This is a genomic window from Citrobacter sp. Cpo012 (assembly GCF_030333015.1).
In the GTDB taxonomy this organism is placed as follows: Bacteria; Pseudomonadota; Gammaproteobacteria; order Enterobacterales; family Enterobacteriaceae; genus Citrobacter; species Citrobacter portucalensis.
This window is the reverse complement of record NZ_JAOWGR010000042.1, coordinates 1-57671: the sequence shown is the minus strand read 5'-3', so window position 1 is coordinate 57671 and position 57671 is coordinate 1. Positions and strand designations below refer to the sequence as shown.

Annotated in this window: 54 protein-coding genes and 2 tRNA genes (1 of these 56 running past the window's edge); 31 read left to right on the top strand and 25 right to left on the bottom strand. The window is 53.2% G+C overall.

What is annotated here, in order from left to right:
* The 9 genes in view from OGX90_RS18575 to OGX90_RS18535 are tightly spaced (at most 45 nt apart) and all read left to right on the top strand, a layout consistent with a single transcriptional unit that may run on beyond the window.
* On the top strand, nt 1-2077 hold the 3' portion of the coding sequence (locus OGX90_RS18575; protein WP_153752372.1) for a sensor domain-containing phosphodiesterase. 134 nt of this gene lie to the left of the window's left edge; the window shows 2077 of its 2211 coding nt (coding positions 135-2211); its start codon lies off the left edge, out of view; its stop codon occupies nt 2075-2077.
* 45 nt (nt 2078-2122) lie between these two features.
* Nucleotides 2123-4213, top strand: coding sequence for a methyl-accepting chemotaxis protein (locus tag OGX90_RS18570; protein ID WP_153686774.1), 2091 nt, complete (start codon nt 2123-2125; stop codon nt 4211-4213).
* Entirely contained in the window at nt 4210-5277 is a 1068-nt protein-coding gene (locus OGX90_RS18565) for a chemotaxis protein CheB (RefSeq protein ID WP_286624478.1), read from the top strand. The genes OGX90_RS18570 and OGX90_RS18565 overlap by 4 nt, the downstream gene beginning before the upstream one ends.
* A complete protein-coding gene (locus OGX90_RS18560; RefSeq protein WP_286624475.1) occupies nt 5274-6686 on the top strand; it encodes a CheR family methyltransferase in 1413 nt (470 codons plus the stop codon). Before OGX90_RS18565 ends, OGX90_RS18560 begins: the two co-directional genes overlap by 4 nt.
* Nucleotides 6687-6697: 11 nt before the next feature.
* Nucleotides 6698-8830, top strand: coding sequence for a hybrid sensor histidine kinase/response regulator (locus tag OGX90_RS18555; RefSeq protein ID WP_286624473.1), 2133 nt, complete (start codon nt 6698-6700; stop codon nt 8828-8830).
* Nucleotides 8831-8852: 22 nt separating this feature from the next.
* Nucleotides 8853-9212 carry a response regulator gene (locus OGX90_RS18550; RefSeq protein ID WP_286624471.1) on the top strand — a complete coding sequence of 120 codons (360 nt, stop codon included), beginning with the start codon at nt 8853-8855 and terminating at the stop codon, nt 9210-9212.
* A 17-nt stretch (nt 9213-9229) separates the two neighbouring features.
* A complete protein-coding gene (locus OGX90_RS18545; protein WP_286624469.1) occupies nt 9230-10906 on the top strand; it encodes a diguanylate cyclase in 1677 nt (558 codons plus the stop codon).
* A gap of 11 nt (nt 10907-10917) precedes the next feature.
* Nucleotides 10918-11442, top strand: coding sequence for a chemotaxis protein CheW (locus OGX90_RS18540; RefSeq protein ID WP_008785646.1), 525 nt, complete (start codon nt 10918-10920; stop codon nt 11440-11442).
* Entirely contained in the window at nt 11426-11785 is a 360-nt protein-coding gene (locus tag OGX90_RS18535; protein ID WP_003825861.1) for a hypothetical protein, read from the top strand. The genes OGX90_RS18540 and OGX90_RS18535 overlap by 17 nt, the downstream gene beginning before the upstream one ends.
* A 59-nt stretch (nt 11786-11844) precedes the next feature.
* Here the strand turns inward: OGX90_RS18535 and OGX90_RS18530 are convergent, their stop codons facing one another.
* From OGX90_RS18530 to OGX90_RS18505, 6 genes are all read right to left on the bottom strand, one after another.
* Complete coding sequence (locus OGX90_RS18530) at nt 11845-13467, bottom strand: serine hydrolase (RefSeq protein ID WP_286624467.1); 1623 nt, start codon at nt 13465-13467, stop codon at nt 11845-11847.
* Between the two features lie 94 nt (nt 13468-13561).
* Entirely contained in the window at nt 13562-14284 is a 723-nt protein-coding gene (locus OGX90_RS18525; RefSeq protein WP_286624465.1) for a cysteine hydrolase family protein, read from the bottom strand.
* Between the two features lie 163 nt (nt 14285-14447).
* A complete protein-coding gene (sitD, locus tag OGX90_RS18520) occupies nt 14448-15299 on the bottom strand; it encodes an iron/manganese ABC transporter permease subunit SitD (RefSeq protein WP_032944764.1) in 852 nt (283 codons plus the stop codon).
* On the bottom strand, nt 15296-16153 hold the full coding sequence (gene sitC, locus OGX90_RS18515; RefSeq protein WP_008785642.1) for an iron/manganese ABC transporter permease subunit SitC: 858 nt from the start codon (nt 16151-16153) through the stop codon (nt 15296-15298). Before sitC ends, sitD begins: the two co-directional genes overlap by 4 nt.
* Nucleotides 16154-16155: 2 nt before the next feature.
* Nucleotides 16156-16971 carry an iron/manganese ABC transporter ATP-binding protein SitB gene (sitB, locus tag OGX90_RS18510; RefSeq protein ID WP_003825870.1) on the bottom strand — a complete coding sequence of 272 codons (816 nt, stop codon included), beginning with the start codon at nt 16969-16971 and terminating at the stop codon, nt 16156-16158.
* Nucleotides 16968-17885, bottom strand: coding sequence for a metal ABC transporter substrate-binding protein (locus tag OGX90_RS18505; RefSeq protein WP_008785641.1), 918 nt, complete (start codon nt 17883-17885; stop codon nt 16968-16970). Before OGX90_RS18505 ends, sitB begins: the two co-directional genes overlap by 4 nt.
* A 187-nt stretch (nt 17886-18072) precedes the next feature.
* Between OGX90_RS18505 and OGX90_RS18500 the strand changes: the two genes are divergently transcribed.
* Complete coding sequence (locus tag OGX90_RS18500) at nt 18073-18417, top strand: nitrous oxide-stimulated promoter family protein (protein WP_003825888.1); 345 nt, start codon at nt 18073-18075, stop codon at nt 18415-18417.
* A 106-nt stretch (nt 18418-18523) separates the two neighbouring features.
* Here OGX90_RS18500 and OGX90_RS18495 read toward each other — a convergent pair whose 3' ends face one another.
* The 7 genes from OGX90_RS18495 to hypA form a co-directional block, all read right to left on the bottom strand.
* Nucleotides 18524-18952, bottom strand: coding sequence for a TOBE domain-containing protein (locus tag OGX90_RS18495; protein ID WP_003825890.1), 429 nt, complete (start codon nt 18950-18952; stop codon nt 18524-18526).
* A 44-nt stretch (nt 18953-18996) separates the two neighbouring features.
* Nucleotides 18997-21075 carry a formate hydrogenlyase transcriptional activator FlhA gene (gene flhA, locus OGX90_RS18490; RefSeq protein ID WP_032944751.1) on the bottom strand — a complete coding sequence of 693 codons (2079 nt, stop codon included), beginning with the start codon at nt 21073-21075 and terminating at the stop codon, nt 18997-18999.
* 220 nt (nt 21076-21295) lie between these two features.
* Nucleotides 21296-22306, bottom strand: coding sequence for a hydrogenase expression/formation protein HypE (gene hypE / locus OGX90_RS18485; RefSeq protein ID WP_008785637.1), 1011 nt, complete (start codon nt 22304-22306; stop codon nt 21296-21298).
* Nucleotides 22303-23424: a hydrogenase formation protein HypD gene (hypD, locus tag OGX90_RS18480; RefSeq protein WP_003825899.1), complete on the bottom strand. Its 1122-nt coding sequence runs from the start codon at nt 23422-23424 to the stop codon at nt 22303-22305. Before hypD ends, hypE begins: the two co-directional genes overlap by 4 nt.
* Nucleotides 23425-23697, bottom strand: a complete 273-nt coding sequence (gene hypC, locus OGX90_RS18475; protein ID WP_003037411.1) for a hydrogenase 3 maturation protein HypC — start codon at nt 23695-23697, stop codon at nt 23425-23427. It lies immediately after the preceding gene.
* Complete coding sequence (hypB, locus tag OGX90_RS18470; protein ID WP_003037409.1) at nt 23688-24560, bottom strand: hydrogenase nickel incorporation protein HypB; 873 nt, start codon at nt 24558-24560, stop codon at nt 23688-23690. Before hypB ends, hypC begins: the two co-directional genes overlap by 10 nt.
* A gap of 103 nt (nt 24561-24663) precedes the next feature.
* Complete coding sequence (hypA, locus tag OGX90_RS18465; RefSeq protein ID WP_008785634.1) at nt 24664-25035, bottom strand: hydrogenase maturation nickel metallochaperone HypA; 372 nt, start codon at nt 25033-25035, stop codon at nt 24664-24666.
* Between the two features lie 198 nt (nt 25036-25233).
* On the opposite strand from hypA, the gene hycA reads away from it, so the two are divergent.
* The 9 genes from hycA to hycI all read left to right on the top strand — a co-directional run bounded on the left by hycA (nt 25234) and on the right by hycI (nt 33112).
* A complete protein-coding gene (hycA, locus tag OGX90_RS18460; protein ID WP_008785633.1) occupies nt 25234-25692 on the top strand; it encodes a formate hydrogenlyase regulator HycA in 459 nt (152 codons plus the stop codon).
* Nucleotides 25693-25835: 143 nt separating this feature from the next.
* Entirely contained in the window at nt 25836-26447 is a 612-nt protein-coding gene (gene hycB, locus OGX90_RS18455) for a formate hydrogenlyase subunit HycB (protein ID WP_003825909.1), read from the top strand.
* A complete protein-coding gene (gene hycC / locus OGX90_RS18450) occupies nt 26444-28270 on the top strand; it encodes a formate hydrogenlyase subunit 3 (protein WP_003825912.1) in 1827 nt (608 codons plus the stop codon). Before hycB ends, hycC begins: the two co-directional genes overlap by 4 nt.
* Before the next feature lie 2 nt (nt 28271-28272).
* Nucleotides 28273-29196 carry a respiratory chain complex I subunit 1 family protein gene (locus OGX90_RS18445; RefSeq protein ID WP_286624462.1) on the top strand — a complete coding sequence of 308 codons (924 nt, stop codon included), beginning with the start codon at nt 28273-28275 and terminating at the stop codon, nt 29194-29196.
* A 17-nt stretch (nt 29197-29213) separates the two neighbouring features.
* On the top strand, nt 29214-30923 hold the full coding sequence (gene hycE, locus OGX90_RS18440) for a formate hydrogenlyase subunit HycE (protein ID WP_003037393.1): 1710 nt from the start codon (nt 29214-29216) through the stop codon (nt 30921-30923).
* Between the two features lie 9 nt (nt 30924-30932).
* On the top strand, nt 30933-31475 hold the full coding sequence (locus tag OGX90_RS18435) for a formate hydrogenlyase complex iron-sulfur subunit (RefSeq protein WP_003825918.1): 543 nt from the start codon (nt 30933-30935) through the stop codon (nt 31473-31475).
* Nucleotides 31475-32242 carry a formate hydrogenlyase subunit HycG gene (hycG, locus tag OGX90_RS18430; protein WP_003037388.1) on the top strand — a complete coding sequence of 256 codons (768 nt, stop codon included), beginning with the start codon at nt 31475-31477 and terminating at the stop codon, nt 32240-32242. The genes OGX90_RS18435 and hycG overlap by 1 nt, the downstream gene beginning before the upstream one ends.
* Nucleotides 32239-32649 carry a formate hydrogenlyase maturation HycH family protein gene (locus tag OGX90_RS18425; RefSeq protein WP_003037385.1) on the top strand — a complete coding sequence of 137 codons (411 nt, stop codon included), beginning with the start codon at nt 32239-32241 and terminating at the stop codon, nt 32647-32649. The genes hycG and OGX90_RS18425 overlap by 4 nt, the downstream gene beginning before the upstream one ends.
* A complete protein-coding gene (hycI, locus tag OGX90_RS18420) occupies nt 32642-33112 on the top strand; it encodes a hydrogenase maturation peptidase HycI (protein ID WP_003037382.1) in 471 nt (156 codons plus the stop codon). Before OGX90_RS18425 ends, hycI begins: the two co-directional genes overlap by 8 nt.
* A gap of 56 nt (nt 33113-33168) precedes the next feature.
* Here the strand turns inward: hycI and OGX90_RS18415 are convergent, their stop codons facing one another.
* From OGX90_RS18415 to ascF, 3 genes are all read right to left on the bottom strand, one after another.
* On the bottom strand, nt 33169-33408 hold the full coding sequence (locus OGX90_RS18415; RefSeq protein ID WP_008785630.1) for a SymE family type I addiction module toxin: 240 nt from the start codon (nt 33406-33408) through the stop codon (nt 33169-33171).
* 172 nt (nt 33409-33580) lie between these two features.
* Nucleotides 33581-35005 carry a 6-phospho-beta-glucosidase gene (locus OGX90_RS18410; RefSeq protein WP_286624460.1) on the bottom strand — a complete coding sequence of 475 codons (1425 nt, stop codon included), beginning with the start codon at nt 35003-35005 and terminating at the stop codon, nt 33581-33583.
* Nucleotides 35006-35027: 22 nt separating this feature from the next.
* A complete protein-coding gene (ascF, locus tag OGX90_RS18405) occupies nt 35028-36482 on the bottom strand; it encodes a PTS cellobiose/arbutin/salicin transporter subunit IIBC (RefSeq protein ID WP_032944740.1) in 1455 nt (484 codons plus the stop codon).
* A gap of 264 nt (nt 36483-36746) precedes the next feature.
* On the opposite strand from ascF, the gene OGX90_RS18400 reads away from it, so the two are divergent.
* The 3 genes from OGX90_RS18400 (at nt 36747) to hypF (ending at nt 40835) form a co-directional block, all read left to right on the top strand.
* Entirely contained in the window at nt 36747-37760 is a 1014-nt protein-coding gene (locus tag OGX90_RS18400) for a LacI family DNA-binding transcriptional regulator (RefSeq protein ID WP_286624458.1), read from the top strand.
* A gap of 145 nt (nt 37761-37905) precedes the next feature.
* Complete coding sequence (gene hydN, locus OGX90_RS18395; protein WP_003037366.1) at nt 37906-38451, top strand: electron transport protein HydN; 546 nt, start codon at nt 37906-37908, stop codon at nt 38449-38451.
* A gap of 143 nt (nt 38452-38594) precedes the next feature.
* Nucleotides 38595-40835, top strand: coding sequence for a carbamoyltransferase HypF (gene hypF / locus OGX90_RS18390; protein ID WP_234692887.1), 2241 nt, complete (start codon nt 38595-38597; stop codon nt 40833-40835).
* A gap of 161 nt (nt 40836-40996) precedes the next feature.
* Here hypF and norW read toward each other — a convergent pair whose 3' ends face one another.
* Entirely contained in the window at nt 40997-42130 is a 1134-nt protein-coding gene (gene norW / locus OGX90_RS18385) for an NADH:flavorubredoxin reductase NorW (RefSeq protein WP_048215690.1), read from the bottom strand.
* Entirely contained in the window at nt 42127-43575 is a 1449-nt protein-coding gene (norV, locus tag OGX90_RS18380; RefSeq protein WP_234096567.1) for an anaerobic nitric oxide reductase flavorubredoxin, read from the bottom strand. Before norV ends, norW begins: the two co-directional genes overlap by 4 nt.
* Nucleotides 43576-43765: 190 nt before the next feature.
* On the opposite strand from norV, the gene norR reads away from it, so the two are divergent.
* Entirely contained in the window at nt 43766-45286 is a 1521-nt protein-coding gene (norR, locus tag OGX90_RS18375; RefSeq protein WP_079934229.1) for a nitric oxide reductase transcriptional regulator NorR, read from the top strand.
* Here the strand turns inward: norR and gutQ are convergent.
* The 7 genes from gutQ to srlA all read right to left on the bottom strand — a co-directional run bounded on the left by gutQ (nt 45283) and on the right by srlA (nt 50204).
* On the bottom strand, nt 45283-46248 hold the full coding sequence (gene gutQ, locus OGX90_RS18370; protein ID WP_286624452.1) for an arabinose-5-phosphate isomerase GutQ: 966 nt from the start codon (nt 46246-46248) through the stop codon (nt 45283-45285). The genes norR and gutQ overlap by 4 nt on opposite strands.
* Complete coding sequence (srlR, locus tag OGX90_RS18365) at nt 46241-47014, bottom strand: glucitol operon DNA-binding transcriptional repressor SrlR (protein WP_003037350.1); 774 nt, start codon at nt 47012-47014, stop codon at nt 46241-46243. The genes gutQ and srlR overlap by 8 nt, the downstream gene beginning before the upstream one ends.
* Nucleotides 47015-47084: 70 nt before the next feature.
* Nucleotides 47085-47444: a transcriptional regulator GutM gene (gene gutM, locus OGX90_RS18360; RefSeq protein ID WP_008785622.1), complete on the bottom strand. Its 360-nt coding sequence runs from the start codon at nt 47442-47444 to the stop codon at nt 47085-47087.
* A 55-nt stretch (nt 47445-47499) separates the two neighbouring features.
* Nucleotides 47500-48279 (bottom strand): sorbitol-6-phosphate dehydrogenase, encoded by a 780-nt coding sequence (gene srlD / locus OGX90_RS18355; RefSeq protein ID WP_003037345.1) that lies wholly within the window; start codon nt 48277-48279, stop codon nt 47500-47502.
* 17 nt (nt 48280-48296) lie between these two features.
* A complete protein-coding gene (gene srlB / locus OGX90_RS18350) occupies nt 48297-48659 on the bottom strand; it encodes a PTS glucitol/sorbitol transporter subunit IIA (protein ID WP_008785621.1) in 363 nt (120 codons plus the stop codon).
* A 13-nt stretch (nt 48660-48672) separates the two neighbouring features.
* Complete coding sequence (gene srlE / locus OGX90_RS18345; protein ID WP_071445668.1) at nt 48673-49644, bottom strand: PTS glucitol/sorbitol transporter subunit IIB; 972 nt, start codon at nt 49642-49644, stop codon at nt 48673-48675.
* Entirely contained in the window at nt 49641-50204 is a 564-nt protein-coding gene (gene srlA, locus OGX90_RS18340; RefSeq protein ID WP_003037339.1) for a PTS glucitol/sorbitol transporter subunit IIC, read from the bottom strand. Before srlA ends, srlE begins: the two co-directional genes overlap by 4 nt.
* Nucleotides 50205-50468: 264 nt before the next feature.
* On the opposite strand from srlA, the gene mltB reads away from it, so the two are divergent.
* The 8 genes from mltB (at nt 50469) to OGX90_RS18300 (ending at nt 57670) form a co-directional block, all read left to right on the top strand.
* Nucleotides 50469-51548: a lytic murein transglycosylase B gene (gene mltB, locus OGX90_RS18335; protein WP_003037336.1), complete on the top strand. Its 1080-nt coding sequence runs from the start codon at nt 50469-50471 to the stop codon at nt 51546-51548.
* Nucleotides 51549-51739: 191 nt separating this feature from the next.
* Nucleotides 51740-52237: a nicotinamide-nucleotide amidase gene (pncC, locus tag OGX90_RS18330; protein ID WP_048225249.1), complete on the top strand. Its 498-nt coding sequence runs from the start codon at nt 51740-51742 to the stop codon at nt 52235-52237.
* Nucleotides 52238-52329: 92 nt separating this feature from the next.
* Complete coding sequence (gene recA, locus OGX90_RS18325) at nt 52330-53394, top strand: recombinase RecA (protein ID WP_003037330.1); 1065 nt, start codon at nt 52330-52332, stop codon at nt 53392-53394.
* An 86-nt stretch (nt 53395-53480) separates the two neighbouring features.
* Nucleotides 53481-53981 carry a recombination regulator RecX gene (recX, locus tag OGX90_RS18320; RefSeq protein WP_048225248.1) on the top strand — a complete coding sequence of 167 codons (501 nt, stop codon included), beginning with the start codon at nt 53481-53483 and terminating at the stop codon, nt 53979-53981.
* Between the two features lie 128 nt (nt 53982-54109).
* Nucleotides 54110-56737, top strand: coding sequence for an alanine--tRNA ligase (gene alaS / locus OGX90_RS18315; RefSeq protein ID WP_234096568.1), 2628 nt, complete (start codon nt 54110-54112; stop codon nt 56735-56737).
* 238 nt (nt 56738-56975) lie between these two features.
* Nucleotides 56976-57161, top strand: a complete 186-nt coding sequence (csrA, locus tag OGX90_RS18310; protein WP_000906486.1) for a carbon storage regulator CsrA — start codon at nt 56976-56978, stop codon at nt 57159-57161.
* 336 nt (nt 57162-57497) lie between these two features.
* A tRNA-Ser gene (locus OGX90_RS18305) sits at nt 57498-57590 on the top strand.
* A gap of 3 nt (nt 57591-57593) precedes the next feature.
* A tRNA-Arg gene (locus OGX90_RS18300) sits at nt 57594-57670 on the top strand.
* Nucleotide 57671: the final 1 nt, after the last annotated feature.

Here is a 57671-nt window from a genome sequence, read left to right as displayed (position 1 = left end):
AGTTTACGATCTCAAGCTAGCCGTATTTTCTGCCGCATTGGTCTTGTTCGGTTTTCGGGTGTTGCCGGGGTTTCTTCTGTTCCTGACGGTCATGTTTGTGGTCGGTCCGCAAAATGAACGGGTAGATGCGTTGTGCCTGATCATCGCGTCGACCTTAAGTTATGCCGCGTACCGCAAATTCACCGGCAGACGCAGCTGCGTTAGCTTTGGTCGCATCAAAATTAGCTTTAATCGTCTGCTCTGGCTTTGTGGCTACAACGTCCTGCTGTATCTGGTGTTCAGCAAACTCTTTGCAATGTTTGTCGCCCACGGACAACGCCCCGATGTGGATAACATTCCGGCGTTGAGTCTGGGCATGCTGGTACGTATTCAGGGGATCATCAACGGTTGCCTGACGGGGATCCCTTTATTTTACAAGATTTACCGCATCATTCGTCGACCGTCTTTCCTGCTGACCTTTCTGCGGGCCATTGCCGAACAGTGTAAAGGCAATATCGGTGTCTACGGCGTTATATCCTGGTGCATCTTGCTGTTTTTTCTGATGTTCTTCTTAACATCACCGGATAATTTGGATGTTTTTTTCTCTATCTATAGCCTGATCCTGTTATTTCCGTTGATGTTGTGGGGAGCAATCAAAATTGGCCACTTGTTCACAATGCTGGTGTGGACGATCGTATTAATCATCTTAGGCAAACATAACGACAGCTATATCGCCAGCGATGTTAACTTCATGCTGCATCAGGCGCTGGTTTCGACGTTGATCTTTGTCTTTTCACTCACCATTGTGATCATGGGGGTACTGGCAAAATTTACCCGTCAGCGCTTTAACCAGGCGCTGCTGTTGGGGCTGACTGACCCGATGACAGGCATGGCAAATTTACGGGCGCTGAAGACGGAGCTATTTACCACTGAACGCGCGACTGTATGTCTGATACAGATCCCCGAGCTGGAGCTTTTTTCGCGTCGTTATGGTTTTCATTTCCGCGCCCGCTACCAGAAGATCCTTGCTGAGCATTTGCGCAGACATCTGGTGAAAAGCGAGAAAGTCTATTACCACGCGGGTTATGATCTGCTCATTCGGCTGGAAAATGGCACCTGGGAGCGGCTATGCGATCTGTATCAGGCCGCCAACAGTTTTCGTCTCTTTTACAACAACCATCGGTTGGGTTTTCGCAGTGGTTTGGGCTATTGCCTGATTAACGATCTGAGCGATGACATTTATCAGTTGGTGGGGAAACTGGGCATGGTGGCGGGTTTATCACTCACCAACGGCAGGCCGGAAAACCTTGAGGCGCAGCATAGCCGGATCCTTGGCAACCACATTGTTGATAAAACGGAAATTCGCACTGCGCTGCAAAATGCGCTGGATAACAATGCGTTTGTCCTGATGGCACAGCCAATAGTCAGTACCCACGGTGAAGCGCCGTATCATGAAATATTGATCCGTATGCTTAACGAACGGGGAGAATTTATTCCACCGAACAGTTTCCTGCCGGTTGCTCATGATGCGGGGCTGGCACCGGATATCGATCTCTGGGTTATCGAAAACACCCTCAAATTTATGCGTAGCCACCCGCAGCGTTGTTTTTCTATTAACCTGGCACCGGTGACGGTGTGTCGTTCAAATATTGTCATGAAGATCACCCAACTCCTGCACGACTACGCGGTGGAGCCACAGCGGATTATTTTTGAAATAACGGAAGCAGATACGTTATCAGACAAAGAACAAACCGTGGAAACGCTACGTTTAATACGTCAGCTGGGATGTCGGGTGGCAATTGATGACTTTGGCACCGGGTTTGCGAGTCATGCGCGCTTGATGAATATCGAAGCAGATATCCTGAAAATAGATGGCTCGTTTATTCGACGGATCACCGAAAGTGAAATTAGTTACTACATCGTTGAGTCATTCTGCCGCGTTGCTGAAATGAAAAAAATGCAGGTGGTCGCTGAATTTGTCGAGAACGCCACTATTCAGGCCTGTCTGGAAAAAATGAATGTGGGCTGGTTACAGGGATATCACATTGGCAAACCTACGCCGCTGTTCACGCTCGAATCACAGGGCGCTAGCTCCTGATGACCAAAAAAAGAGTAATTTCTTCTCAGGTAGAGAATAAAAATCATGAGTGACATTATTAAAGTAAAAAATCGAACGGCGAATACCACCAGTGAGGGACCGCGCGCTCGACTATTGTCCTGGCTGCACAACATCCATCCCGGTGTGGCGATGAAGCTCGGTATGATTTTGGTTGTTTGTATCGCAACGTTGCTGATTGGCGCCTCTTTTATATTATCGTCTTATCTTTCCAGAGAATTGCAGGTCAATGCGCTGGAGATGATTAAAACCAACACGCGGATATTCCACAACAGTATTTCTAACGAGTTTCAGCGTGTGACTCGTGATGCGGAACATTACAGCAATGTTTATATTAATAATTATCAAAACGTTGCCAATAAACCGCTGCGTTATATGGACTCTACTGAATTAAAAGCGGTGCTGAGCAACCAGAACACCAACGCGCACTTCACCGAATTAACCAGCGTATTTGCCAGTACGTTTATTCTGCAAGGCGAGCAATTTGTGCGTGTCAGCAGTACGTTACTGGCGAGTTCAGGCAATACGGCAACAGCAACAGCGCTAGGGCATGATAATCCTGCGTTGCCGCTGCTTTTGAAAAATAAACCCTTTTCCGGTGTGGTCACACTGTTCGGTAAACAGTTTATTAGTCACTACGAACCGATTGCCGACAAATATGGTCAGGTCGTGGGGGCCGTCGCGGTGGGTTTCGACGTCAAACAGAGTTTGCAACCGATCATTCAGCGTTTGTTGAATGTGCATATCGGTAAAGATGGCTACGCCTATGTGCTGGATGCCGGATTTGAACCCGGTCGTATGTTGGTCCATCCCTCGTTGAGCAACCAGCAGGCAATTAATATTACCGATGCCAATGGTTTTAAGCTGTTTGCCGACATGCTCGAACACAAGAATGGCATCACTTACTACAACTGGGTGAGCGGTTATGGCGCATTGCCGAAGACCAAAGTTGCCGTTTATGAATACGTTGAAGGGATAAACTGGATAATCGCCACCACCAACTATGTTGATGATGTCGCCAAGAGCAGCAATCTGGTGCGTAACGGTCTGCTGCTGTTTACCGCGCTGCTGCTGCCCATCATTTTACTGCTGATTGCTGTGGCCAGCCGTTTCCTGATTTCCCGGCGCTTAAATCGTGTCCTGGGGATTGCACAAACCATTGCCGAAGGCGACTTAACGGTGGATGTTCAGGTCGATCACCACGATGAGATCGGCGAACTGCTGAGTGCGGTGGAGATGATGCGTCAGCGTCTGCACTCGTTGGTAGGCGGTATGGTTTCTCATGCAAATTCGGTACATCAGGCATCTTTGCATATTACCGAAGCGGTCGATGGGCAGGCATCAACCAGCGTGGAAACCTCATCTTCAGTGGCTGAAATTACCTCCACCATGGAAGAGCTGTCTGCCTCATCGACACAGATAGCCGAACACTCACGGGCGGTTGTGGATATTGCCAACCAGACGCTCGAGGACTGCAATAAAGGCTCCGAGTCGATGTCGCAATTGCTGATGCGTATGACGGATATTGATACCGATAATCAGCAAAATATGCGTGAAATCATGATGCTTGGCAATAAGTCGACGGAAATCAGTCGCGTGATGGTGATCATTAACAGCGTCGCGGATCAGACGAAACTTATCGCCTTTAACGCAGCGCTCGAAGCTGCCAGCGCCGGGGAAGCCGGTAAGCGTTTCTCGGTGGTGGCGGCTGAAATCCGCCGTCTGGCGGATTCGGTGACGGAATCGACGGTTGAAATTGAAAATAAGATCAACGAGATCCAAAACGCGATTAATCGTCTGGTGCTGAACGCGGAAAAAGGCGGCGAGAGCATTAAAGCGGGCGCAATAGCCTGTAAAGTCAGTGCTGAACATCTGAACGATATCGTTGTTACGGCTGAGCAAACCTCGACGGCGGCGCTACAAATATCGCTATCAACACAGCAACAGAAAACGGCGAGTAATCAGGTGGTCATGGCGCTACGTGAGATCGTTGTTGCCAGTAACTATACCTCGCAATCTATCAAAGACATTCTGGTTGTCAGTCAGGATATGACACAACTGTCGAAAGCGCTGAAAGAGGCTTCGTCCTCATTCACACTGACGGAAACAGATGCATGAATAGCAGCAACATTCGGGTGCTGATCCTCGACCTGGGCAGCGCATCGCGTAATGAGCTGGTCAGGCAACTGGAGGATCACCCGCACATTAAGGTGGTGGGGCAAGCAGCCCATCGTAGACAGGCGATCCGACTGTTGCAACAGCTGATGCCGGACCTGCTGATTCTGACGCTGGATATTTCGAGCGCCGATAACGTCGAGATCGTGGAAACGATCATGGCAACCAGCGCAATCCCGATCCTTGTCATGAGATTTTATCCAGAGAATCAATGGGATGATGACTACATTTCCCGTGGTGCGTTGGCGGTGTTGCACCATAGCAGTGAATCACCACTCTCAACGGATGCTTTGCATCGTAAAGTAGAATTATTGGTCGGTGTGAAAGTCATTCGACATATCAAGGGATTACGATATCCAAGCGAACCGGTAATCCCCACTACACGACCGATGACAGACGTTGTAAAAACGCCACAGGACTGGCCTTTTGTGCTGGCGATTGCCTGCTCGACGGGCGGGCCGCAGGCGCTCAGTAAACTGTTACAGAAGCTGCCCGGTACGTTCCCGTGCCCGGTGCTTATTGCCCAACATATTGCCGATGGCTTCGCGAAAAATATGGTGCATTGGCTGGATAGCGTGACCGATCTGAAGGTGCGACTGGCGCAGGAGGACGATCGGGTGGAGGCGGGGTATGTGTATATATTGCCGCCGGAGCAGCACCTGATCGTCAAAAGCAACCAGCGTTTAGCGGCGATCCCAAGACAGGAAAGCGACGTTTACCATCCCAGTTGCAACCTGTTGCTGGAGTCGGTGGCTGAGGTGTTTCGCGAAAAAGCCGTCGGACTGATTATGACCGGCATGGGCAGCGATGGCTGCCGCGGCATTGAGCTTATTGTCCGCCGTGGTGGTACAACGCTGGCGCAGGACGAAGAAAGTTCGGTGGTATTCGGTATGAATAAGAACGCGATCGACAAGCAACTAATACACCGCACGATCCCTCTGGATGGCCTTGCTGCGGTACTGCTTTCGATGGCTTGCCACGGGCATGTTGAGAGTAAATTGCCATGATCCCTAATCTTCCTGACTATGCTCGCCTGATCAAAGAACGGGTCGGTTTGCACTTCGATAACGCCATGGAAGCATTGCTGAAAACGGCGCTGGGTCGGCGAATGGCCGAGCGAAAAATCAATGATTACTATGAATACTATGAACAACTGCGTAGCTCGCAGAATGAGTTTGATAGTTTCATCACGCTGATTACGATTAACGAAACCTATTTTTTCCGTGAAAGCGATACGCTGGATTTAATCTGCGATAAATGGATCCCGCGTCTGTTGCAACAGCGCAGCGGCCCGGTGCGTATTCTGAGTGCCGGATGCTCTTCCGGAGAGGAAGCCTACTCGTTGGCGATCAAGCTGCATGAGAAATACCTCGGCGGGATGGCCCAGCGCATCGAAATTTACGGCTGTGATATTGACCCGGCAATCCTGGCAAAAGCCCGCAACGCCTGCTATTCAAGCTACTCGTTTCGTGGCGTCGACCCGAGTATTCAGCAACGCTACTTCACCCGCTCGGGAAACCTCTACCGGCTGCATGATGAGATCCGTGAGAAGGTCACCTTCCATCGCACCAACATTATAAAAGAACAGTTACTGCCGGAAGTGGACATCATTTTGCTGCGCAATGTGTCCATCTATTTTGATACGCCAACGCGTCGCGAGCTGCACGGTAATTTGCTGAAGATGTTGCAACCGCAGGGAGCCTTATTTTTTGGCAATGCGGAAACGCTGGCTAACAATTTCGACATTCTGAAGCTGGAGCAGGAAGAGGGGATTTTCTATTTTTGCCACCATCGTGAAGCGGCAAGGGTTGTGCCTGTCCCCAGAGTTGCGGTGCGCATTCCGCAGTCGAGAGCGGTGGTTGAACAGGTTCCTCTGGTGCCCACGGCGCAGCAGAGTAATGACTGGCTGAAGAAAGCACGCGCCAGCCTCGATGAAAAATGTTTTTCTGAAGCTGAAAAGTGTATCGCCTGTGTGTTACGTGACGATCCCAGTAATCAGGATGCGCTTTTGATCCAGGGCGTTATTGCCCTCGAGCAGCGTGAGTTTTCTCAAACGGCCGGAAACGCACAGCAGATCCTCGCGCAGGATGAGTGGTCGGCAGAGGCCAAAATGCTGCTCGGACTGGCGATGATGTGGCAACACCAGACCCAGCAGGCCATCGCCTGGTTCAAGCAGGTGGTTTATCAGGAACCCGGCTACTGGCCTGCGCACTATTATCTGGCTGAAATGTACCGGCAAAGCGAGTTATACCAGCCTGCTCAACGGACTTATCGTGTGGTGATGCAGTTACTGAACGACGAGATAAACAATCCGTCATCGGTTTGTCGTCTGCGTTTGCCAATGGTATTTCCTGGCAATACGTTTCGTTTCCTGTGTGAACATCAACTGGCGCAATTCGCCCATCAAAGTGGCTAATAAGAGCGATTATGGCTATCGATCTGAAAAAATTCGTTCTGCGCTTTATTGATGAAGGGAGAGGTCATTTGCAGACGATCAGCGAAGGGGCGTTTCTCCTCTCCGCTGATGAACATACCGACGCCTGGATAGGTGAGATGTTTCGCGCTGCGCATACCCTGAAAGGGGGCGCGCGGATGCTGAAGCTGCAAAGTATTGCCGATGTCACGCATCATCTTGAAGATGTATTGAGTGAACTACGTGATAACAAACTGACGCCGGACAGGGCGCTGGGCAATCTGATCCATGAGTCTGTGGAGTACCTTTCTGGTCAGCTTACCCAGCTTTTTGTCAGCGAAGGGGATAATCAATTGCCACCGGCGGATGCCGGGCTGTGCGAACGCCTTGCCCGCGCCAGTCGGGGAGAGGATATCACGCTGACTGTCGAAACTGCCGGGGCAACAGAAAAACCGGTAGTCCCTGCGCCTGCGACACCTTCCAGCATGGATGCCGGAATTAAGCAGGCGGATTTCGTTCGGGTAAAGCTGAATAAGCTCGATGGCCTGATCGACATTCTGGGGGAGGTGCTCGCCGGACATGATCGCCTGGAACAGCAGATACAAAACCTGAGTCAACTAGTACCACGGTTACCGGGATTAAGCGCTGAACAGCTTCGCCAGCAGATCCACGACTTTAGTGCCCAGTTAAAAGAAAGCGTTCAGCTCCAGCATTTGCAGATGTTTGAACTATACGATGTGGCGGCGCGGATCCGTATGCTGCCACTTTCAACGTTGTTTGAACCCATTTCGCTGCAGGTCAGCGAACTGGCTTCCACACTGAACAAGCAGGTGGTGTGCCGCTTTGTTGGCGGAGAAGTGGAAATCGACCGCCAGCTCATTGATCGGCTTTCGGAGTCGCTGACGCATCTACTGCGTAATGCCGTCGATCACGGGATTGGTGAGATCGACGAACGTCTGGCGCTCGGTAAATCCACCCGCGGCACGATTACCATCACTACTCAGCAGGACGGCAGCGGGATATTACTGCGTATCGAAGATGATGGCCGTGGTCTGAACTATGAGGCCATCAGCGCGAAGGCGGTCAGTAAAGGTCTGGTTCCTGCTTCAATGGTGGGGCAGCTCTCCGAGCAGGAATGTAATGAGCTGATTTTTCATCCCGGCTTTTCGACCAGCAAGATAGTCTCCGAGCTTTCTGGTCGCGGCGTTGGTCTTGATGTGGTGCGCAAAACGGTGGTGACCGACCTGCAAGGTGATTTGCAGGTTTATAGCCGCCCGGGAGTCGGGACCAGCTTTAACCTGCGGTTGCCTGTTTCGTTAACCATGATGCGGATTTTGCAATTTGAAGAGCAGGGGCACCTGTTTGGACTGGCTGCGCAGTATGTTGTTGAGGTGGTGGAATGCACGCCACAGGGGATCAGCGATATCGCCGGACGTCCTGCAATTATCTTGCATAACGAGTTTATCCCGGTGGTTTGCGTAGGTAGCTTACTGGGCATTCATGAACGCCAGAGCAGCTTTTCAACGCCCGGACAGCGATTAATCGTGGTGCAGAACCAGTACAGCAAAATGGCGCTGCAAGTGGATAAGCTGCTCGATGAACGCAAGATGATGATCAAACCGTTACCGAAGCATATGCAACAGCAGTCGCTGGTCTCCGGGATGGTACAAACACCGGATAACCAACTGGTCAGCATCCTGCACGTTCCTGCGTTGATGGCGATGGCGCAACAATCACGGCAAACCAGTACACCAGCGCCCGCAACGAGCGTAACGCAGGATGCATGGCATGTGCTGGTGGTCGATGACTCACTGAATACCCGTGAGATAGAAAAGAACGTGCTGGAAGCGCACGGATATCAGGTGACTCTGGCAGAAGACGGGCTGTCGGGGCTGCAAAAAGCGAAACTGACCCAGTTTGATGCCGTACTGACGGATGTCGAAATGCCGTTTATGGATGGTTTCACCTTCACCAAATCGTTGCGTGGGGAGAAAAACTACCAGCATACGCCAATCATCATCGTGACGTCCCGCGCGAAGGAAGAGGACCGGCGACGGGGGATTCAGGTGGGCGCGGATGCCTACATCGCCAAGGGCGATTTCGAGCAGGACAGTTTGATAAAAACATTAAAAATGCTTTTGTGCTGATGGCGCAAAATCGAGAGAGAAAATGCGAGTTTTATTAGTTGATGATGATCTTTTTGCGGCTGAACTGGCATCCATATTTTTGCAAATGGACGGCTACGATGTGGTGATTGTGGAAAGCGCGATTTCCGCCCTGGCGTGCCTGGACTCGGATAACAACATCGACCTGGTGATTAGCGATCTGCATATGCCAGAGATCAGTGGGTTGGATTTGCTGGCGCTGTTACGCGCTCAGGATTGGGCTAAGCCTTTTATTTTACTGAGTGCCAATGAAGTAACGGGCAGCGACGCTCTGTACGACCGTTGGGTGAAAAAAGATGAAAACCTCGCGGAAAATCTGGGGGCTGCTGTCAATGCGCTACTGCAACCATCTGCGATTAACTGAATAAGCCTACGTGTTTGATGAAACAAGAAAATAAGCATATAGCGATGGCGGCAGCGCAGGAAAAAATAGCGCGTTTGCGGCAGGGGTTTCTACGCCGAATTCCCGACATGCTGGCACAAGCGGAAAGATTACTCGTTCAACTGGTCGCAGAGCCTAGCGAAGCCTGTCGCAAACAGCTACATATCCTGCTGCACAGTATTCACGGTTCGGCAGGGTCCTTTGGCTTTAGCCCGCTGGCGAATGCCTCAGCAGAAGGTGAGCGTTTACTAATAGAGCCGGAAACAGAGCAAAGCACATTGCATTACGATGAGCTGCGGCGAATCATCAGGTGGTTGTACACCCTGACCCAGGAGCAGCTCAATCTTGAACATCGTATCAGTGATACGGAGTTCACATTACCGATCACCGCGCAGCGCCCGGAAGAGGGATATGTTCGGCGGGCCAGTAAGCCTATCTACCTGTGTGATGATGATATTGACCAGGTCGAGCTTCTCGCGACCCAACTGCGCTGTTTTGGTTTTACCTGCCATGTGTTCGCGAACACGCAGGATTTCACTCAGGCCGTATTGTCGCAACCGCCCGCCGTGGTGATTATGGATGTTAGCTTTCCGGACAACGCCTACGGTGGACCGCTGGCGATGTCGGATTTGAAACAAAAAGTGGGCAAACCTTTCCCTGTGCTGTTCCTCTCGTGTCATAGCGATTTCAATGCCCGCGTCAACGCCATCAAATCTGGCTGCGATGGCTACTACGTAAAACCTGCGTCTATCACCGATTTAGTCCAGGAACTTCATCGCCTGACTCAACCGTCGCTGAAAAAGCCTTACCAGGTATTGTTGATCGATGACGAACCCGCGGTGGCGGAATACAACGCGGAGATGCTGCGCTTGGCGGGCATGGAAGTGCATGTGCTGGAAAAACCTCACTATCTACTGCATGTACTGAATGCGCAGCCGATCGATCTGGTGTTGATGGATTATCACATGCCGGAGTTCAGCGGTGAGGAACTGACAAAACTGATTCGCCAAATACCGCAGCATATTGGCCTGCCTATCGCCTATCTCTCCAGCGAGACCAACAAGCATGCGCAGTTGGGAGCAATGAGCATCGGCGCGGAGGATTTTATCCTCAAACAGAGCGACCCTGAGGAGCTGATCCGCGCCGTATCGATTCGCGCGGAAAGAATGCGCGTCCTGCGTGCCCGCATGTCGCAGGACAGTCTGAGCGGGTTATATAACCACTCAACGACCACCCATTTTCTCAAAAGCGCGATTGCCGAGTCGAACTACAGCGGCAACCCGTTTTGTATGGTGATGGTGGACCTGGATCGCTTTAAAAGTATTAACGATACCTACGGTCATGCGGTCGGTGACCAGGTAATTGTCGGTATTTCGCAGTTGTTCTCCCATCGCTTACGCAGCACCGATATCGTTGGCCGTTATGGTGGTGAAGAGTTTGTCATCATTATGCCCAACACCAGCAGTGACAAGGCCGCACGCGTGGTCGAACGATTGCGTAGGGATTACGAGCAGGTCACATTTTCCGTTAACGACGCCAGTTTTCACAGTACCTTCAGCGCGGGTATTGCCCAGTGGCAGTTTGGCGATCGGATTGAAACGCTACGCGAACGCGCCGATCAGGCGCTGTATGCCGCGAAACAAAATGGCCGTAACACTTTCTGCATTGCCGAGTAAAAGGAGTCAATATGAGCCAACAGCTGGAGCAGATTCTTGCGCTGAACCATGGTGAAAAGCCGGAGTGTGAAAACGTTGATGAACCCCAGCGTACGCTGGTGTTATTTCAACTGGCGGGTAAAAATTTTGCCTTCTATGGGGCGCAAATTAAAGAGATCCTTGCAGAGCGCCCGATCTCCTGGGTTCCCTGTTGCGCGCCAATGCTTGAAGGGGTCATCAACTATCGTGGACGGGTGGAATCGGTAATGAGACTGGACAGCCTGATCGATAAACCTACCGTTAATTCGGCAGGTAAGCGCACTATTCTGATTGGTTGCGCCGAGAAAATGCAAAGTGGGATCCTGATAGATAAACTGATTGATGTGTTGGAAGTCGCCGAAAGCCAGATTCATTTGCCAGGAGATTCATTGCCCCCGGCGTTACAAAGCATCGCTGTGGGGGTGGTTAACGTGATAGAAACCTGGTACACGCTGCTCGATCTGAATCTGGTCTTTGAGCGTTATCAGGAGACCAGCGGTTATGACGGCACCCACTAATCTGGCGGCGGTACGTATTACTTTGGGAGCGCTAACGTTGTATATACCGGCAAACCAGGTTGGTGTGTGTTCGTTAGTGACTCAGGTTGTGCCTGAAATCCCTCGATTTAGCCAGTGGCTGGGGATTGCTGATGAGCCGCAGGAGGGATGGCATTTGCATTTGCGCGTCCCGGACAGTGGCGTTGAAACCGGCTGGTACCTATGGGGACAACTTGAGAATGTGATGCTCTCCGGCGACATTATTTTTGCCGTACCTCCGCTTCTGGCGCGTAACTGTCATCTGCCTGCGCTTCGTGCCCTGGTGGGACGTGAGGCGTTTAGCCCACTATTAAGCTGGCGCTGACACGCTGCGGGAGCTTTAACGGTCCCGCAGCATGAGAAGGCTGGGAGTGCTAAATCCCGTTACTGGATATAAGCATCAACAGCCCGACTGACCAGCTTAGTCATAAAGTTGTCAATCTTATCAATGGTCTGCTTGTCCTGAAGATCGTAGGTTTTTGCTACGTCATCCAGGTTTTCATAACCGACCCAAACTCGCCCGATCTTATCCTGCCATACGGAGACACGTAACGGCAGATCCAGCGCGACCCCCTGTTTATCCTGCATCAGTTTTGTGCCGACTTTAGGGTTACCAAATACCAGGACTTTCGTTGGCCTGAGGTTCATTCCCGCGCCCTCGGCATTTTTCTCGTGATCAATTTCGGTGAATACCGGAACGCCTTCGCTTTTCAGAATGGCTTTCAGTCGGGAGACCGTCTCATCGACTGAGAATTTACTTTCCTGGTTTTTGATCTTCTCTGAATTTAACCCAGAACCCAGCCCGATTTTATAGGCTTCAGCGATATCACGAGCCACCTGAGTCATGTCTACGCCTTCTTTGTTGGTCAGCATTGTCACGCAAACCAGTTCATCACCGGCGGTAAAGCGGCTCAGATAGGCACTAAAGCCACCTGTGGTTCCTTTGATTTCCAGAAAACCAGGATGGCGGGTAAATTCCCAGCCGGCCATGGCAGGCACGACTTTGCCATTTTTCAGTTTTGCCGGGCTATAGATAATGTCGCGTAGCTTTTTGTCTTTAACCAGCGTGCTGCCGGCAAGACCGATATCCCACTTACTGATGTCTTCCGCTGACGACCACAGACCACCGTAGGCGAACAGATTATCAGTGGCGATCGCGCTGACAGGCGCCAGTTTGTCACCCGCTGCGACGTAACCTGTTGCAGGCTCAACAGGGTTGATCCAGTCAATTTCTGACTTAAATTTCGAATGCTGATTATGTCGCTTATCAGGCGTCGGGCGATCAAGGAATGCTTTCGTTGGCATGTCTTTTGCGAACATGGTGCTTTGCAGACCTAACGGCGCAATTTGGTATTTGTTGACGAAGTCTACGTAACTCATTCCGCTGACTTTCTCGACAGCCATACCTAACAGGATAAAGTCAGTTGCGCTGGAGTTGATATCCGTGCCGTTTTTAAATTCGAGCGGTTTATCTTTAACAAGATCAACCAGCTGCGCAGGTGTATATTTTTGCTCTTGTTTATAGCCGAAAGATCTGAAATCAGGGATCCCGGATGAGTGCTGCATTAATTCCAGAATCGTAATGTTATGCCAGCTTTCCGGCAGGCCAGGCAAATAAACACTCACAGGAGTATTAAGATCCAATTTGCCTTGCTCTACCAGTTGCATTACTGCGACTGCAGTAAAAGCCTGCGTGATAGGGCCAATTCCCCACATGGTTTTGGTGGAAGCAAGCTCATCATTGGCTGCCGTTGCCAGACCGTATCCCGCTGAGCGCGGAATATAAGGTGCCTGAACAATCGCCATGGATAAACCCGGCAGATTATTTTTCGCCATTACTTCGGCAATGATCTGATCGATATATTTGCCGTTGACCTTTAATTGTGGATCACCACGGTTAACTAAGTAAGTAGTCTCATTTGTACTGGCAGCGGCCAATACCTGAGTAGCTGAAACTGACATGGAAAGTAAAATACATGCCGAAATAACCTTAAACTTAAGATTCATGGAAAAGCTCCGCGCTTAATGAAATTTATTTTGATGGCTAATGGATGAGCGATGTTGTACATACAATTACCCTCGGTAACCGTACTCATAGCTATTACTTAGCTGCTGCCTTTACCTTTTCAACCGTGGTGTCGGTGTCCCATAAATCATTGGCAATGATGCGGTAGTTGGTTAGAGCGGCGAGATAACCGTCACCTTCCGGAATGCGCGGACCCGCTGTCGCATCTTTAACGACGACAACTTCAAAACCTTGCTCAATCAATTCACGCATATGGGATTCAATACACAGATTGGCAGCCATACCGGCGAGAATGACCTGTGAGACACCGCGTTTTCTTAATTGCAGTACCAGGTCGTTGGTTTCTGGTCCGAAAATCTTATGCGGTGAGGCAATGACCGTTTCGCCATCATAAATATATGGCTTAAACTGCGGTAAAAAGTCTGCGCCGGAATTTTCAAAATTCTCCATCGTCAGTGGACCTTTACGACTGAACATTCCAGTGCCGTGCATAAATGTTTCTCCCGGTGCGGTAGATTGCCATTTATGGTCGTGCGGAAAGTAATAATGTGGAGAAATAAAAACAGGCATTTGTGCTTCTTTTGCCATTTGGAACAACATCTCGAGATTTTCTACAGTATTATTTTCAATAATGCTGTCTTTAAAAACCTCCCAGCCAATACCCTGAGGGCTTAAAAAATCGATCTGTGGATCGACTACCACCAACGCAGCTTCCTTATTATTAAGTGTTATACCTTTGCGTGGTAAGCCATAGGCCTCTGGTTCAGAATAGATTTCTGACATGCTCATCTTGCTCATAAATTTTACCTGTATTTTTATCTAATGTGATAGTGACTATCTGATTATTAAATAGCGCTGGTAAATATGGCATGGTTTCAGAACGGGGCATTTGTTCAGGACGCTGGGAATATTGTCATTACGTATTCTAATAACGATAGTGGGCATATCACTGCCCACTCCGTTAGAGGTCGTATTGCTGGCGTCGCCGTTCTAAACGACGGTCGCGCAGGGTGGAATAAATAAAGGTCATCACAAACAGTAGTGAAAATAGTACGACGATGGTGGGGGCCGGTGCACTGTCGATGAAAAAAGACAGGTACACGCCCATAAACGAGGTAACGACCGACATAATCACCGCCAGCCACAAGGCGTGGGAAAATTTCCGCGTCATTAAAATCGCAATGGCGCCAGGCGCAATCAGTAAGGAGATCGACAAAATAATCCCTACTGATTTTAGCGTGGCGACAATCGTCAGGGCGATCATGCACAGCAGGCCGTAATGTAGCAGTGCTGTGTTAAGCCCACTGGCCTTTGCCTGATGCGGGTCGAACGCATGCAGAAGCAGATCTTTCCACTTAAGCCCAATAATAAGCGCTATCCCAAGCGTAATAACCGCGGTTTGTATGATGTCGCTGAACGATACGCCCAGCATGTCGCCGAACAGAATATGATCGAGATGGACCTCTGACTGGATAGAGACGTACAGCACCAGCCCTGCGCCAAACATGCCGGAAAAGACGATTCCCATCAGGGTATCGCGTTTGATGCGGCTGTTATCGTCGAGATAACCCGTCGCCACCGCACAGAACAGCCCGGCGATAAATGCGCCAATTGCCAGTGGGATGCCCGCAATCCACGCCAGTACAATTCCCGGGAAAACCGCGTGGCTCATTGCATCGCCCATCAGCGCCCAGCCTTTGAGTACTAAAAATACAGACAGCAGCGCGCAGGGCACGGCGACAATGGTGGAGATGACCAGCGCATTGACCATAAAACCAAACTGAAAGGGTTCCAGCAGCGTTGTTAAGATCATACTGACTCCTTGTTCACCAGACGGGCGCGGCGGCGATTCGCCAGCAGACCGTGTTTTGGCGCGAAGACAAATGCCAGCAGGAACAGCAGCGTTTGCAGAACGACAATAATTCCGCCGGTTGCACCGTCCAGCCAGTAGCTCAGCCAGGCGCCGAAAAAGCTGGTCAGGCTGCCAATAGCTACGGCGATAGTGAGCAGGCGTGGAAAACGATCGGTCAGCAGCCAGGCCGTTGCACCGGGCGTAACCACCAGGCAAATCACCAGAAATGCGCCGACGGTTTGCAGCGCGGCGACCGTGGAAACGGAGAGCAGCGTAAAAAATAACAGCTTCAACCGGCCCGGATTCAGACCGATAGAGCGCGCGTGGTTTTCATCAAAAAAAACCACCATCAGATCTTTCCACTTCAAAAACAGGATGGTTAGCGAAATAACCCCGATGATGGCCAGTTGCAGAATATCTTCTGGCGCAATCGCCAGCACGTTGCCGAGAATAATGGTCTGAATATTCACCGACATCGGATTGAGCGACACCATAAACAGCCCGATACCGAAAAAAGACGAAAAAATCAGTCCGATAATCGCATCTTCCTTCAGGCGCGAACGTTGATTAAGAAACAGCATACTGCCCGCCGCCAGTCCGCCGGAAAGGAATGCGCCAAGCGCGAAGGGAAGCCCTAACATATAAGCGCCTGCCACGCCCGGCACGATAGAGTGCGACAGCGCATCGCCAATCAGCGACCAGCCTTTGAGCATCAGATAGCAGGAGAGAAACGCACACAGGCCGCCGACCATTGCCGAGACCCACATGGCGTTGAGCATGTACTGGTAGCCAAACGGCTCCGTTAGCCAGTTCATGGTTATTCCCCCTCGTTTGCCGTGCGTCGCGAAATAAACGGGCGTTCATCATCGGTAATTACGTGCTGTTCACCGCCGCTCAGCGCAACGTGACGCAGTACACCGCTGAATGCCAGTTCGAGATTCTCGGGGGTAAAGGTGGTTTCGGTGGGTCCACTTGCCAGCACCGTGCCCTTAATCATCACCGTGTAATCACAAAACTCGGTGACGGATCCCAAATTATGGGTAGAGACCAGCATGGTTCGACCCTCATCACGCAGTTCACGCAGCAGGTCGATGATCCGGGCCTCGGTTTTTACATCCACGCCGGTAAAGGGTTCATCCAGTAAAATAACCTGTCCATCCTGTGCGATGGCCCTTGCCAGAAAAACACGCTTTTTCTGCCCACCGGACAGTTCACCTATCTGACGATGGCGATAATCCAGCATATCAACCCGTGCCAGCGCCGCATCTACGCAGGCGTGGTCAATTTGTTTTGGTCGACGCAGCCAGCCCATATGGCCAAAGCGTCCCATCATCACCACATCTTCCACCAGTACCGGAAACGACCAGTCCACCTCTTCTGACTGGGGGACATAGGCGATCAGATTCTGTTTGAGCGCCTTATTTACCGGCTGTTGCAGAATTGAGATTTCCCCCTGCGCCAGGCGGACAAAACCCATCAGCGCTTTAAAAAGCGTTGATTTTCCCGAACCGTTTACGCCGACCAGCGCGGCAATTGAGCCGCCCGGAACCTGAAAAGTGGCGTCCCGCAATGCGGTATGACCGTTGCGATACGTCACCGTAACCTGATTTACGGTAATCGCAGAGTGACTCATGGTTGGCTCTCCAGACCCTTGTTGATGCCGTTAACAATGGTTTGCGTGGTGACGCGCAGTAAATCCAGATAGGTCGGTACCGGACCGTCGGCTGCACTGAGTGAATCGACATACAGCACGCCGCCGTAATGTGCGCCAGACTCACGGGCAACCTGACGCGCTGGTTTGTCGGACACGGTGCTTTCGCTAAATACCGTCGGGATATGATGCTCTCTGATGGCATCGATAACCTTGCGTACCTGCTTGGGCGTACCCTGCTGATCGGCATTGATCGGCCACAGATACAGCTCCTTGAGATTGTTATCACGAGCTAAATAAGAGAATGCGCCTTCGCTGGTGACCAGCCAGCGTTTATCAGCAGGGAGCTTTGCCAGTTCTGTATGCAGTGGCGCCAGGGTCTGCTGGATTTTCGCTTTATAATTCTGCGCATTATTCTGGTAGGTTGCGGCATTGTCCGGATCATATTTGATCAGCGCATCGCGAATGTTATCCACGTAGATCAGCGCGTTCTCTGCTGACATCCAGGCATGCGGGTTTGGTTTACCGTTGTACGGCCCTTCGCTGATGCCCATTGGCTGCACGCCGTTTGAGACCATCACTTCTGGTACGCCGGACAAATTTTGGTAGAAGCGGGAAAACCATAGTTCGAGGTTTAGACCGTTAGAGAGAATAAGCTGTGCGCCTTGCGCCCGTTTAATATCGCCTGGGGTTGGTTGATATTCGTGAATTTCAGCACCCGGTTTGGTGATAGAACTAACGTCCGCCGCGTCACCTGCTACATTGCTTGCCATATCGGCAATCACCGTAAAGGTGGTCACCACTTTGAATTTTTCTTTCGCCCAGGCGGGTGACAGCGTCAGCGCTGTTAACACGCTGGCAAGGAGAAATGACTTCAGATGGGGCAGATGCGGCATAGTATCCCTCGCAACAAAGTGGTTAATTTATCATCGAATATAGCCTTTGCTATGTTATATAGCACATGGCATAAACAAATGAAAATAATTCTTATTTGCGTAGGGTGCTAAGGATGTATCACCTTCAGGTAATAGTTCTGTGCTTAGTTAAGGTGTATTATTTATGCAACTTAATTGTGGAGGCATCATGTCCGGCAAACGCATTGCACGTGAAAAAATGACGATCCAGAGAATGATTTCGCTCTACGAGAGCCAGTGTCCGCAGGCTTCAGACGAGCCGGGGCATTACGATGCGTTATTTGCCTATGCGCAAAAACGCCTCGACAAGTGCGTATTTGGTGAGGAAAAACCGGCCTGTAAACAGTGTCCTGTGCACTGTTATCAACCTGCTAAACGCGAAGAGATGAAGCAAATTATGCGTTGGGCTGGACCGAGAATGCTCTGGCGTCACCCGATTCTGACCGTACGTCACCTGATTGATGACAAACGTCCAGTGCCGGAGTTACCCGAGAAGTACCAACGGAAAAAATAAGGTCGCTGTGCGCCGGATCTGGCCTACGAGAATAAGTGCATCTGTCGCGTAGGCCCGATGCGCATTGCGCCATCGGGCAACTTAGCCATGTGGTGATGAATGGCGACTACGCTTTGGTGGCAATCAGAATAGCTGAGGCTTTGATCAGCGCAACAACACGGCTTCCCTGACTCAGTTTCATCTCTTGCTGACTTTCGTTGGTGACGACGGCAACAATCTCGAAGCCTGCGTCAGTTTTGATATGTACCGTGGCGTTGACTGCGCCTTCTGTGACCTGGGAAACACTGCCAGCAAACTGGTTGCGGGCAGAGAACTTCAGACCACAGTCTTCAGTTGCCAGCGTCACCCATGGCGCTTTAATCAGGGCAATTGCTTCTTTCCCTTTCGCCAGACCCAGCGCCTGCTGGCTGCTATGGGTTACAATCGCGACCAGTTTTGCGCCGCCAGCCAGCGTCAGTTCAACTTCATCATTCACTGCGCCCGTAGCGACTGCGCTCACCGTACCGGTTAATTGATTACGTGCTGATACCGCCATACTGCCTCCTTTCGTTGAGATATCACCCAGTATAGCCACACTGGCTAAACCAGTGCATCCTTATCAATGCCTAATCGCTTCATGCGTGAGAGTAACGTTGTACGTTTCAACCCCAGCCTTTGTGCCGCGCCTTTGGGACCGGCAACCACCCCGTTGGTTTCTTTCAGTACGCGCATAATCAACTGGTATTCATCTTCACCGTCCTGCGCGACTTCGGTTGCCACCGGAGGCGTGGACGGCGTCAAAGGGGCAATATCCGGAAGGGACAGTTGCAGTACGTTGCCCCGGGTAAGCAGAACCGCACGTTCTACCACGTTTTCCAGCTCACGCACGTTACCCGGCCATTCCATGCAGCTCAGCGTGCGCAGAGCCTCGGCAGGAATACTGTCGATATTGCGTCCCATCCGACGAGCAATTTTAAAGGTGAAGGCTTTTACCAGCAGCGGAATATCTTCCGGGCGCTCACGCAGCGGCGGCAGATGGATCGGGAAGACGTTCAGCCGGTAGTACAGATCGTTACGAAATTCGCGATCGGCAACCATCTTCTTCAGATCGCGGTTGGTAGCGGCGATCAAGCGCACGTCGGTCTGGATCAGCTTATTACTGCCCAGACGTTCAAATTCCTGCTCTTGCAGAACGCGCAGTAGCTTAGGCTGAAGCTCCAGCGGCATATCGCCAACTTCATCGAGGAACAGCGAACTTTTATCTGCCAGCTCGAAACGACCAATCCGCTGCGTGCTGGCACCGGTAAACGCGCCACGCTCATGACCAAACAGATCGCTTTCCAGTAATCCGGCAGGCATTGCCGCGCAGTTCATCTTCACCATCCGACGGGCGTTACGTCCGCTCAGGTTGTGAATGGCTCGTGCGATCAGCTCTTTACCCGTTCCGGTCTCACCCAGAATCAAGACGGTGCTGTCGCTTTGCGCCACCATTTCGACCTGCTTGAGTACGCTGTACATCGCTTCGCTGCGACCAATGATTTCTCCGAACTCACTCTCTACGTTGTTGAGTTGTTCAGTCAACGCCAGGTTTTCATCGACCAGACGTTCCTTCAGGCGGTGGATCTCCTGATAGGCAAGGGCGTTATCCACGGCAATTGCCACACGCTCGGCAATCTGGCGCAATAGCTTGAGGTTGGCGGTAGTGAAAACTTTCTCTTCGCACTGTGCCAGCTTGAGTACGCCGAGCATAGTATTGCCGGACATCAGCGGTAGCAGACACAGGGTTTGTAGCTGGTTGCCCCAGGTTTCGAACAGCATCCGTTCGTAAGGGGCAAGGATGTCACGTTCGCTCAGGTTGATCAGCAGCATCTCTTTGCTTTTGAAGACCCGTTCAGAGAGCGTTCCCGCTTCGTCCACTTCACTCTGTTCGTGTGCCGGATGATGTTCATCCAGATAGTGAGTGGAATAGATACTGAGTTTATTTTTGCGATCGCTGCGTAACACGATGCTGATGGCATCGATGTCGAAGTAGTGGTGGATCTCTTTGGCGACTTCGCTGACCAGCTCATCAATATCCAGTCGGGAGAGCACGGCATTGGTGATGGCGACCAGGATGCGAAAGTTGTCACGCTCACGACACAGCAGATCGTAATCGACGTTGTTGCTGACTCTGCTTTGAATTTGTTCAGCAACGACGCCGACTATCTGAGTGAAGGTCTGTAGACGGTTATATTCTTTTTCACTCCACGGACGGTCTTCGTTACGGATGAATTCGCAACCGCCAAAGATGCGCCCATCTGCCGCCAGCGGCAGCAGGCAGTAGTGGCCAAATTCAGAATACAGTCCACCTGAAGCCAATTGTGGCCATGTTTCCGTAAACTCATGATAGTTGCAGTGCAACGCATCAGGGCGAGACAAAATACGGCGTACCGGACCATGTGCCAGCACCGTTTCGTCTTCATAATCGATGGGTTTACCATTTTCACGTGTTGCAAAATAACGCGCACGTTGCGTTTGTGCCTGCCATAAGACAATAGCCGCGCAGTCGGCCAGCGCTGAACGCTTGACCAGCTGCGAAAGCGCCTCGCTAAGAGACGGGAGATCGGGCTGCTGTAATAATGTACGAGTAATATCGAACAGGCCTTGCTGTCCGAGGTCACTCATCGGTGTATACGACATATTGCTTTTCCAGGGAAAGCACCGCAGAACGGTGCGAAAACGGTAAATGAATTATAGGTATAAGTCGTAAATTATTGCCGGATGGCCTGCCACTGAACTGGCCAGGATATACAATCCGTTGGCCCGATCAGCAAAGCGGTATCAGGCATAATGCAGCATTAACGCCGGATGTTGACGCTAATGCGTCTTATCCGGCCTACAGCATGCTGCCAACCGGCTGCTAGCATATACGAGGTAATGGTTCGGCGTGTGGTAAATCGAGGGTTCGTTTCACGCCGTAGAGTCCGGCAAGACGAACACCTTTGCGTTCAACCACTTCACCAATCATTGCAGCATCGCACCCTAAAGGATGCGCGCGCAGCGCGGCAAGTACGGTTTCAGCGGCCTGGCGTTCAACGGCAATCACCAGTTTGCCTTCGTTAGCAAAGTTGAGCGCATCCAGACCCAGCAGCTCGCAAACGCCACGCACCGCGGGCTTCACGGGCAGAGCAGCTTCCGACAGCTCAATACCAAATCCGCATGCAGCGGCAAATTCATGCGTGACCGCATTCACGCCGCCACGGGTGGCGTCACGAAGCGCCTTCACGCCAGGAATATCACGCAGCGTCTGGATAAGAGGTGTTAACACCGCGCAGTCGCTGATCAGTTCGCCATCCAGACCCAATTGCTCGCGTAGGTTAAGGATAGTTGCGCCGTGATCGCCAAGCGAACCACTGACCAGCAGCACATCACCCACGCTGAGAGTCTGTGCACCCCAGTGAATGTTGGCGGGAATTGCCCCCATTCCGGCAGTGTTAATGAACAGCTTGTCTGCTGCACCACGCTGCACGACTTTGGTATCGCCAGTCACGATGGCGATACCTGCTTCGCGCGCGGTTGCTGCCATGCTGTTAACAACGGTTTTCAGTGTCTCCATCGGCAGACCCTCTTCGAGGATAAAACCGCAGGAGAGGTAGCGTGGAATAGCCCCGCTGACCGCTACGTCGTTAGCCGTACCGCAGATGGCCAGCTTGCCGATATTGCCGCCGGGGAAGAACAACGGATCGATAACGTAGCTGTCAGTTGAAAACGCCAGACGATCGCCTTCTGCCACCAGTTGTGCCAGTTCCAGACGCGCTTGATCTTCTTGTTCCGCCAGCCACGGATTCGCGAAAGCCTCCATAAACAGACTGTTGATCAACTGCTGCATAGCCTGACCGCCGCTACCGTGGGCGAGTTGTACGCTGCTCATGCTTCACACTCCTGCTGACGATACTGATACCAGGCGGCACATGCGCCTTCTGAGGAGACCATCAGGGCGCCAAACGCGGTCTCCGGGTTACACGTTTTGCCAAACAACGGGCACTGATGTGGTTTACATCTGCCTGTCAGCACTTCCCCACAACGCGCGCGCGGATCGTCATACACCTGCTGCGGCGCTGGCTGGAAATGTGCTTCGGCATCAAAGCGCTGATAGTCCGGCGTCAGGTGAACGCCAGAGGATTCGATAACGCCCAGACCGCGCCATTCGCTGTCACCATTGACGCAGAACACCTCGGCAATGGCCTGTTGCGCTAACGCGTTACCGGCATCCGGTACCACGCGGCGGTACTGGTTTTCTACCTGGCTTTGGGCTGCAATTTTCTGCTCAATTAACATCACTACGCCTTGCAGGAGATCGAGCGGTTCGAAACCGGCGACCACCAGCGGGCGATGGAAATCTGAAGCAATGAAATTATAGGCGTCGGTGCCAATCACCATGCTGACGTGGCCCGGCGCTAAAAAGGCGTCGATACCGTTGTCCGGCTGTTCCAGCAGGCTGCGCAGCGTAGGGATAAGCGTGATGTGCTGGCAGAAAAAGTAAAAGTTCTGCACATCACGCTGCTTTGCCTGTTGCAGGGTGATAGCGGTCGTTGGCATTGTGGTTTCAAAACCCAGGCCAAAGAACACCACTTTACGCGTTGGGTTTTCCTGCGCCAGCTTCAGTGCATCCATCGGTGAATACACAATACGGATATCCGCACCGCGCGCCTTGGCTTGCAGCAGGGAGCCTTGCTTACCCGGGACGCGCATAGCGTCGCCAAAGGTGCAGAAAATCACTTCTGGATGGCTGGCGATTTCTACACAGCTGTCGATTCTGCCCATCGGCAGAACGCAAACCGGGCAACCCGGACCATGAATAAACTCCACGTTTTCCGGTAGCAACTGGTCGAGCCCGAATTTGAAGATAGCGTGGGTATGACCACCACAAACTTCCATGATCCGCAGCGGGCGTTCAGCCGTGTAGGAGAGGTGGGCGGCACGTTCGCACAGGTGCTCTATCAACTGCATCACCTGTTCTGGTGCGCGGTATTCGTCAACAAAACGCATTTATTTTTCCTCGCCGTACAGCAACGCGCCGACATCCGGCTCAACGTCAAACATGTTTTGCAGCGCGTCGAGCGTATCGCGCGCTTCAGCTTCATTAATGATGCTCATGGCAAAACCGACGTGGACCAGTACCCACTGGCCGAGACGCGGTTGGCCATGTTCATCACAGCTACCGACCAGCGTCAGGTCGACGTCGCGCTGAATACCGCAGACGTCGACTTTGGCCTGGTTGCCATCAATGGTGCGGATTTGACCCGGAACACCTATGCACATCGCTGCGTCTCCAGCCAGGAGAGCCATTGATCCATCCCTTCACCACTGGTGGCGGAAATTAGGATAATCTCAATCCCCGGGTTCACTTCCCGGGCGCTGGCGATGCATTTTTCAACGTCAAAATTGAGGTACGGCAATAGATCCACTTTGTTGAGCAGCATCAGCGATGCGGCGGCAAACATATGCGGGTATTTCAGCGGTTTGTCTTCACCTTCGGTTACTGAAAGCACGGCCACTTTATGGCGCTCGCCGAGGTCGAAGCTGGCCGGGCAGACCAGGTTGCCGACGTTTTCAATGAACAGAATACCGTTATCGTCAAGCGGCAAACGCGGCGCGGCGTCAGCAATCATTTGTGCGTCAAGGTGGCAACCTTTACCGGTGTTGACCTGAATGGCGGGTGTGCCTGTGGCGCGAATACGGGCGGCATCGTTCACCGTCTGCTGGTCACCTTCAATAACGGCGCACGGCACGCTATCTTTCAGCTTCATCAGCGTTTCGGTCAGCAGGGTAGTTTTACCAGAGCCCGGGCTTGAAACAAGGTTCAGCACCAGATGCTGACGGGCCGCAAAGCGGGCACGGTTGCGCTCGGCGAGGCGGTTGTTTTTGTCCAGTACGTCAATTTCCACTTCCAGCATACGGCGTTGGCTCATACCTGGTGCGTGGGTTCCGGCCTCACCGTGACCGTAGTGCAAATCGCCTTCTTCAGTCTGGCTCGGTGTGAAATTTGAGGTCTTCACACCGGTAATATTCAGCGCCGGACGAGCCGCCGGGGCAAATGGCGCGCTGCGAAACGCCGAGTGGGGATTATGCTCATCACCCTCTATATATAGGTTGCCTTCAGCGCAACCACATGTCGTACACATCGCTCACTCCTGATCTTTTTACTTGCGATACATCTGTTGCCGGATGGCTGCGTTGCCTTATCCGGCCTACAAACGAGCTGTTTCTGTAGGCTGGATAAGACGCTTAAGCGTCGCCATCCGGCGCTGGAGTTTCATCTATTTCAATACGTCGAATCTGTAAGCCGTCATCGGCCACAATTCTCAGCATATCGCTGTTGCATTGCGGGCATCGGCGCACGCGTTGCGTCAGTAACGTGACGTATTGCTGACAAGATTCGCACCAACATTCGGCTTCTTGTTCTTCGAGGTGGAGTTTACAACCTTCTGCAAGGGTCCCGCGGCATACCAGATCAAAACAAAAGGAGAGAGCGCTGGTTTCTACGCAAGAAAATGCGCCAATTTTGAGCCAGACCCCAGTTACTCGCTTAGCACCGTGTTGCGTGGCCTGTTGTTCAATCAATTCCAGTGCCCGTTGGCAGAGGGTTATTTCGTGCATACCGCCTCCTGTGAAGTTGCCGTAGTAAAAGCAATAAGCATGCCAGGTTGATTTTTTTCATTCGTGACAATGACGACGATGACGAAATGACATGTCGTCACCCGTCTTTGATTTTTTATCTATATGAAAATTAAGTGATTTAATTTTGGCATGAAATGTGCTTAAGGCTGTTCATCTCTGCTAAACGGGTAACCTGACATGACTATTTGGGAAATAAGCGAAAAAGCCGATTACATCGCTGAACGGCATCGTCGCCTACAGGACCAGTGGCGTATTTACTGCAACTCGCTGGTTCAGGGGATAACCCTGTCAAAAGCGCGTTTGCATCATGCGATGAGCTGCGCACCGGACAAGGATCTCTGCTTCGTCCTTTTTGAACACTTCACTATCTACGTCACGCTGGCGGACGGCTTTAACAGCCATACCATCGAATACTACGTCGAAACGAAAGACGGTGATGATAAGCAGCTGATTGCACAGGCAGAATTGACTATCGACGGTAAGGTCGATGAGCGTATTAGCAACCGCGATCGCGAGCAGGTGCTGGAGCACTATCTCGAAAAAATCGCCACCGTCTACGACAGCCTGTACACCGCGGTTGAGAACAATATGCCGGTGAATTTAAGCCAGCTGGTTGAGGGACACAGCCCGGCTTAAGCCTCGGGTGCTGCCCACTTTGTCATGGTGCGGTCTACATACTGCGTCACGACGTTTTAGGGAATGGGCATGTCGAAAAATGTCGAAATGACATTTGGTAGACATGTTTTCGTCAAAAATGACTATCACCTGAGGAATGCCTGGTGAATCGTTTTGTAATTGCTGACTCCACTCTTTGTATTGGCTGCCACACCTGTGAAGCCGCCTGCTCAGAGACACATCGCCAGCATGGCCTGCAGTCAATGCCGCGCCTGAAAGTGATGTTAAATGAAAAAGAATCCGCGCCGCAGCTTTGCCACCAGTGTGAAGATGCGCCTTGCGCCACCGTGTGTCCGGTTAATGCCATTAACCGCGTTGATGGCGCCGTACAGCTGAACGAAAGCCTGTGCGTAAGCTGCAAACTGTGCGGGATCGCTTGTCCGTTTGGCGCGATAGAGTTTTCCGGTAGCCGTCCGCTACACATTCCGGCAAACGCCAATACGCCAAAAGCGCCTCCGGCTCCGCCAGCGCCTGCTCGCGTGAGTTCGCTGTTGGACTGGGTTCCTGGCGTTCGTGCCATCGCGGTGAAATGCGATCTGTGTAGTTTTGACGAGCAAGGTCCTGCCTGCGTGCGCATGTGTCCGACCAAAGCCCTGCATCTGGTGAGCAACATGGATATCGCCCGCGCCAGCAAACGTAAGCGTGAGCTGACTTTCAATACCGATTTCGGCGATCTCACCTTGTTTCAGCAGGCTCAGAGTGGGGATGCAAAATGAGCGCAATTTCACTGATTAACAGCGGCGTGGCCTGGTTTACAGCGGCTGCGGTTCTGGCATTTCTGTTTTCATTTCATAAATCGCTGAGCGGCTGGATTGCTGGGGTTGGCGGTGCAGTCGGCAGCCTGTGTACGGCAGCCGCGGGTTTTACCGTTCTGACTAATGCGCTGGCGGTGAGCGGCGTGATGCCGTTTATTGGTCACAGTCTGCAAATTACTCCGCTTAATGCTATCTGGCTGATTACACTGGGCCTGTGCGGCCTGTTTGTCAGCCTGTACAACATTGACTGGCATCGTCATCCTCAGGTGAAAGCTAACGGCCTGCTGGTGAATCTGCTGATGGCCGCGGCGGTATGTGCGGTGGTTGCCAGCAACCTCGGTACGCTGGTGGTGATGGCGGAAATCATGGCGCTGTGTGCCGTGTTCCTCACCGGATGCAGTAAAGAAGGCAAACTGTGGTTTGCGCTGGGGCGTATTGGTACGCTGCTGCTGGCGGTCGCCTGCTACCTGGTGTGGCAACGTTACGGCACTCTGGAGCTGCGTCTGCTAGACCTGCGCACCCAGGAGCTGCCGCTCGGATCTGACATCTGGCTGCTGGGCGTGGCAGGTTTTGGCCTGCTGGCCGGGATTATTCCACTGCACGGTTGGGTGCCACAGGCACACGCCAATGCCAGCGCACCGGCTGCGGCGCTGTTCTCTACCGTCGTCATGAAGGTTGGTCTGCTGGGTATTCTCTCCCTGTCGCTGCTGGGCGGTAACGCGCCGCTGTGGTGGGGGATTACGCTGCTGGTGCTGGGCATGATCACCGCGTTTGTTGGCGGTCTGTATGCGCTGATGGAGCACAACATCCAGCGTCTGCTGGCGTACCACACGCTGGAAAACATCGGCATTATTCTGCTGGGTCTGGGCGCTGGCGTGACCGGAATTTCCCTGAATCAACCGGCGCTGATCGCGCTGGGTTTGACCGGCGGTCTGTACCACCTGGTAAACCACAGCTTGTTCAAAAGCGTTCTGTTCCTGGGCGCAGGCAGCATCTGGTTCCGTACCGGTCATCGTGATATCGAAAAACTGGGCGGTATCGGTAAACGTATGCCGGTTATCTCGCTGGCGATGCTGGTTGGTCTGATGGCGATGGCCGCACTGCCGCCGCTGAACGGTTTTGCCGGTGAGTGGGTTATCTACCAATCCTTCTTTAAGCTTGGCAACAGCGGCGCGTTTGTCGGTAGCCTGTTAGGACCGTTGCTGGCAGTAGGGCTGGCAATTACCGGTGCGCTGGCGGTGATGTGTATGGCGAAAGTCTATGGCGTTACGTTCCTTGGCGCACCGCGCACGAAGGAAGCTGAAAATGCCTGCTGCGCGCCAATCCTGATGGGAGTGAGCGTCGTCGCGCTGGCTATCTGCTGCGTGATTGGCGGCGTTGCTGCGCCGTGGCTGCTGCCGATGATCTCCTCCGCCGTTCCGCTGCCGTTGGAAACCGCGAACACCACCGTTTCTCAGCCAATGATCACGCTGCTGCTGATCGCGTGTCCGCTGCTGCCGTTCATCATCATGGCCATTTTCAAAGGCAACCGTCTGCCGTCGCGTTCACGCGGTGCGGCATGGGTGTGTGGTTACGATCACGAGCAGTCAATGGTGATTACCGCGCACGGTTTTGCCATGCCGGTGAAAGAAGCCTTTGCCCCGGTACTCAAACTGCGTAAATGGCTGAACCCGGTATCACTGGTTCCGGGCTGGCAGAATGCGGCTGCACCGGTGCTATTCCGTCGCCTGGCGCTGATTGAGCTGGCGGTGCTGGTGGTGATTGTGGTTTCACGAGGAGCCTGAGAATGAGTGTTTTATATCCGTTAATTCAGGCGCTGGTGCTGTTTGCCGTTGCGCCGCTGCTGTCCGGTGTTACCCGCGTGGCGCGTGCGCGTTTGCACAATCGCCGCGGTCCGGGCGTTTTGCAGGAATACCGCGACATTATCAAACTGCTGGGCCGTCAGAGCATTGCGCCTGCGGATTCCAGCTGGGTTTTCCGCCTGACGCCGTTTGTGATGGTGGGCGTGATGCTGACTATCGCCACTGCGTTGCCGGTAGTGACCGTTGGCTCGCCGCTGCCACAACTGGGCGATCTGATCACCTTAATTTACCTGTTCGCCATCGCCCGTTTCTTCTTCTCTATCGCGGGACTGGATACCGGTAGCCCGTTTACCGCCATTGGCGCCAGCCGTGAAGCGATGCTCGGCGTGCTGGTTGAACCTATCCTGCTGCTGGGGCTGTGGGTAGCGGCACAGGTTGCGGGTTCAACCCATATCAGCAATATCGCCGATACCATTTACCACTGGCCTGCTGCGCGCAGCATCCCGCTGATTCTGGCACTGTGCGCCTGTGCTTTCGCCACCTTTATCGAAATGGGCAAACTGCCGTTCGATCTGGCGGAAGCAGAGCAGGAGCTGCAGGAAGGTCCATTGACCGAATACAGCGGCAGCGGTTTTGCCGTGCTGAAGTGGGGCATTAGCCTCAAACTGCTGGTCGTTCTGCAAATGTTCGTTGGCGTGTTCCTGCCGTGGGGACAGATGGAAACCTTCACCGCCGGTGGACTGCTGCTGGCGCTGGTGATTGCCGTCGTCAAGCTGGTCCTCGGCGTGCTGGTCATCGCCCTGTTCGAAAACAGCATGGCGCGTCTGCGTTTTTGCGCCACTTCACGCGTGACCTGGGCCGGTTTTGGGTTTGCGTTTTTAGCGTTCGTCTCCTTGCTGGTGGCGTGATTTAAGAGAGTTTGAGCATGTCTGAAGAAAAATTAGGTCAACAATATCTCGCTGCGCTGCACCAGGCCTTTCCGGGCGTGGTGCTGGATGAAGCCTGGCAGACCAAAGATCAGCTGACGATCACCGTCAAGGTGAACTACCTGCCGGAAGTGGTGGAGTTCCTGTACTACAAACAGGGCGGCTGGTTATCCGTGCTGTTTGGTAACGACGAACGTCAGCTGTGCGGTCATTACGCCGTTTATTACGTGATGTCGATGGAGCAGGGCACCAAGTGCTGGATAACCGTCCGCGTTGAAGTCGATGCCAATAAACTGGAGTTCCCGTCCGTCACGCCGCGCGTTCCAGCAGCGGTCTGGGGCGAGCGTGAAGTGCGCGACATGTACGGTTTGATTCCGGTTGGTTTACCGGATGAGCGCCGTCTGGTGTTACCGGATGACTGGCCGGACGAACTCTATCCGCTGCGTAAAGACAGCATGGATTATCGTCAGCGCCCGGCGCCGACTACCGATGCTGAAACCTACGAGTTCATCAACGAACTGGGCGACAAGAAAAATAACGTGGTGCCGATTGGCCCGTTGCACGTCACCTCCGATGAACCCGGTCACTTCCGCCTGTTTGTTGACGGTGAGAACATCATCGACGCCGATTACCGTCTGTTCTATGTCCACCGCGGCATGGAGAAACTGGCGGAAACCCGTATGGGTTATAACGAAGTGACGTTCCTGTCGGATCGCGTGTGCGGCATCTGCGGCTTTGCGCATAGCACCGCTTATACCACCTCCGTTGAGAATGCGATGGGCATCGTGGTGCCGGAACGTGCGCAGATGATCCGCGCCATTCTGCTGGAAGTTGAGCGTCTGCACTCGCACCTGCTCAACCTCGGCCTGGCCTGTCACTTCACCGGTTTTGACTCCGGCTTTATGCAGTTCTTCCGCGTGCGTGAAACGTCGATGAAGATGGCGGAGATCCTCACTGGGGCACGTAAAACCTACGGTCTGAACCTGATCGGCGGTATCCGTCGTGATCTGCTGAAAGAAGATATGATCCAGACCCGTCAACTGGCGCAGCAGATGCGTCGTGACGTGCAGGAATTGGTCGATATGCTGCTCAGCACGCCGAACATGGAACAGCGTACCGTTGGTATTGGTCGTCTTGATCCGGAAATTGCCCGTGACTTCAGTAACGTCGGCCCGATGGTTCGCGCCAGCGGCCACGCGCGTGACACCCGCGCTGATCACCCGTTTGTCGGCTATGGTCTGCTGCCGATGGAAGTTCACAGCGAGCAGGGCTGCGACGTTATTTCTCGCCTGAAAGTCCGTATTAATGAAGTCTACACCGCGCTGAATATGATCGACTTTGGTCTGGACAACCTGCCGGGCGGTCCGCTGATGGTGGAAGGCTTTACCTATATTCCTCACCGTTTCGCACTGGGCTTTGCTGAAGCGCCGCGTGGAGATGACATCCACTGGAGCATGACCGGCGACAACCAGAAACTGTATCGCTGGCGCTGCCGTGCGGCGACTTACGCCAACTGGCCGACGCTGCGCTACATGCTGCGTGGCAATACCGTTTCCGATGCCCCGCTGATTATCGGTAGCCTCGATCCTTGCTACTCCTGTACTGACCGTATGACCGTGGTCGATGTGCGTAAGAAGAAGAGCAAAGTCGTGCCGTACAAAGAACTTGAGCGCTACAGCATCGAGCGTAAAAACTCGCCGCTGAAATAAGGAATCGCCATGTTTACCTTTATCAAAAAAGTCATCAAAACCGGGGCACCGACGTCGTCGTATCCGCTGGAGCCGATTGCGGTCGATAAAAACTTCCGTGGCAAACCGGAACATAATCCGCAGCAGTGCATCGGCTGTGCGGCCTGTGTGAACGCGTGCCCGTCGAACGCGCTGACGGTAGAAACCGATCTGGTCACCAATGAGCTGGCGTGGCAGTTCAACCTTGGGCGCTGCATTTTCTGCGCCCGCTGCGAAGAAGTCTGCCCGACAGCGGCGATCAAGCTGTCGCAGGAGTATGAGCTGGCGGTGTGGAAGAAAGATGATTTCCTGCAGCAGTCTCGTTTTGGCCTGTGCAATTGCCGCGTATGTAACCGTCCGTTTGCGGTGCAAAAAGAGATTGATTACGCCATTGCGCTGCTTAAGCACAACGGTGATACCCGCGCGGAAAACCACCGTGAAAGCTTTGAGACCTGCCCGGACTGTAAGCGCCAGAAATGCCTGGTGCCGTCTGACCGTATTGAACTGACTCGCCATATGAAAGAGGCCAGCTGATGAGCAATTTATTAGGCCCACGTGACGCCAACGGTATTCCGGTACCGATGACGGTGGATGAATCCATTGCCAGCATGAAAGCGTCGCTGCTGAAAAGCATCAAGCGTTCAGCGTACGTTTACCGTGTGGACTGCGGCGGCTGCAACGGCTGTGAAATCGAAATTTTCGCCACGCTTTCTCCGCTGTTTGATGCCGAACGTTTTGGTATCAAAGTGGTACCGTCGCCGCGCCATGCGGATATTCTGCTGTTTACCGGCGCGGTAACGCGTGCCATGCGCTCTCCGGCACTGCGCGCCTGGCAGTCAGCGCCGGATCCGAAAATTTGTATCTCTTACGGTGCCTGCGGTAACAGCGGCGGTATCTTCCACGACTTATACTGCGTATGGGGCGGCACGGACAAAATCGTACCGGTGGACGTGTATATTCCAGGTTGCCCGCCGACGCCTGCGGCAACGCTGTATGGTTTTGCCATGGCGCTGGGTCTGCTGGAGCAAAAAATTCACGCGCGTGCGCCGGGTGAACTGGACGAACAGCCGGCGGAAATTCTGCATCCGGACATGGTTCAGCCGCTGCGCGTGAAGGTGGATCGCGAGGCTCGCCGTCTGGCGGGATACCGCTATGGTCGCCAGATTGCTGATGACTATATGACGCAGTTAGGGCAGGGCGAGCATCAGGTGGCGCGCTGGCTGGAAGCGGAAAACGATCCGCGTCTGACCGAGATCGTCACGCATCTTAACCATGTTGTCGAAGAGGCGCGTATCCGATGAGTGAAACGGTGGTGTTCAGTCAACTGAGCCGTAAGTTTATTGATGAGAACGATGCGACGCCCGCTGAGGCGCAGCAGGTTGTCTATTACAGCCTGGCGATTGGTCACCACCTTGGGATCATCGATTGCCTGGAAGCGGCGTTAACTTGTCCATGGGACGAATATTTGGCATGGATTGCTACCCTTGCTGAGGGAAGCGAAGCCCGCCGGAAAATGGAAGGCGTGCCGAAATACGGCGAGATCGTTATCGATTTCAACCATGTACAAATGCTGGCGCGCGCGTTCGATGATGCGCGTGCCGTGCAGACCCCGCAGCAGCAGGAGTGGAGCAAGCTGATGCTTAGCATGCTGCACGACATACACCAGGAAAGCGCCATCTATCTGATGGTGAGGAGACACCGTGACTGACGTTTTGTTATGTGTGGGTAACAGCATGATGGGCGATGACGGCGCGGGCCCGCTGCTGGCTGAAATGTGTGCTGCAAATCCTCAAGGCAACTGGGTTGTCATCGACGGCGGTAGCGCGCCGGAGAACGATATTGTCGCCATCCGTGAATTGCGCCCGCAGCGTCTGTTGATTGTTGATGCCACCGATATGGGGCTGAACCCCGGTGAAATCCGCATTATCGATCCTGATGACATTGCCGAGATGTTCATGATGACCACCCACAACATGCCGCTGAACTACCTGGTAGATCAGCTGAAAGACGATGTTGGTGAGGTGATTTTCCTCGGCATTCAACCGGACATCGTCGGTTTTTACTACCCGATGACACAGCCGATCAAAGATGCGGTTGATACCGTCTATCAGCGATTAGCCGGTTGGGAAGGACACGGTGGATTCTCCGAGCTGGAAGCACCAGAAGAGTAAACCGTATCAGTGCCGGATGTGAACGACATCCGGCCTGTTTTCCCAGTGTATCCTCGTCATTCAATTGCCTGCTCAATAATTAATTTCCCCTGCATCACTGATACATTCACTGCCGTACCGGTCGGAAATCCAGCTTGTTCCAGCCAGTCGCCGTTCAGCGTGAGTGAGGCGTGACGACTGATTCGTCGCGTATAACCCGTTTTTGGATCTTCATGGCGTTTTCTGACATAGCTGACTTTCAAGCGACGTACTGGTTTGGTGATTGCCACCGCTGTTTTGCCCTTTTTATCAAACATGCACGCTTCCTTGTGGTGAACGGCCAGGATTAAAAACTACTGAATAAAATGCCAGTAAAAAAAGGGGAGGGCAAACCTGAAACTGGAAGGACGATTCCAAATCCGGAATGTAATAAATGAAATGAAAATATGTACTTCTGCCGGAAGGCTGTAACCCCCTCCGGCAGATCCGTCATGCCAGATCGGCACCGTTACTGGCGATGACTTTTTTGTACCACCAGAATGATTTCTTGCGTGTACGTGCCAGCGTGCCGTTGCCCGCGTCATCGCGGTCCACATATACAAAACCGTAGCGTTTGCTCATCTCACCGGTTGAGGCTGAAACCAGATCGATACAGCCCCAGGAGGTGTAACCCATCAGCGGCACGCCATCTTCAATCGCGTCTGCCATGGCGCGAATATGTTCGCGTAAATAGCTGATGCGATAGTCGTCATTGATCTCACCGTTAGCATCAATTTCATCTTTCGCTCCCAGCCCGTTTTCCACCAGAAACAGCGGCTTCTGGTAGCGGTCATACATCATATTCATGGTGATGCGCAGGCCGAGCGGATCGATGCCCCAGCCCCATTCACTGGCGGGAATGTACGGATTACGCAGCGACTTCACCACGTTGGCAGCGCTGGTATTGCCCGTGTTCATTTCAGCGGAGGCGCAGCGCGATGCGTAATAGCTGAAAGAGACGAAATCGACGGTGTTTTTCAGGATGTCGTCGTCTTCCGGGGCTTTTTTGATTACCACGCCTTTTTCGCGAAACACGCGGGCAGAGTAAGCCGGGTAGGCCCCGCGCGCCTGCACATCAATAAAGAACAGGTTTTCACGGTCTTTTTCCAGTGCGGTCCACACATCTTCCGGCTTACACGAGTAAGGATAAAAATTACCGCCAGCCAGCATACAACCGACCTGGTTTTGCGGATTAATTTCATGGGCTATTTTAGTCGCCAGGGCGCTGGCTATCAGTTCGTGGTGAGCGGACTGATATTTTACCTGATCCTGATTTTCACCTTCTTCAAATACCAGCCCGGCGCCTGAAAAGGGGCTGTGCAGCATGATGTTGATTTCGTTGAACGTCAGCCAGTACTTCACCAGACCGTCAAAGGCCCCGAAGCAGGTACGGGCGTAGCGGGTAAAGAACTCCACCATTTTGCGGTTACGCCAGGAGCCGTACTCGGTGACCAGATGCATAGGCACATCGAAGTGACACAGCGTGACTAATGGCTCAATACCGTATTTTTTACACTCGGCAAACACGGCCCGATAAAACGCGATTCCGTCTTCATTCGGCGTCAGCTCGTCGCCGTTAGGGTAGAGGCGGCTCCAGGCAATGGAAGTACGAAAAACCGTAAACCCCATTTCCGCCATTAGCGCGATATCTTCTTTATAGCGATGATAAAAGTCGATCGCCTGATGGCTGGGATAAAATTCGTCATCCCGCAGCGTAAAGCGCTTTTCCTGACCCAGTTTGACGGGCATGCGGTGTGTGCCGTGGGGGATCATATCGACGGTAGTCAGCCCTTTGCCGCCTTCCCGGTATGCCCCTTCAGATTGGTTGGCGGCCAGTGCGCCGCCCCATAAAAATCCTTGCGGAAAAACAGACATAATTAACCTCAGTTCGTACCAGTCAAATGCTGGCTCCATTGATATTGCCCGGTTGTGCGGCCTGGTTTTTTCTGGCCTGCGCGGCTGCATCTTCGACAGGAATATCTTCAAAGCCGAGAATCAGCGTTAGTACAAAAGAAAGCACTACCGCCAGCGCCATCACGCCAAATACCCAAACGATGGTCATCGGATTGGCCGGATCGAAAAACTGGACGCTGGTGAACAGACCTGGAGCCGCCATGGAGTGGCTTGCAAGCCCGGCCATTCCAGCAACAGCACCGCAGATAAAACCGCTGATAAGGCTCGCAATCAGCGGACGTTTCAGGCGGATTGCCACGCCATACAGCGCGGGTTCGGAAATGCCCGCCATGATGGCTGAGGCGGCGGCGGCTAACGCCGTCTGGCGCAGCTCCGGGTTTTTGGTTTTCCATGCCACTGCCAGCGATGAACCACCTAACGACAAATTGGCGCCAATTTCCGATGGCATCACCATGCCTTCTTTTCCGGTTTCGGCAATGGTCTGAATAATGGTTGGCGTAAAGACACGGTGCATACCGGTCATTACCAGCAGCGGCCACAGCGCGCCCATAATGGCCACTGACAGCCAGCCGAGATAGCCGTGGATGGTATAGACCAGCGCTGAAATCGCGCTACCGATCCAGATACCGATCGGGCCAATGATGACGATGGCGAGCGGGGCGGCGATCAGCACGATCAGCATCGGTTTGAGGAAGTTTTTGGTCACCGCCGGAGTTATACGATCGACCCAACGTTCGATGTATGACAAGCACCAGGTCATGACCAGCGCCGGGATCACCGTGTAGGTGTATTTCACCGCCGTCACTGGGATCAGGGCAAACTCAACGTGCTCACCCTGCGCGGCCTTCGCCATCAGGTCGATAAAGCTGGGATGCACCAGTACGCCCGCGATGGCGATAGCCAGCGACATGTTGGTTTTGAATTTGATAGCGGCCGACGCGGCGACCATCAGCGGCAGGAAGAAGAATGCACCGTCGCCAATGACGGTCAGAATGGTGAGCGTGGACGATCCTTTCACCAGCACGCCGGTCATTTCCAGAACCATCGCCAGCAGCTTGAGCATTGATCCGCCGATAATCGCCGGGATCAACGGCGACATTGTGCCGATCAGCGCATCAAGGATCCCCGCGCCAATCCGCTTCAGCGTCAGTCGGGGTTTGATTTGCGGCTCAGCAGGCTGCATGTTGGCAGGCAACAGGCTGACCACTTCACGATACGCCTGCGAAACGGTGTTGCCGATAATCACCTGACATTGGTTCTCGTTGCGCACCACGCCCAGCACGCCAGTGAGGGTTTTCAGCGTCGCGCTGTCGACCTGCGAGTCATCTTTGATAACGAAACGCAAACGGGTCATACAGTGGGTCACTGCTGTGATGTTGTCGACGCCTCCCAGAGCCGTCACAACGGAGCGCGCCAGCGCTGCATAATTCTTGGACATCGGATTTAATCCTGTTTTATCAGTAGAGTACGTTATTTTTTATCCGTTTACGTGGATCGCTTTTCTGGGTTGATGAAACGCAGATAGGAAACCGGTTCCACAAAATCATGTTTAAATTGTATTAACTGATCAAGATTTAATTTTGATAAATTTTTGTAATTGTGACTCCGATCACCAGATGTCAGCGTCTGCGATTTAGCAGCAAGGACAGCGGCAAAACGGTGCAGTACACTGCGTCACATTGAGAGAAAAGGGATGAGTAATATGACCACGATGCTGGAGGTGGCGAAGCGTGCCGGAGTGTCGAAAGCGACGGTTTCCCGGGTGCTTTCCGGAAACGGCTATGTCAGCCAGGAAACCAAAGACCGCGTGTTTCAGGCCATTGAAGAGAGTGGTTACCGCCCAAATTTGCTGGCGCGCAGTCTCGCGGCGAAAACCACGCAGACACTGGGTCTGGTGGTAACAAACACCCTTTATCACGGCGTCTATTTCAGCGAACTGCTGTTTCATACCGCGCGGATGGCGGAAGATAAAGGGCGCCAGCTGTTACTGGCTGACGGTAAGCATAGCGCTGAGGAAGAGCGCCAGGCGATCCAGTACCTGCTCGACCTGCGCTGTGACGCGATTATGATATATCCGCGTTTTCTCAGCGTGGATGAGATAGATGACATCATCGATGCCCACAGCCAGCCTATTATGGTGCTTAATCGACGCCTGCGGAAAAACAGTAGCCATAGCGTATGGTGCGATCAAAAGCAGACCAGCTTTAACGCCGTTACTCAGCTCATTGCCGCCGGGCATAAAGAGATTGGTTTTATTACCGGCTCGATGGATTCGCCAACCGGCGTGGAGCGACTTTCAGGCTATAAAGACGCGCTGGTACATCATGGGATCGCGCTAAATAATGATCTGATTGTTAAAGGGAAATGGACGCCAGCCTGCGGCACAGCGGGTGTGGATACTTTGCTTTCGCGCAAGGTCAATTTTACCGCATTGGTGGCCAGCAATGACGATATGGCGATCGGCGCGATGAAGCAATTGCACGAGCATGGTGTGAGCGTTCCCGCACAGGTGTCGGTGATTGGCTTTGATGATATCGCCCTCGCGCCATACACTATTCCGGCGCTTTCCAGCGTTAAAATTCCGGTAACAGAAATGATTCAGGAAACGATTGGGCGCCTGATCTTTATGCTAGGTGACGGGGTGTTTACGCCGTCAAAGACCTTCACTGGTGAACTCATTGCGCGCGACTCTGTTGCGCCGCCCGTTTCGCGCTGACGGCTGTCATTTGTCATCGTCACTAGTGACGATGACACGCCCTTCTTGCGTTCTTCAGAATAAAATTCATTTAATAACAGTAAATTAAATTCTGGCACGATTTGTGTATGCTTCGGCAGATATTCTGTCATTGCTGGAGAAATTGATGAACCGTTTCATCATTGCAGACGCCAATAAATGCATTGGTTGCCGTACCTGTGAAGTGGCCTGCGTGGTATCCCATCAGGATAACCAGGATTGCGCATCGCTGACCCCTGAAACCTTTTTACCCCGCATTCACGTCATCAAAGGCGTTAATGTCTCCACGGCGACGCTGTGCCGCCAGTGCGAAGACGCGCCGTGCGCTAACGTCTGTCCGAACGGTGCGATCAGCCGTGATAAAGGTTTTGTCCACGTAATGCAGGAACGCTGCATTGGCTGTAAAACCTGCGTTGTGGCTTGTCCTTACGGCGCAATGGAAGTGGTCGTGCGTCCGGTCGTGCGTAACAGCGGCGCAGGTCTGAACGTCCGCGCAGAAAAAGCTGAAGCCAATAAGTGCGACCTGTGCCACCATCGTGAGGCCGGTCCTGCCTGTATGGAAGTGTGCCCGACTCACGCGCTGATATATGTGGATCGCAATAAGCTTGAGCAACTGAGCGCGGAAAAACGTCGTCGCGCCGCGCTGGATTCCACCGCATCTTTGCTGTTCTGATGGCTGAAAATCCGCGTAAAATACGGTAGTACTTATGCCGGATGGCGGCTTTGCCTTATCCGGCCTACTGTTCGCATCCACGTAGGCCTGATAAGCGTAGCGTCATCAGGCAAACCGGGATAGATGACTGCGGGAACGACTTAATGACAATAAACAACCACTCCGGCGTACAGTTGCGTATTCGCGGCAAAGTACAGGGCGTCGGATTTCGCCCCTACGTCTGGCAACTGGCGCAGCGCTTACAACTGCATGGCGATGTGTGTAACGACGGTGACGGTGTGGTTGTGCGCTTACAGGAAGATCCGGCGGAATTTATTGCGCAGTTGCATCAACACTGCCCACCGCTGGCGCGCATTGACAGCGTTGAGAGCGAACCATTCGCCTGGACGCAGCAGCCTGCCGATTTCTCGATTCGTCAAAGTGCTGGCGGTACGATGAATACGCAAATCGTTCCGGACGCCGCGACCTGTCCCGAATGCCTTGTTGAAATGAACACCCCCAGCGAACGTCGTTACCGATACCCCTTTATCAACTGCACCCACTGTGGTCCGCGTTTTACGATTATCCGCGCGATGCCCTACGATCGTCCGTTTACCGTAATGGCGTCATTCCCACTCTGCGCGCAATGTGACAAAGAGTATCGCGATCCGTACGACCGTCGATTCCACGCCCAGCCAGTGGCTTGTCCGGCATGCGGCCCTCATCTGGAGTGGTTCTGTGCGGGTGAGCGAGCGGAGAAAGAAGTGGCGCTGCAGGCGGCGGTATCGCGGCTGAAAGCAGGCGGTATTGTGGCGGTTAAAGGCATTGGTGGGTTTCATCTGGTGTGCGATGCGCGAAATGATAACGCCGTAGCGCTACTCAGGCTGCGCAAACACCGTCCGGCGAAACCTCTGGCAGTGATGCTGCCCTCTGATGAGGGATTGCCTGAACCCGCTCGTCGTTTGCTGACTACCCCTGCTGCGCCGATCGTGCTGGTGCAGAAACGCTATGTCGCTGCATTGAGCGAGGGTATTGCGCCAGGGTTAACGGAGGTTGGCGTCATGTTGCCAGCGAATCCGTTACAGCATTTACTCTTACAAGAGATGAATTGTCCGCTGGTGATGACCTCTGGCAACCTCAGCGGCAGGCCTCCGGCCATTACCAACGCCCAGGCGCTGGAAGATTTACACGACATTGCCGACGGTTTCCTGCTGCATAATCGCGACATTGTGCAGCGGATGGATGACTCCGTGGTGCGTGACAGTGGGGAAATGCTGCGTCGTTCCCGGGGTTATGTGCCGGATGCGGTTGCACTACCACCAGGATTTCGCGACGTGCCGCCGATGCTGTGCTTAGGCGCGGATCTGAAAAATACTTTCTGTCTGGTCCGTGGTGAACAGGCGGTTATCAGCCAGCATTTGGGCGATCTTAGCGATGACGGCATTCAGCAACAGTGGCGTGATGCGCTACGCCTGATCCAGAACATTTATGACTTTACGCCGCAGCGTATCGTGCATGATGCACACCCTGGCTATGTTTCCAGCCAATGGGCCAGTGAAATGGAGCTGCCAACTGAAACGGTGCTGCATCACCATGCGCATGCCGCTGCGTGTCTTGCGGAGCACGGCTGGCCGCTCAATGGCGGTGATGTGATTGCCCTGACGCTAGACGGTATCGGTATGGGGGAAAACGGCGCGCTGTGGGGTGGAGAGTGTTTGCGGGTCAACTATCGTGAATGCGAATACCTTGGCGGCTTACCGGCGGTAGCGCTGGCGGGCGGCGATCTGGCGGCAAAACAGCCGTGGCGTAATCTGCTCGCGCAGTGCCTGCGTTTTGTTCCTGACTGGCAGCGTTATCCGGAAACATCGGTGCTGCAACATCAAAACTGGAACGTGCTGGCGCGCGCTATTGAACGGGGAATTAACGCTCCGCTGGCGTCATCGTGCGGACGACTGTTTGATGCCGTTGCCGCCGCGTTGCAATGTGCACCGGAATCATTGAGTTATGAAGGTGAAGCGGCCTGTGCGCTTGAGGCGATGGCATCGCAATGTGATGGCGTTGATCACCCAGTCACGGTGCCGCTTGATGACAATCAGCTGGACTTAGCAGTTTTTTGGCAGCAATGGCTGAACTGGCAGGCCAAACCAGCAGAAAGGGCGTGGGCGTTTCACGACGCGCTGGCGCGTGGATTTGCCACTCTGATGCGAATGCAGGCCGAAGCGCGCGGGATTAAGACGTTAGTATTTAGCGGTGGCGTGATGCATAACCGCTTATTGTCGGCCCGTCTGGCGTTTTATCTGCGTGGTTTTACCTTACTGTTCCCGCAGCGTTTACCGGCGGGCGACGGCGGGTTGTCATTGGGGCAGGGCGTGATTGCCGCAGCGCGAGCGTTGGCGCAAAAATAAAAAAAGCCCCGGGACTGGCGGGGCAAGAAAAACATGTCGGGGCATACCGACAAGTGGCAACGCACATCCATGTGCGTGAGGTTAATAAATCAGTAGCAGCGTTGCCGGGCAAAGTCGCAGGCCGGATAAGACGCGAAGCGGCACCATCCGGCATCACAGACTTACACGGGCAACGTTTTCAGCAGCGCAAAGGCCTCTTTCATGCGGTCTTCACTGACGACAAACGCACACAGCTGGCCTTCGTCGTTCATCCCTCTGGCAACCATTCCCTGCGCTTCGGCGGCGATGTGCCAGTTTAGATCGCGGCGCTGGGTTTCCCCGGCCAAATGCAGAGGCAGTTCTGGCGTTTTGACTTTTACCAGCATGGCTGGCAGTTTCAATGGCGCATTGCCGCCGAGCAGGTTTTTCGCCAGATACATGGCGCTCAGCTGAATCGGCTGCAGGAAAGGGAGCACCTGACCGTTAATCTCCGCACAGTCGCCGAGAGCATAAATGTCCGGGTGGCTGGTTTGCAGGTAGCTATCGACGCAGACGCCACGATTGATGTTCAATCCGGCACGACGCGCCAGTGCGGTCTCCGGGCGTAAGCCGGTGGCGGCGATCACCGCATCGACTTCTACGCTGCGGCTACGATCGAGCGTGGCACGAATACCTGACGCCGTTTTTTCCAGCCCCTGAAGCTGTGATTTCAACAGCAGGTGTACGCCCATATCGGTCAGACGATGCTGTAAGCGACTGCTGACTTCCGGCGGCATCAGCGAAGCCAGAATGCTGGCAGCGTTGTCGATAAGCGTTACCGCTTTACCGGCACGACAGAAATCCATCGCCAGTTCACTGCCAATCAAGCCGCCGCCGACAATCAGCACCCGCTGGGCGTCACGCAACTGCGTTTCACAAGCGCGATACTCTTGTTGGCTGTTCAACGTGAGCATTAACTCACGTCCGGTAACCGGCGGTACAAAGGCTGACGCGCCCGTCGCCAGCACCAGTTTGTCGTACTGCCACTGCTGATCCTGGCTTTTCACTACGTGGGCATCAGCATCGATGTCGGTTACCCAGGTGTGCGGAAATAGACGCAAATTAAACTGTTCGGCAAACTCCCCCGCCGACTGGCGGGTGAGGTCGTCTGCACGCTGTGACTGACTGATAACATGGCTGAGATCGGGCTTGTTGTACTCATCCATGCTGTCCGCAGCAATCAGGGTCAGCGGGACATTTGCATCCTGTTTACGGATATTTTTGACTAACTGGCGGGCGGCGAAGCCCGAACCAATAATGACAATTCCGCGGCTCATTTTGCCTCCGTTGCCAGGACGTCGAAGACGTCTTTACCTAATGAACATTCCGGGCACAGGAAGTTATCCGGCACGTTGCTCCACGGTGTTCCCGGCGCGACATCCTGCAGCGGTTCACCTTTTGCCGGGTCGTAAATCCACTGGCACACGCTGCACTGCATGCTAGGGCCAAGATCGGCGGCAGCCGCAGCGGCGCAAGCGCATTCTTCTTCTTTGGATGCGGCCTTCACGGTTGTTTCCGGCAGTGGCGCAAGCGCCCACTGACGCGCGATTTCACGGCCGTGCTGGCGGCATAGTTCCAGTGCATCCAGGTCCGGACGCCATTTCGCCTTCAGGCTCAGCGACATTTCGAAACCAGCATCCTGCAAACGCGTAGACAAACGGTCTACTGCGCCGCCGCTCCAGCCGTGTGAGCCAAAGGCGCTGGCGCGTTTGTTACGAAAACGCAGGCCGGTCATCTCTTCCACCAAACCGGCGATTTTTGGCATCATCACGTTGTTCATCGTCGAAGTACCGACCAGCACGCCTTTAGAGCGGAAGACGTTAGTCAGAACTTCGTTCTTATCGCTACGGGCGACGTTAAAGATTTTCACTGCCACGTTCGGGTCAACTTCGTTGATGCCCTGGGCTATGGCGTCCGCCATCATGCGGGTGTTGTTGGACATGGTGTCGTAGAAAATGGTGATGCGGTCTTCCTGATAATCCGCCGCCCATTTCAGGTACATTTCCACGATTTGCGTCGGGTTGTCGCGCCATACCACGCCGTGGGAAGTAGCAATCATATCGACAGGCAGGTTGAAGCCGAGGATCTCAGTAATTTTCGGTGTAACCAGACGGCTGAACGGCGTCAGAATGTTGGCGTAGTAACGCTGGCACTGTTCGAACAGTTCGGTCTGGTCAACTTCGTCGTTAAACAGACGTTCGTCGCAGTAGTGCTGACCGAAGGCGTCGTTACTGAACAGCACCGCGTCGCCGGTCATGTAGGTCATCATGCTGTCAGGCCAGTGCAGCATTGGCGTTTCAACGAAGATCAGCTGTTTGCCGTTACCAATGTCCAGTGAATCACCGGTTTTCACCACGTTAAAGTTCCACTCCGGGTGATGGTGATGCCCGTTGATGGAGTCAATGGCGTTGGCTGTGCAGTAAATCGGCGTGTCCGGGATGCAGGACATCAGCTCAGTCAGCGCCCCTGCATGGTCTTCTTCCGCGTGGTTAATGATGATGTAGTCGATATCCGCGAGGTCAATTTCACTGCGCAGGTTCTGTACGAATTCACGGCTAAACTTATGGTCTACTGTATCGATCAGGACATTTTTTTCTTCACGGATGAGATAGCTGTTGTAGCTGCTGCCGCGCAGCGTTTTGTATTCAGTCCCGTGGAAATCACGAACTTCCCAGTCACGTTGGCCAACCCAATGAATGTTATTTTTAACCAGAATAGACATAGCAACCTCAGTAATTAATTCAGCGTTTTTCTAAAAAGATGTTTTGCTTATTGCAGGTTGCGTGCCAACTTTTTATCTTTTTGATTTTAATGGTTTTATTGTTTCCTGCTTATTAAGTGGTAGTCAAAATGACTATTCATTTTATTGTCAATATGACAATATGAATTGTCAAAATGACAATGAGGTAGTCATGAGCTTTTCCGTAGACGTGCTGGCGGGCATCGCCATTGAATTACAAAGCGGTATTGGACATCAGGACCGTTTTCAACGTCTGATAACCACTTTGCGTCAGGTGCTGGAGTGCGACGCGTCGGCACTGCTGCGCTACGAGTCGCGACAGTTTATTCCGCTGGCGATCGATGGGCTGGCGCAGGATGTTCTCGGCAGACGCTTTACTCTGGAAGGGCATCCGCGTCTGGAGGCGATTGCCCGCGCCGGAGACGTGGTTCGTTTCCCTGCCGACAGCGATTTGCCAGACCCATATGATGGTCTGATTCCGGGGCAGGAGAGTCTGAAGGTGCATGCCTGTATTGGGCTGCCGTTGTTCGCCGGTCAAAATTTGATTGGTGCGTTAACCCTGGATGGCATGGAGCCCGATCAGTTCGATGTTTTCAGCGATGAGGAGCTTAGGCTGATTGCCGCGCTGGCGGCGGGTGCGCTGAGCAATGCGCTGCTGATTGAACAACTGGAAAGCCAGAATATGCTGCCAGGTTCGTCAACCAACTTTGAGCAGGTGACGGAAACCCAGATGATTGGCCTGTCGCCCAATATGATGCAGTTGAAAAAAGAAATTGAGATTGTGGCGGGGTCCGATCTCAATGTGCTGATTAGCGGCGAAACAGGGACCGGGAAGGAGCTGGTGGCTAAAGCTATCCATGAAGGTTCGCCGCGCGCAGTGAATCCACTGGTGTATCTGAACTGTGCAGCGTTGCCGGAAACCGTAGCCGAAAGTGAGCTGTTTGGTCACGTAAAAGGCGCGTTTACCGGGGCTATCAGCAATCGTAGCGGTAAGTTTGAAATGGCCGACAATGGGACGCTGTTTCTCGACGAGATAGGCGAACTCTCGCTGGCGCTACAGGCTAAGCTGCTGCGCGTGTTGCAGTACGGCGATATTCAGCGCGTGGGTGACGATCGCAGCCTGCGCGTGGATGTGCGGGTGCTGGCGGCGACGAACCGTGATTTACGCGAAGAGGTGCTGGCCGGGAATTTCCGCGCAGATTTGTTCCACCGTCTGAGCGTCTTCCCCCTTTTTGTACCGCCTCTTCGTGAGCGCGGCGAAGATGTGGTGCTGCTGGCCGGCTATTTTTGCGAGCAATGCCGACTGCGGCTGGGTCTTTCCCGCGTGGTGCTAAGCCCCGGCGCGCGTAGCCATCTGCTGAATTACGGCTGGCCCGGAAACGTGCGCGAGCTGGAGCATGCCATTCACCGGGCGGTTGTTCTGGCCAGGGCTACCAGGGCAGGGGATGAAGTGGTGCTGGAGGCGCAGCATTTTGCCTTGCAGGATGAAGGTCCGGCTCCGCAGGTGGCGGAAGTTGTTGCGGAGATCCCACAACATCACAATCTGCGTGAAGCAACAGAGTCGTTCCAGCGGGAGATGATCCGCCGGGCACTGGCGCAAAATAATCACAGTTGGGCGGCAAGCGCGCGGGCGCTGGAAACAGACGTCGCCAACCTGCACCGGCTGGCGAAACGTCTGGGTCTGAAGGATTAGATAATACCGGCCTGATAGAAATCCTGCAGGTTGATAGCACCGGTGAGTTTGCCGTTTTCATCGACCACCGGTGCGGCAGTGATTTTACGCTTCATCAGGATCTCTTTGGCGTCAATCGCGCGGCTCTGCGCCTGTAGCGTAATGCCATTCTGAGTCATAGCTTCGCTAACCTGGGTGGTGAGCGCTCCGCCGCCAACCAGCCAGCGGCGCAGGTCACCGTCGGTAAAGACCCCTTTCACTAGTGAGTGGTCGTCGCAGACCGCGACCAGGCCAAGACCCGTGCGGCTGAGTTCCAGCATCGCGTCCATCACGCTGGTGGTGAGCTTCACCTGAGGTATGGCATCGTCGCGGCGCATCAGATGATGCACTTTATTCAACAGACGAGCACCCAGCGCACCTGCCGGATGTGAGCGGGCAAAATCTTCTTCGTTAAAGCCGCGCGCCTGCATTACGGCGATCGCCAGCGCGTCGCCCATCATCAACGTATTTACGGTGCTGGACGTCGGTGCCAGGCGCATCGGACAGGCTTCGCGCTCAACGGAAATATCCAGCACGGCTTTGGCTGCCAGACCCAACGGTGAGGTCGGTTTTCCGGTCATTGCCAGCAGTGCGACGGATTTGTCTTCCAGGCGTGGGATGATGAGATCCAGCTCTTTCGCACCGCCGGAGTAGGAGATAAACAGCATGACATCACGGCTTTCGATCATCCCTAAGTCGCCGTGCAGCGCTTCCGCCGGATGCACAAAAAAGGCGGGCGTGCCGGTACTAGCGAGGGTCGCCGCAATTTTTTTGCCAATATGACCTGATTTACCAATACCGGAGACAATGACTTTGCCTTCACAGTGGATAATCGTATTAGCGGCGCGGACAAAATCATCGCCCAGGCGTTCTGGCAGTCGGCTGGCTTCCTGTAGTTCCAGCATTAACGTCTGACGGCCCGCGTTCAGTAGTGCATCACTCATTGGTTTCTCCGGTTATGATCACTTCAATCCCTTTTGCTTCCAGCGCCTGACGAAACGCAGGGTCGATGCCCGCATCGGTAATCAGCTTGTCGACGCTTTCCAGACTGCATACAACATTAGGGCTTTTGCGCCCAAATTTTGACGAGTCAGCCATCAGAATCACTTCGCGAGCGGCATTGCACATCGCTTTACTGACGCTAAACACCTCATTAAAGGTGGTCACGCCGGCATTGAGGTCAATGCCGTCGGTGCCCATGAAGAGTTTATCAAAGCTGAACTGCTCAAAGGCGTTTTCTGCCAGCTGACCGTGAAATGACGCAGATTTTTTGCGAAAGGTCCCGCCGGGCATCAGGATAGTTTGCTCGTTGTCCAGCTCCGAAAGGGCGTTAACAATGTGCAGACTGTTGGTCATGACGGTGATGTTGCTAAAGCGCGTGAGCATCGGCACCATCTGCAGTACGGTGCTACCCGCATCCAGAATAATAGAGTCGCCATCGTGTATAAAACGGACGGCGGCTTCGGCAATCTGCTCTTTTTTATGCGTATTGATTAGCGTTTTGTGATCGATTGGCGGGTCGGATTCGTCTTTATTTAATACCACGCCGCCATAGGTACGAATGACGGTTCCGGCATTTTCCAGAATGACCAGGTCTTTGCGAATGGTCGTGCCGGTCGTGTCAAAGTAGTGGGCCAGTTCTTCAACCGAGCATTTGCCCTGCTTTTGCAGATGCTCCAGTATGGCAGCCTGACGCTGACGAGGTTTCATAGGCGTGATTACCCTGACTTAATAAGTTGCAAAATGATAATTTCGCAAGCTATTAGCATTCACAACGAAATTACCCATGTTTCAGTTTAAGCGCCAATGATAGTGCATTCTGTGATAACGGATCATGGGGAAAGATCACATCAGGCTGTAAATCATCAAGATGTTTGCCCATTATCGTGGCAATTTTGCCTGGTCGGGCGAATACCGTAAGACCTTTCATAAATAACGTGTCGGTCACCCGTTGCTGCTCATCCAGCGCAATGGCTACCACCACGCGCGGTTTAAAACGCCCACCGGAGCGACCAACACCAACCCGACCTTGCTGGCAGAGTTGATCAAACGCCCGGTTAAAGCGGGATATTTGCCAGCCACCAAGCGCCAGTTGCAGGCACCAAGCGATAGCGGCGACGGTAATCAGTGCGGAAACCATTATGTACTCCTTTGATTTTGCCGGATAAGCGCAGCCGCCATCCGGCAATTCAACATTAAAACATCACCTGACCGCCGGTCACGTTGATGGACTGCCCGGTGCAGTAAGAGGCTTTTGGACTGGCGTAAAACAGCAGCATGTTCAGTACGTCCTGATAATCGCAGCCGCGTTTAAGCGGAACCTTATCAATGTAGTACTGCTCCACCTCATCTGGCTTAAGGCCCAGCTTGGTCGCATATTGCGGTAATAACGACTGAAACATTGGTGATTTCAGTAGGTTGCCGAGCATCAGCGAATGTACGGTGATCCCGTACTCCGCCAGATCCAGCGCCAGCGACTGAGTTAAGCCCACGCCACCAAATTTTGCCGCGCTGTAGCCTGAATTGTGTTTGCTGCCCACTTTCCCTGATTTTGAGTTGATCTGGATAATGCGTCCCTGCACGCCATCGCGGATCATCAGGCGTGAAAATTCACGAGCACAGAGGAAGTAGCCGACCAGATTGACCTGCAGCGAGCGGTCGAAATCCCCAAGCTGAAAGTCGCTGATAAAAGCGGCTTTAGCGATACCCGCGCTGTAAACCAGCAGATCGACACGACCGAATATTTCATCCACTCCGCGCGACAGCGCCAGCACGCTCTGTTCGCTGGTGGCATCTGCGCCAAAACCGTACGCGGTACCTTCGCCAAACTCGGCGTTAATTTCTTGCGCGACGTTGGCAGCTTTATCGCTTTGAATATCCACCACCGCGACGCGGTATCCTTCTGTCGCAAGCCCACGGCAAAGGAATGCCCCCAGGGTCTGGCCTCCACCAATGACAACGGCAACCTGATTCATTTTTATCTCCTTCAATCTTAAGCAACAAACTTCAAAATACAGCCCGGGGTGATACCGTCCGGGACGGGGCCCGCAACGTGTACAGTGCCGGGGAATTCCGCTTCGCTCTGCCCGTCAAAGCGCAGGGTGATATGCCCGAGTTCACGTAAGTTTTGTTCCGCCACGCTGCCAACGGCGGTGACCGGGTAGTGGTGCTGGCCCAGTTCAAACTGGATCCCTGCTTGTAAAGAGCCGTTCAGGTCCCCGTGGCAATGGATGAAACAAAACTCTTCGATATCCGCTGGCGCGCCTTCACGAAAGGTAATCAGCATCTGGTCGCACAGTGCATCCGGGGCGCTCTGGCCGATACGGGTAATGGTGGTTTGATAAATTACGGTCATTTTTGAATGCCCCTTATTGGTAAATAAAGCCAGAAACAAACCAGGCGATGAGAACGGTAGGTGCGCCGGTCAGAAAACGGCTCACCAGTACGGATGGCACGCCGACGCGGACAGTATCCTGACGCGCTTCGGCCAGCGACAACCCAACCGGAATAAAGTCACATGCAGCCTGGGCGTTAATGGCGAACAGGGCAGGTAGCGCCAGATGCGGAGGAATGTTCCCCAGACCAATCTGTACACCGATCAGCACGCCGATAACCTGGGCGATAACCGCACCGGGGCCGAGGAAAGGCGACAGCAGCGGGAAAGAGCAGATCAGCGCCAGAGTAACCAGTCCCAATGGATGGCTGGCCAGCGGCGCGAGTCCATGGGCAATCCAGTCTCCCAGACCCGAAGCCATAATGATGCCGATCAGTGCCGAGACGAACGCCATAAATGGCAGAATAGTTTTCAGGACGGTATCGATGGTGTCACGTCCGGACTGGAACAGGACCGCAACGGCTGAACCCATGCCCATTCCCACTTTTGCCAACAGGCCGTCGCTTTGTTCGGTAATCTTTTTACTGGTGTCGTAATCGCGACCGATAGTGCTGCTTGCAGGTTGCGGCGCAGCGGATGCCTCGCCGACAATCGTGATGTTTTCTTCTTTCACGCCAGAGACATAGATATCTTCGACAATGTACTGAGCCAGCGGGCCGGATTTACCCGTAGCGTGAATATTCACCGTCGGTATACGGCGTTTGGGATAGATCCCACAGCGCAGCGTGCCGCCGCAGTCGATGATCGCCACACCAATTTCGTTCTCCGGCGGCTCGCCTTCTTTGAAGCCATCAACTGCCTGCCAACCGGTCAGGTTTGCTATCCTGTCGACTATTGCGGGGCGAGTTCCTGCGGTGATATAGACAATTTTCTTGCCCGGAATGGCATCCAGTTCAAGGGGGCCACCCCAGCCGCCGGTGCCTTTTTCAATACGAATACGTGTCATGATGTTGCTCCCGCCAGATGCACCTTCTGCTCAAGTTGAATACCCATTTTTTTCTCGAAGATAGTGGTGGTGAAATCGGTCACCCAGCCGCGGAAGAAGTTAGTCACCAAACCGACCAGCAGGTAGCTCACCGCCAGTGGGCCAAGCGGAAGCCCCAGCGTGGTCAGGCCGCTGGCGATCCCCAGATAGACAAACAGTTCGCCGGGGTTGATGTGCGGGAATAAGCCGTTCATTGAATGGCAACTGTAAGAGGCGGCGGCGTAGTAGCTGGGCTTGTATTTTTCTGGCATAAAGCGACCCAGACTCAGCGTCATCGGGTTACAAAATACAAATGTGCCGATGCACGGCAGCAGCAAATAGCGGGACAGTGGATTTCCAGCGCAGCGCTGAGCAAAACGTTCAATACGCTGCTGGCCGATAAAGTTAATCAGCGCATTCATGATGACCAGCAGGCTAATCAGCAGGGGAAGAATACCGGTCACCATACCGGTAAACACTTCTCCGCCTTTCTGGAACAGCCCGATAAACCACTCAGCACCGAGTGTGATGGTGTCGATCATTATTCTCTCCTGTAGGGATTTTAGTTATCTTGCCAAACGGTGGCTAATTTTAATCAGATCGAAAGATATAAAAGTGTTATTTTGATCTCAAAATGAAAGATAAATATTTTAATTTGAAAGTTATTGCGTGAAGGCTCGCAAATGTGAAGGTCAGAGATGAAAGGGGATGTAAATTCTGTGAAGGAGAGCGACTACCGCTTCCTTGTATGGCGGAGGATGCTTTACCATACTTCTCCCAGGCTGAATTTGTTTAATGGATGTCTCATGTTCAAGCGTCGTTATGTAGCGTTACTCCCCCTTTTCGTACTGCTCGCTGCCTGTAGCAGCAAACCTAAACCTTCAGAGACTCAAACGACTACGGGTGCGCCATCCGGCGGCTTCCTGCTTGAGCCACAGCACAACGTCATGCAAACGGGCGGTGATTTTGCCAATAATCCGAACGCGCAGCAGTTCATCGAAAAAATGGTGAACAAGCACGGCTTTGACCGCCAGCAGTTGCAGGAGATCCTGTCGCAGGCCAAGCGTCTGGACTCGGTATTGCGTTTGATGGACCGCCAGGCACCGACGACTCAACCGCCAGCCGGTCCTAACGGCGCATGGCTGCGCTACCGCAAACAGTTCATCACGCCTGACAACGTGCAAAATGGCGTAGCCTTCTGGAATCAATATGAAGATGCGCTGAACCGCGCGTGGCAGGTCTATGGTGTTCCGCCGGAAATTATCGTTGGCATTATCGGCGTTGAAACGCGTTGGGGCCGCGTGATGGGTAAAACGCGGATTCTGGATGCGCTGGCGACGCTGTCGTTTAACTATCCTCGTCGTGCGGAATACTTCTCTGGTGAACTGGAAACCTTCCTGCTGATGGCGCGAGATGAAAGCGACGATCCGCTCGATTTGAAAGGTTCTTTCGCCGGCGCGATGGGCTACGGCCAGTTTATGCCGTCTTCCTATAAGCAATATGCCGTTGATTTCAATGGCGATGGCCACATTAACCTGTGGGATCCGGTTGATGCCATCGGTAGCGTGGCGAATTACTTCAAGGGCCACGGCTGGGTGAAAGGCGATACGGTCGCGGTGCCGGCAAATGGTCAGGCACCTGGGCTGGCGAACGGCTTTAAAACCCAGTACAGCATTTCTCAGCTTGCTGCGGCGGGGCTGACGCCACAGCAGTCGTTGGGTAATCATCAGCAGGCCAGCCTGCTGCGCCTGGATATTGGTACCGGCTATCAGTACTGGTATGGATTGCCGAACTTCTACACCATCACCCGCTACAACCACAGTACCCACTACGCGATGGCCGTGTGGCAGTTGGGTCAGGCGGTCGCGCTGGCGCGCGTGCAGTAATCGCTCCACCGGCCTACAGGAAGAAATCTCTTGTAGGCCGGATAAGATGCCCTGATATCGTCATCCGGTAGGTCTTATTTATGCAACGGAGCAATTTTTGGAATCCCCCTCGTAAAACGTTCTCTCCATCCCCACATTGGTTATGAAAGTGCTATCTTGTCCGGCATATTTTTTAACTGACAGAGGCTGAAATGACCGACAGTGAACTGATGCAGTTAAGTGAGCAGGTTGGCCTGGCGCTGAAAGCGCGTGGGGCGACCGTTACGACGGCGGAGTCCTGCACCGGCGGCTGGGTGGCCAAAGCGATTACGGATATTGCCGGAAGCTCCGCCTGGTTTGAACGCGGGTTTGTGACCTACAGCAACGAAGCCAAAGCACAGATGATAGGCGTGCGCGAAGAGACGCTGGCCCAGCATGGGGCGGTGAGCGAGCCTGTAGTGGTGGAGATGGCGATTGGCGCGCTAAAAGCTGCCCGCGCGCATTTCGCGGTCTCGATCAGCGGTATTGCCGGGCCGGATGGCGGCAGTGAAGAAAAGCCCGTGGGTACCGTATGGTTCGCCTTTGCCAGCGCGAGCGGCGAGGGGATTACGCGTCGGGAATGCTTCAGCGGCGATCGCGACGCGGTACGTCGACAGGCGACCGTCTACGCGTTACAAACCCTGTGGCAACAATTTCTACAAAATACTTGATACTGTATGAGCATACAGTATAATTGCCTCAACAGAACATTATCTATCACGTTTCGCGGTTTAACCCGAAAGCGGCATGACAGGAGTAATTAATGGCTATCGACGAAAACAAACAGAAAGCGTTGGCTGCAGCGCTGGGTCAGATCGAAAAGCAATTCGGTAAAGGCTCCATCATGCGCCTGGGTGAAGACCGTTCCATGGATGTGGAAACTATCTCCACTGGTTCGCTTTCTCTGGATATCGCATTGGGCGCGGGCGGTTTGCCAATGGGCCGTATCGTCGAAATCTACGGGCCTGAATCCTCCGGTAAAACAACGCTGACCCTGCAGGTTATTGCCGCTGCACAGCGTGAAGGTAAAACCTGTGCATTTATCGATGCGGAACACGCGCTGGATCCGGTCTATGCCCGTAAGCTTGGCGTTGATATCGACAACCTGCTGTGTTCTCAGCCGGATACCGGTGAACAAGCGCTGGAAATCTGTGATGCGCTGGCGCGCTCCGGTGCGGTTGACGTTATCGTTGTCGACTCCGTTGCCGCATTGACGCCGAAGGCAGAAATCGAAGGTGAGATTGGCGACTCTCACATGGGCCTTGCGGCGCGTATGATGAGCCAGGCGATGCGTAAGCTGGCCGGTAACCTGAAGCAGTCCAACACGCTGCTGATTTTCATCAACCAGATCCGTATGAAGATTGGCGTTATGTTTGGTAACCCGGAAACCACCACCGGTGGTAACGCCCTGAAATTCTATGCGTCTGTTCGTCTGGATATCCGTCGTATTGGCGCGGTGAAAGAAGGCGACAACGTGGTCGGCAGCGAAACCCGCGTTAAGGTTGTGAAAAACAAAATTGCAGCGCCGTTCAAACAGGCTGAATTCCAGATCCTTTACGGTGAAGGCATCAACTTCTACGGCGAACTGGTTGACCTGGGCGTGAAAGAGAAGCTGATTGAAAAAGCCGGTGCATGGTACAGCTACAACGGTGAGAAAATCGGTCAGGGTAAAGCGAATGCGACCAACTGGCTGAAAGAAAACCCGGCAACTGCGAAAGAAATTGAGAAGAAATTACGTGAGTTACTGCTCAATAACCAGGATTCAACGCCTGATTTCTCCGTTGATGACAGCGGCGAAGACGTAAAAGAAACGAACGAAGATTTCTGATAATCTGTTTTGAATCGCATGTTATGAATCACATATAGTAAAGGGCTGCATATCATGCAGCCCTTTTTCATTTCTGAAGGCTTACTATGACAGAAGCAACTTCCCGCCGTTCCGCTTATTCCCGGCTGCTTGACCGCGCCGTACGCATTCTGGCGATGCGCGACCACAGCGAGCAGGAACTGCGGCGCAAGCTGGCCGCTCCGGTGATGGGGAAAAATGGACCAGAAGAAATTGATGCCACGCCGGAGGATTACGACAAGGTCATCGCCTGGTGTATTGAAAGTCGTTATCTGGATGATGATCGTTTCGTGCAGCAGTTTATCGCCAGCCGTAGCCGCAAAGGTTATGGACCAGCCCGAGTGCGCCAGGAATTAAACCAAAAAGGGATCGCACGTGAAGCTATCGAGCGGGCCATGCGTGAGTGCGAAATTGACTGGGCAGTGCTTGCACGCGAGCAGGCCATTCGGAAGTACGGTGAACCTTTACCTGTCGATTTTTCAGATAAAGTAAAGGTCCAGCGTTTTTTGCTCTATCGCGGCTATCTGATGGAAGATATTCAGGCAATATGGCGAAATTTTGACGATTGACCGCATACGGGATTTTACTTCCCAGTAAAGAAAACTTATCTTATTCCCACTTTTCGATTGCCAGAGGCGCAGTTTGCATGCCGATGCTGGTAATGACATTTCGTTAGCTTGATTTCTTCAGGATAATTATGAGCAAGAGCACCGCTGAGATCCGTCAGGCGTTTCTCGATTTTTTCCATAGTAAAGGACACCAGGTAGTTGCCAGCAGCTCCCTGGTACCGAACAATGACCCTACTTTGTTGTTTACCAACGCCGGGATGAACCAGTTCAAGGATGTTTTCCTTGGCCTCGACAAGCGTAATTATTCCCGCGCAACCACCTCGCAGCGTTGTGTACGTGCGGGCGGTAAGCACAATGACCTGGAAAACGTCGGTTACACTGCACGTCACCACACTTTCTTCGAAATGCTGGGCAACTTCAGCTTCGGCGATTACTTCAAACACGACGCTATTCAATATGCATGGGAACTGCTGACTGGTGAAAACTGGTTTGCCCTGCCAAAAGAGCGTCTGTGGGTAACCGTCTATGAAACTGACGATGAAGCCTATGAAATCTGGGAAAAAGAAGTCGGTATTCCGCGCGAACGTATCATCCGTATCGGTGATAACAAAGGTGCGGCTTATGCTTCAGACAACTTCTGGCAGATGGGTGATACCGGTCCTTGCGGTCCATGTACCGAAATTTTCTACGACCACGGCGACCATATCTGGGGTGGACCTCCGGGAAGCGCAGAAGAAGATGGGGATCGCTACATTGAGATCTGGAACATCGTCTTCATGCAGTTCAACCGTCAGGCTGACGGCACCATGGAACCGCTGCCGAAACCGTCCGTGGATACCGGTATGGGTCTGGAGCGTATTGCGGCCGTGCTGCAACACGTTAACTCCAACTATGAAATCGACCTGTTCCGCTCATTGATCGAATCCGTGGCGAAAGTCACTGGCGCAACCGATCTGAGCAACAAGTCTCTGCGCGTTATCGCCGACCATATCCGTTCCTGTGCATTCCTGATTGCCGATGGCGTTGTGCCGTCGAATGAAAACCGTGGCTATGTGCTGCGCCGTATCATTCGTCGCGCGGTACGTCATGGCAACATGCTGGGCGCGAAGGATACCTTCTTCTACAAGCTGGTTGGTCCGTTGGTGGACGTCATGGGCTCTGCAGGTGAAGAACTGAAGCGTCAGCAGGCTATGGTTGAACAGGTTCTGAAAACCGAAGAAGAGCAGTTTGCGCGTACTCTGGAGCGTGGTCTGGCGCTGCTGGATGAAGAACTGGCAAAACTGTCTGGCGATACGCTGGATGGCGAAACTGCATTCCGTCTGTATGACACCTACGGTTTCCCGGTTGACCTGACGGCAGACGTTTGCCGCGAGCGTAACATTAAGGTTGATGAAGCGGGCTTTGAAGCTGCAATGGAAGAACAGCGCCGTCGTGCGCGTGAAGCCAGCGGCTTCGGCGCAGACTACAATGCGATGATTCGCGTTGATGGCGCCTCTGAATTTAAAGGCTACGAGCACCTGGAACTGAACGGCAAAGTGACCGCGCTGTTTGTTGATGGTAAAGCGGTAGACGCAATTAACGCAGGTCAGGATGCCGTTGTCGTACTGGATCAGACGCCGTTCTATGCGGAATCTGGTGGTCAGGTTGGCGACAAGGGTGAGCTGAAAGGCGCAGGCTTCGCGTTTGCCGTTAGCGACACGCAGAAATATGGCCAGGCCATTGGTCACATCGGCAAGCTGTCTGCGGGTTCTCTGAAAATTGGTGATGCGGTACAGGCTGATGTGGATGAAGCCCGTCGTGCGCGTATTCGTTTGAACCACTCCGCAACGCATCTGATGCACGCAGCGCTGCGCCAGGTTCTGGGCACACATGTGGCACAGAAAGGCTCGTTGGTTAACGATAAACTGCTGCGCTTCGACTTCTCTCATACCGAAGCGATGAAGTCTGCTGAAATCCGTGCCGTTGAAGATCTGGTGAACGCGCAAATCCGTCGCAACTTGCCGATTGAAACGAACATCATGGATCTCGAAGCGGCAAAAGCCAAAGGCGCAATGGCACTGTTTGGCGAGAAATATGACGACCATGTGCGCGTTCTGAGCATGGGTGATTTCTCTACCGAATTGTGTGGCGGTACTCACGCCAGCCGTACGGGTGATATCGGTCTGTTCCGCATTGTGTCCGAGTCAGGTACTGCGGCAGGCGTTCGTCGTATTGAAGCCGTAACCGGTGAAGGTGCTATCCAAACCGTGCATGCTGAGAGCGATCGCTTAAGCGATATTGCGCAGTTGCTGAAAGGCGATAGCCAGAATATCGGTGACAAAGTTCGTTCCGTGCTGGAGCGTACTCGTCAACTGGAAAAAGAATTGCAGCAATTGAAGGAACAGGCTGCGGCGCAGGAGAGTGCAAATCTTTCCAGCAAAGCGGTTGATATCAACGGCGTGAAGCTGCTGGTCAGCGAACTCGCGGACGTTGAGCCGAAAATGTTGCGTACCATGGTTGATGATCTGAAAAATCAACTGGGGTCTACCGTTATCGTTCTGGCAACGGTAGTGGAAGGTAAGGTTTCTCTGATTGCGGGTGTGTCTAAGGACGTGACAGATCGCGTGAAAGCAGGGGAACTGGTTGGAATGGTCGCTCAGCAGGTCGGCGGTAAGGGTGGCGGTCGTCCGGACATGGCGCAAGCTGGTGGTACGGATGCAGCGGCTCTGCCTGCAGCGTTAGCCAGTGTGAAAGGCTGGGTCAGCGCAAAACTGTAATAATTATAAGCGTAAGTCGACGCTGCTGACTTCAATCCGCAGCGTTTGAATCAACGCTATCGACAACGATAAAGTCAGGTTGAAGTTGTGTATATCGGCTAAACTTAGGTTTAACAGAATGTGATGCCGTGACTGCTTACACTTAGGTGTTTGTCATCGCTTACTTTTTGGCGTTATATGATGGATAATGCCGGGATACAGAGAGACCCGACTCTTTTAATCTTTCAAGGAGCAAAGAATGCTGATTCTGACTCGTCGAGTTGGTGAGACCCTCATGATAGGCGATGAGGTCACCGTGACAGTTTTAGGGGTGAAGGGCAACCAGGTGCGCATTGGCGTAAACGCCCCGAAAGAAGTTTCTGTCCATCGTGAAGAGATCTACCAGCGTATCCAGGCTGAAAAATCCCAGCAGTCCAGTTACTAAGGTTTTCGCGTCTCACCTTTCTGGTGAGGCGCAACCTGATTGAGTTACTCTTTTTCTTCTCTTTTCTTCTTCGTCTTCCCCATTTTTTCGATTCCACTGCGCGTAATGCCTTTTCCTGCGAAGTTTCCGTTTGTTCACTCCTTCAGGAAATTGCCAATTTATCTGTTGATAAAACACTCTTTTTGCCGTTTTTGCAGACTAATTGCGCGTGAAATGTGCAAACGATAAAAGCTCTGGAAAAATTGTTTGACTTATAAGTCCCAGAAAGTAATATGTGCGCCACGCAGCGACGATGAGCAGAAACAAGTTCTTCGAAGCACTCGCAAGAGGCGTGTTGGTGAGGTGGCCGAGAGGCTGAAGGCGCTCCCCTGCTAAGGGAGTATGCGGTCAAAAGCTGCATCCGGGGTTCGAATCCCCGCCTCACCGCCATTTGCATCCGTAGCTCAGCTGGATAGAGTACTCGGCTACGAACCGAGCGGTCGGAGGTTCGAATCCTCCCGGATGCACCAT

What these genes read in the sequence shown, in the direction of transcription:
- hycC (WP_003825912.1), top strand. Translation starts at nt 26,444, where the DNA reads ATGAGCGCAATTTCACTGATTAACAGCGGCGTGGCCTGGTTTACAGCG.
- OGX90_RS18540 (WP_008785646.1), top strand. Translation starts at nt 10,918, where the DNA reads ATGAGCCAACAGCTGGAGCAGATTCTTGCGCTGAACCATGGTGAAAAG.
- sitB (WP_003825870.1), bottom strand. Translation starts at nt 16,971, where the DNA reads ATGAGTCACTCTGCGATTACCGTAAATCAGGTTACGGTGACGTATCGC.
- sitD (WP_032944764.1), bottom strand. Translation starts at nt 15,299, where the DNA reads ATGATCTTAACAACGCTGCTGGAACCCTTTCAGTTTGGTTTTATGGTC.
- norW (WP_048215690.1), bottom strand. Translation starts at nt 42,130, where the DNA reads ATGAGCCGCGGAATTGTCATTATTGGTTCGGGCTTCGCCGCCCGCCAG.
- hydN (WP_003037366.1), top strand. Translation starts at nt 37,906, where the DNA reads ATGAACCGTTTCATCATTGCAGACGCCAATAAATGCATTGGTTGCCGT.
- OGX90_RS18550 (WP_286624471.1), top strand. Translation starts at nt 8,853, where the DNA reads ATGCGAGTTTTATTAGTTGATGATGATCTTTTTGCGGCTGAACTGGCA.
- OGX90_RS18415 (WP_008785630.1), bottom strand. Translation starts at nt 33,408, where the DNA reads ATGTTTGATAAAAAGGGCAAAACAGCGGTGGCAATCACCAAACCAGTA.
- norR (WP_079934229.1), top strand. Translation starts at nt 43,766, where the DNA reads ATGAGCTTTTCCGTAGACGTGCTGGCGGGCATCGCCATTGAATTACAA.
- flhA (WP_032944751.1), bottom strand. Translation starts at nt 21,075, where the DNA reads ATGTCGTATACACCGATGAGTGACCTCGGACAGCAAGGCCTGTTCGAT.
- pncC (WP_048225249.1), top strand. Translation starts at nt 51,740, where the DNA reads ATGACCGACAGTGAACTGATGCAGTTAAGTGAGCAGGTTGGCCTGGCG.
- OGX90_RS18525 (WP_286624465.1), bottom strand. Translation starts at nt 14,284, where the DNA reads ATGAGCAAGATGAGCATGTCAGAAATCTATTCTGAACCAGAGGCCTAT.
- OGX90_RS18500 (WP_003825888.1), top strand. Translation starts at nt 18,073, where the DNA reads ATGTCCGGCAAACGCATTGCACGTGAAAAAATGACGATCCAGAGAATG.
- ascF (WP_032944740.1), bottom strand. Translation starts at nt 36,482, where the DNA reads ATGTCCAAGAATTATGCAGCGCTGGCGCGCTCCGTTGTGACGGCTCTG.
- norV (WP_234096567.1), bottom strand. Translation starts at nt 43,575, where the DNA reads ATGTCTATTCTGGTTAAAAATAACATTCATTGGGTTGGCCAACGTGAC.
- srlA (WP_003037339.1), bottom strand. Translation starts at nt 50,204, where the DNA reads ATGATCGACACCATCACACTCGGTGCTGAGTGGTTTATCGGGCTGTTC.
- OGX90_RS18435 (WP_003825918.1), top strand. Translation starts at nt 30,933, where the DNA reads ATGTTTACCTTTATCAAAAAAGTCATCAAAACCGGGGCACCGACGTCG.
- mltB (WP_003037336.1), top strand. Translation starts at nt 50,469, where the DNA reads ATGTTCAAGCGTCGTTATGTAGCGTTACTCCCCCTTTTCGTACTGCTC.
- hypC (WP_003037411.1), bottom strand. Translation starts at nt 23,697, where the DNA reads ATGTGCATAGGTGTTCCGGGTCAAATCCGCACCATTGATGGCAACCAG.
- hypD (WP_003825899.1), bottom strand. Translation starts at nt 23,424, where the DNA reads ATGCGTTTTGTTGACGAATACCGCGCACCAGAACAGGTGATGCAGTTG.
- OGX90_RS18530 (WP_286624467.1), bottom strand. Translation starts at nt 13,467, where the DNA reads ATGAATCTTAAGTTTAAGGTTATTTCGGCATGTATTTTACTTTCCATG.
- OGX90_RS18505 (WP_008785641.1), bottom strand. Translation starts at nt 17,885, where the DNA reads ATGCCGCATCTGCCCCATCTGAAGTCATTTCTCCTTGCCAGCGTGTTA.
- OGX90_RS18565 (WP_286624478.1), top strand. Translation starts at nt 4,210, where the DNA reads ATGAATAGCAGCAACATTCGGGTGCTGATCCTCGACCTGGGCAGCGCA.
- srlE (WP_071445668.1), bottom strand. Translation starts at nt 49,644, where the DNA reads ATGACACGTATTCGTATTGAAAAAGGCACCGGCGGCTGGGGTGGCCCC.
- srlB (WP_008785621.1), bottom strand. Translation starts at nt 48,659, where the DNA reads ATGACCGTAATTTATCAAACCACCATTACCCGTATCGGCCAGAGCGCC.
- OGX90_RS18425 (WP_003037385.1), top strand. Translation starts at nt 32,239, where the DNA reads ATGAGTGAAACGGTGGTGTTCAGTCAACTGAGCCGTAAGTTTATTGAT.
- recA (WP_003037330.1), top strand. Translation starts at nt 52,330, where the DNA reads ATGGCTATCGACGAAAACAAACAGAAAGCGTTGGCTGCAGCGCTGGGT.
- hycG (WP_003037388.1), top strand. Translation starts at nt 31,475, where the DNA reads ATGAGCAATTTATTAGGCCCACGTGACGCCAACGGTATTCCGGTACCG.
- OGX90_RS18555 (WP_286624473.1), top strand. Translation starts at nt 6,698, where the DNA reads ATGGCTATCGATCTGAAAAAATTCGTTCTGCGCTTTATTGATGAAGGG.
- alaS (WP_234096568.1), top strand. Translation starts at nt 54,110, where the DNA reads ATGAGCAAGAGCACCGCTGAGATCCGTCAGGCGTTTCTCGATTTTTTC.
- hycE (WP_003037393.1), top strand. Translation starts at nt 29,214, where the DNA reads ATGTCTGAAGAAAAATTAGGTCAACAATATCTCGCTGCGCTGCACCAG.
- OGX90_RS18400 (WP_286624458.1), top strand. Translation starts at nt 36,747, where the DNA reads ATGACCACGATGCTGGAGGTGGCGAAGCGTGCCGGAGTGTCGAAAGCG.
- hycA (WP_008785633.1), top strand. Translation starts at nt 25,234, where the DNA reads ATGACTATTTGGGAAATAAGCGAAAAAGCCGATTACATCGCTGAACGG.
- gutM (WP_008785622.1), bottom strand. Translation starts at nt 47,444, where the DNA reads ATGGTTTCCGCACTGATTACCGTCGCCGCTATCGCTTGGTGCCTGCAA.
- OGX90_RS18410 (WP_286624460.1), bottom strand. Translation starts at nt 35,005, where the DNA reads ATGTCTGTTTTTCCGCAAGGATTTTTATGGGGCGGCGCACTGGCCGCC.
- OGX90_RS18535 (WP_003825861.1), top strand. Translation starts at nt 11,426, where the DNA reads ATGACGGCACCCACTAATCTGGCGGCGGTACGTATTACTTTGGGAGCG.
- sitC (WP_008785642.1), bottom strand. Translation starts at nt 16,153, where the DNA reads ATGAACTGGCTAACGGAGCCGTTTGGCTACCAGTACATGCTCAACGCC.
- srlD (WP_003037345.1), bottom strand. Translation starts at nt 48,279, where the DNA reads ATGAATCAGGTTGCCGTTGTCATTGGTGGAGGCCAGACCCTGGGGGCA.
- OGX90_RS18495 (WP_003825890.1), bottom strand. Translation starts at nt 18,952, where the DNA reads ATGGCGGTATCAGCACGTAATCAATTAACCGGTACGGTGAGCGCAGTC.
- OGX90_RS18570 (WP_153686774.1), top strand. Translation starts at nt 2,123, where the DNA reads ATGAGTGACATTATTAAAGTAAAAAATCGAACGGCGAATACCACCAGT.
- csrA (WP_000906486.1), top strand. Translation starts at nt 56,976, where the DNA reads ATGCTGATTCTGACTCGTCGAGTTGGTGAGACCCTCATGATAGGCGAT.
- hypE (WP_008785637.1), bottom strand. Translation starts at nt 22,306, where the DNA reads ATGAGCAGCGTACAACTCGCCCACGGTAGCGGCGGTCAGGCTATGCAG.
- hypA (WP_008785634.1), bottom strand. Translation starts at nt 25,035, where the DNA reads ATGCACGAAATAACCCTCTGCCAACGGGCACTGGAATTGATTGAACAA.
- gutQ (WP_286624452.1), bottom strand. Translation starts at nt 46,248, where the DNA reads ATGAGTGATGCACTACTGAACGCGGGCCGTCAGACGTTAATGCTGGAA.
- hypF (WP_234692887.1), top strand. Translation starts at nt 38,595, where the DNA reads ATGACAATAAACAACCACTCCGGCGTACAGTTGCGTATTCGCGGCAAA.
- OGX90_RS18445 (WP_286624462.1), top strand. Translation starts at nt 28,273, where the DNA reads ATGAGTGTTTTATATCCGTTAATTCAGGCGCTGGTGCTGTTTGCCGTT.
- OGX90_RS18560 (WP_286624475.1), top strand. Translation starts at nt 5,274, where the DNA reads ATGATCCCTAATCTTCCTGACTATGCTCGCCTGATCAAAGAACGGGTC.
- hypB (WP_003037409.1), bottom strand. Translation starts at nt 24,560, where the DNA reads ATGTGTACGACATGTGGTTGCGCTGAAGGCAACCTATATATAGAGGGT.
- srlR (WP_003037350.1), bottom strand. Translation starts at nt 47,014, where the DNA reads ATGAAACCTCGTCAGCGTCAGGCTGCCATACTGGAGCATCTGCAAAAG.
- recX (WP_048225248.1), top strand. Translation starts at nt 53,481, where the DNA reads ATGACAGAAGCAACTTCCCGCCGTTCCGCTTATTCCCGGCTGCTTGAC.
- OGX90_RS18545 (WP_286624469.1), top strand. Translation starts at nt 9,230, where the DNA reads ATGAAACAAGAAAATAAGCATATAGCGATGGCGGCAGCGCAGGAAAAA.